Annotated in this window: 47 protein-coding genes and 1 pseudogene (1 of these 48 cut by a window edge); 22 read left to right on the top strand and 26 right to left on the bottom strand. The window is 72.2% G+C overall.

The window, feature by feature from the left end:
* The 4 genes in view from AC6CKD_RS26675 to AC6CKD_RS26660 are tightly spaced (at most 43 nt apart) and all read left to right on the top strand, a layout consistent with a single transcriptional unit that may run on beyond the window.
* Positions 1–375: the final stretch of a nitrilase-related carbon-nitrogen hydrolase gene (locus AC6CKD_RS26675; RefSeq protein ID WP_498330583.1), read on the top strand. 468 nt of this gene lie to the left of the window's left edge; the window shows 375 of its 843 coding nt (coding positions 469–843); its start codon lies off the left edge, out of view; the stop codon is at positions 373–375.
* Positions 372–1,667 carry an aspartate aminotransferase family protein gene (locus tag AC6CKD_RS26670; RefSeq protein WP_498330581.1) on the top strand — a complete coding sequence of 432 codons (1,296 nt, stop codon included), beginning with the start codon at positions 372–374 and terminating at the stop codon, positions 1,665–1,667. Before AC6CKD_RS26675 ends, AC6CKD_RS26670 begins: the two co-directional genes overlap by 4 nt.
* 17 nt (positions 1,668–1,684) lie before the next feature.
* Positions 1,685–3,085, top strand: a complete 1,401-nt coding sequence (gene hydA / locus AC6CKD_RS26665; RefSeq protein WP_498330579.1) for a dihydropyrimidinase — start codon at positions 1,685–1,687, stop codon at positions 3,083–3,085.
* A gap of 43 nt (positions 3,086–3,128) precedes the next feature.
* Entirely contained in the window at positions 3,129–4,127 is a 999-nt protein-coding gene (locus AC6CKD_RS26660) for a TIGR03842 family LLM class F420-dependent oxidoreductase (RefSeq protein WP_498330578.1), read from the top strand.
* Positions 4,128–4,188: 61 nt separating this feature from the next.
* Here AC6CKD_RS26660 and AC6CKD_RS26655 read toward each other — a convergent pair whose 3' ends face one another.
* From AC6CKD_RS26655 to AC6CKD_RS26645, 3 genes are all read right to left on the bottom strand, one after another.
* Positions 4,189–4,896 (bottom strand): 4'-phosphopantetheinyl transferase family protein, encoded by a 708-nt coding sequence (locus AC6CKD_RS26655; RefSeq protein ID WP_498330576.1) that lies wholly within the window; start codon positions 4,894–4,896, stop codon positions 4,189–4,191.
* 55 nt (positions 4,897–4,951) lie between these two features.
* Entirely contained in the window at positions 4,952–5,455 is a 504-nt protein-coding gene (locus tag AC6CKD_RS26650) for an iron chaperone (protein WP_498330574.1), read from the bottom strand.
* 80 nt (positions 5,456–5,535) lie between these two features.
* Positions 5,536–5,991, bottom strand: a complete 456-nt coding sequence (locus AC6CKD_RS26645; RefSeq protein ID WP_498330572.1) for a carboxymuconolactone decarboxylase family protein — start codon at positions 5,989–5,991, stop codon at positions 5,536–5,538.
* Positions 5,992–6,224: 233 nt separating this feature from the next.
* Here AC6CKD_RS26645 and AC6CKD_RS26640 point away from each other — a divergent pair, with 233 nt between their 5' ends.
* Both AC6CKD_RS26640 and AC6CKD_RS26635 read left to right on the top strand, forming a co-directional pair.
* A complete protein-coding gene (locus AC6CKD_RS26640; RefSeq protein ID WP_498330570.1) occupies positions 6,225–8,678 on the top strand; it encodes an ATP-binding protein in 2,454 nt (817 codons plus the stop codon).
* A 98-nt stretch (positions 8,679–8,776) separates the two neighbouring features.
* Positions 8,777–8,980, top strand: a complete 204-nt coding sequence (locus AC6CKD_RS26635) for a hypothetical protein (protein ID WP_498330569.1) — start codon at positions 8,777–8,779, stop codon at positions 8,978–8,980.
* A gap of 13 nt (positions 8,981–8,993) precedes the next feature.
* On the opposite strand, the gene AC6CKD_RS26630 is transcribed toward AC6CKD_RS26635, so the two are convergent.
* Positions 8,994–10,214: an alpha/beta hydrolase gene (locus tag AC6CKD_RS26630; RefSeq protein WP_498330568.1), complete on the bottom strand. Its 1,221-nt coding sequence runs from the start codon at positions 10,212–10,214 to the stop codon at positions 8,994–8,996.
* A 150-nt stretch (positions 10,215–10,364) separates the two neighbouring features.
* Between AC6CKD_RS26630 and AC6CKD_RS26625 the strand changes: the two genes are divergently transcribed.
* The 4 genes from AC6CKD_RS26625 (at position 10,365) to AC6CKD_RS26610 (ending at position 15,945) form a co-directional block, all read left to right on the top strand.
* A complete protein-coding gene (locus AC6CKD_RS26625) occupies positions 10,365–11,189 on the top strand; it encodes an inositol monophosphatase family protein (protein WP_498330566.1) in 825 nt (274 codons plus the stop codon).
* A gap of 109 nt (positions 11,190–11,298) precedes the next feature.
* Positions 11,299–12,720: a phytoene desaturase family protein gene (locus AC6CKD_RS26620; protein WP_498330564.1), complete on the top strand. Its 1,422-nt coding sequence runs from the start codon at positions 11,299–11,301 to the stop codon at positions 12,718–12,720.
* A gap of 229 nt (positions 12,721–12,949) precedes the next feature.
* Positions 12,950–14,425, top strand: a complete 1,476-nt coding sequence (locus AC6CKD_RS26615; protein ID WP_498330562.1) for an NAD(P)/FAD-dependent oxidoreductase — start codon at positions 12,950–12,952, stop codon at positions 14,423–14,425.
* Between the two features lie 212 nt (positions 14,426–14,637).
* Complete coding sequence (locus tag AC6CKD_RS26610) at positions 14,638–15,945, top strand: cation:proton antiporter (RefSeq protein WP_498330560.1); 1,308 nt, start codon at positions 14,638–14,640, stop codon at positions 15,943–15,945.
* A 96-nt stretch (positions 15,946–16,041) separates the two neighbouring features.
* Here AC6CKD_RS26610 and AC6CKD_RS26605 read toward each other — a convergent pair whose 3' ends face one another.
* The gene (locus AC6CKD_RS26605; protein WP_498330782.1) at positions 16,042–16,440 is read right to left on the bottom strand and encodes a right-handed parallel beta-helix repeat-containing protein; all 399 of its coding nucleotides are present in this window, start codon (positions 16,438–16,440) and stop codon (positions 16,042–16,044) included.
* A complete protein-coding gene (locus tag AC6CKD_RS26600) occupies positions 16,334–16,948 on the bottom strand; it encodes a hypothetical protein (RefSeq protein WP_498330795.1) in 615 nt (204 codons plus the stop codon). Before AC6CKD_RS26600 ends, AC6CKD_RS26605 begins: the two co-directional genes overlap by 107 nt.
* A gap of 298 nt (positions 16,949–17,246) precedes the next feature.
* Between AC6CKD_RS26600 and AC6CKD_RS26595 the strand changes: the two genes are divergently transcribed.
* The 3 genes from AC6CKD_RS26595 to AC6CKD_RS26585 all read left to right on the top strand — a co-directional run bounded on the left by AC6CKD_RS26595 (position 17,247) and on the right by AC6CKD_RS26585 (position 20,119).
* Complete coding sequence (locus tag AC6CKD_RS26595) at positions 17,247–17,768, top strand: O-acetyl-ADP-ribose deacetylase (RefSeq protein WP_498330559.1); 522 nt, start codon at positions 17,247–17,249, stop codon at positions 17,766–17,768.
* Positions 17,769–17,799: 31 nt separating this feature from the next.
* Positions 17,800–18,357 carry a TetR/AcrR family transcriptional regulator gene (locus AC6CKD_RS26590; protein WP_498330557.1) on the top strand — a complete coding sequence of 186 codons (558 nt, stop codon included), beginning with the start codon at positions 17,800–17,802 and terminating at the stop codon, positions 18,355–18,357.
* Positions 18,358–18,433: 76 nt separating this feature from the next.
* Positions 18,434–20,119, top strand: coding sequence for an alpha/beta fold hydrolase (locus tag AC6CKD_RS26585; RefSeq protein ID WP_498330555.1), 1,686 nt, complete (start codon positions 18,434–18,436; stop codon positions 20,117–20,119).
* A gap of 147 nt (positions 20,120–20,266) precedes the next feature.
* Here the strand turns inward: AC6CKD_RS26585 and AC6CKD_RS26580 are convergent, their stop codons facing one another.
* Both AC6CKD_RS26580 and AC6CKD_RS26575 read right to left on the bottom strand, forming a co-directional pair.
* Positions 20,267–20,809, bottom strand: coding sequence for a dihydrofolate reductase family protein (locus AC6CKD_RS26580; protein ID WP_498330553.1), 543 nt, complete (start codon positions 20,807–20,809; stop codon positions 20,267–20,269).
* A gap of 51 nt (positions 20,810–20,860) precedes the next feature.
* Positions 20,861–21,628: a maleate cis-trans isomerase family protein gene (locus AC6CKD_RS26575; RefSeq protein WP_498330551.1), complete on the bottom strand. Its 768-nt coding sequence runs from the start codon at positions 21,626–21,628 to the stop codon at positions 20,861–20,863.
* A gap of 176 nt (positions 21,629–21,804) precedes the next feature.
* Here AC6CKD_RS26575 and recQ point away from each other — a divergent pair, with 176 nt between their 5' ends.
* The 3 genes from recQ (at position 21,805) to AC6CKD_RS26560 (ending at position 26,698) form a co-directional block, all read left to right on the top strand.
* Positions 21,805–23,877 (top strand): DNA helicase RecQ, encoded by a 2,073-nt coding sequence (recQ, locus tag AC6CKD_RS26570; protein WP_498330548.1) that lies wholly within the window; start codon positions 21,805–21,807, stop codon positions 23,875–23,877.
* Positions 23,878–24,001: 124 nt separating this feature from the next.
* Positions 24,002–26,059: a SpoIIE family protein phosphatase gene (locus tag AC6CKD_RS26565; protein ID WP_498330546.1), complete on the top strand. Its 2,058-nt coding sequence runs from the start codon at positions 24,002–24,004 to the stop codon at positions 26,057–26,059.
* Between the two features lie 48 nt (positions 26,060–26,107).
* The gene (locus tag AC6CKD_RS26560) at positions 26,108–26,698 is read left to right on the top strand and encodes a GNAT family N-acetyltransferase (RefSeq protein WP_498330544.1); all 591 of its coding nucleotides are present in this window, start codon (positions 26,108–26,110) and stop codon (positions 26,696–26,698) included.
* Between the two features lie 32 nt (positions 26,699–26,730).
* Here AC6CKD_RS26560 and AC6CKD_RS26555 read toward each other — a convergent pair whose 3' ends face one another.
* Complete coding sequence (locus tag AC6CKD_RS26555; protein ID WP_498330542.1) at positions 26,731–29,556, bottom strand: SpoIIE family protein phosphatase; 2,826 nt, start codon at positions 29,554–29,556, stop codon at positions 26,731–26,733.
* Positions 29,553–30,557, bottom strand: a complete 1,005-nt coding sequence (locus AC6CKD_RS26550) for a GlxA family transcriptional regulator (protein WP_498330540.1) — start codon at positions 30,555–30,557, stop codon at positions 29,553–29,555. Before AC6CKD_RS26550 ends, AC6CKD_RS26555 begins: the two co-directional genes overlap by 4 nt.
* Positions 30,558–30,765: 208 nt before the next feature.
* Here AC6CKD_RS26550 and AC6CKD_RS26545 point away from each other — a divergent pair, with 208 nt between their 5' ends.
* Positions 30,766–31,428: a cysteine hydrolase family protein gene (locus AC6CKD_RS26545; RefSeq protein WP_498330538.1), complete on the top strand. Its 663-nt coding sequence runs from the start codon at positions 30,766–30,768 to the stop codon at positions 31,426–31,428.
* Positions 31,429–31,645: 217 nt separating this feature from the next.
* Here AC6CKD_RS26545 and AC6CKD_RS26540 read toward each other — a convergent pair whose 3' ends face one another.
* A complete protein-coding gene (locus AC6CKD_RS26540) occupies positions 31,646–32,794 on the bottom strand; it encodes a glycerate kinase (protein WP_498330536.1) in 1,149 nt (382 codons plus the stop codon).
* A gap of 144 nt (positions 32,795–32,938) precedes the next feature.
* Between AC6CKD_RS26540 and AC6CKD_RS26535 the strand changes: the two genes are divergently transcribed.
* The 4 genes from AC6CKD_RS26535 to AC6CKD_RS26520 are packed head-to-tail and all read left to right on the top strand — an operon-like array spanning position 32,939 to position 36,410.
* The gene (locus AC6CKD_RS26535; RefSeq protein ID WP_498330534.1) at positions 32,939–34,678 is read left to right on the top strand and encodes a BCCT family transporter; all 1,740 of its coding nucleotides are present in this window, start codon (positions 32,939–32,941) and stop codon (positions 34,676–34,678) included.
* A 37-nt stretch (positions 34,679–34,715) separates the two neighbouring features.
* Positions 34,716–35,216, top strand: a complete 501-nt coding sequence (locus tag AC6CKD_RS26530; protein ID WP_498330532.1) for an NUDIX domain-containing protein — start codon at positions 34,716–34,718, stop codon at positions 35,214–35,216.
* A gap of 52 nt (positions 35,217–35,268) precedes the next feature.
* A complete protein-coding gene (locus tag AC6CKD_RS26525; RefSeq protein ID WP_498330530.1) occupies positions 35,269–35,697 on the top strand; it encodes a hypothetical protein in 429 nt (142 codons plus the stop codon).
* A 2-nt stretch (positions 35,698–35,699) separates the two neighbouring features.
* Entirely contained in the window at positions 35,700–36,410 is a 711-nt protein-coding gene (locus AC6CKD_RS26520) for a CatB-related O-acetyltransferase (protein WP_498330528.1), read from the top strand.
* Here AC6CKD_RS26520 and AC6CKD_RS26515 read toward each other — a convergent pair.
* The 11 genes from AC6CKD_RS26515 to AC6CKD_RS26465 all read right to left on the bottom strand — a co-directional run bounded on the left by AC6CKD_RS26515 (position 36,344) and on the right by AC6CKD_RS26465 (position 49,878).
* Complete coding sequence (locus AC6CKD_RS26515) at positions 36,344–36,865, bottom strand: methylated-DNA--[protein]-cysteine S-methyltransferase (RefSeq protein ID WP_498330526.1); 522 nt, start codon at positions 36,863–36,865, stop codon at positions 36,344–36,346. The genes AC6CKD_RS26520 and AC6CKD_RS26515 overlap by 67 nt on opposite strands.
* Positions 36,866–36,901: 36 nt before the next feature.
* Positions 36,902–38,395 carry an AlkA N-terminal domain-containing protein gene (locus AC6CKD_RS26510; RefSeq protein WP_498330525.1) on the bottom strand — a complete coding sequence of 498 codons (1,494 nt, stop codon included), beginning with the start codon at positions 38,393–38,395 and terminating at the stop codon, positions 36,902–36,904.
* A 271-nt stretch (positions 38,396–38,666) separates the two neighbouring features.
* Positions 38,667–39,488 (bottom strand): CDP-diacylglycerol--serine O-phosphatidyltransferase, encoded by an 822-nt coding sequence (pssA, locus tag AC6CKD_RS26505; protein WP_498330780.1) that lies wholly within the window; start codon positions 39,486–39,488, stop codon positions 38,667–38,669.
* A gap of 43 nt (positions 39,489–39,531) precedes the next feature.
* Complete coding sequence (locus AC6CKD_RS26500; protein ID WP_498330523.1) at positions 39,532–40,188, bottom strand: phosphatidylserine decarboxylase; 657 nt, start codon at positions 40,186–40,188, stop codon at positions 39,532–39,534.
* Positions 40,189–40,373: 185 nt separating this feature from the next.
* Positions 40,374–41,579 carry an acyl-CoA dehydrogenase family protein gene (locus tag AC6CKD_RS26495; RefSeq protein WP_327303412.1) on the bottom strand — a complete coding sequence of 402 codons (1,206 nt, stop codon included), beginning with the start codon at positions 41,577–41,579 and terminating at the stop codon, positions 40,374–40,376.
* A 4-nt stretch (positions 41,580–41,583) separates the two neighbouring features.
* Positions 41,584–42,096: a MaoC family dehydratase gene (locus tag AC6CKD_RS26490; protein ID WP_266885014.1), complete on the bottom strand. Its 513-nt coding sequence runs from the start codon at positions 42,094–42,096 to the stop codon at positions 41,584–41,586.
* 79 nt (positions 42,097–42,175) lie between these two features.
* Positions 42,176–43,150 carry an HpcH/HpaI aldolase/citrate lyase family protein gene (locus tag AC6CKD_RS26485; RefSeq protein WP_498330521.1) on the bottom strand — a complete coding sequence of 325 codons (975 nt, stop codon included), beginning with the start codon at positions 43,148–43,150 and terminating at the stop codon, positions 42,176–42,178.
* Positions 43,147–45,210, bottom strand: coding sequence for a protein meaA (locus tag AC6CKD_RS26480; protein ID WP_498330778.1), 2,064 nt, complete (start codon positions 45,208–45,210; stop codon positions 43,147–43,149). The genes AC6CKD_RS26485 and AC6CKD_RS26480 overlap by 4 nt, the downstream gene beginning before the upstream one ends.
* Positions 45,211–45,274: 64 nt before the next feature.
* Entirely contained in the window at positions 45,275–46,612 is a 1,338-nt protein-coding gene (ccrA, locus tag AC6CKD_RS26475; protein ID WP_498330519.1) for a crotonyl-CoA carboxylase/reductase, read from the bottom strand.
* A 415-nt stretch (positions 46,613–47,027) separates the two neighbouring features.
* Positions 47,028–47,849 carry a TetR family transcriptional regulator gene (locus tag AC6CKD_RS26470; protein WP_498330517.1) on the bottom strand — a complete coding sequence of 274 codons (822 nt, stop codon included), beginning with the start codon at positions 47,847–47,849 and terminating at the stop codon, positions 47,028–47,030.
* A 196-nt stretch (positions 47,850–48,045) separates the two neighbouring features.
* A complete protein-coding gene (locus tag AC6CKD_RS26465; protein ID WP_498330515.1) occupies positions 48,046–49,878 on the bottom strand; it encodes a 3-hydroxyacyl-CoA dehydrogenase family protein in 1,833 nt (610 codons plus the stop codon).
* A 467-nt stretch (positions 49,879–50,345) separates the two neighbouring features.
* Between AC6CKD_RS26465 and AC6CKD_RS26460 the strand changes: the two genes are divergently transcribed.
* Positions 50,346–50,915, top strand: a complete 570-nt coding sequence (locus AC6CKD_RS26460) for a HEAT repeat domain-containing protein (protein WP_498330514.1) — start codon at positions 50,346–50,348, stop codon at positions 50,913–50,915.
* A gap of 112 nt (positions 50,916–51,027) precedes the next feature.
* Here the strand turns inward: AC6CKD_RS26460 and AC6CKD_RS26455 are convergent.
* The 4 genes and pseudogenes from AC6CKD_RS26455 to AC6CKD_RS26440 form a co-directional block, all read right to left on the bottom strand.
* Positions 51,028–51,435, bottom strand: a pseudogene (locus AC6CKD_RS26455) (RidA family protein); the annotation flags it as partial.
* A gap of 82 nt (positions 51,436–51,517) precedes the next feature.
* On the bottom strand, positions 51,518–53,092 hold the full coding sequence (locus AC6CKD_RS26450; protein WP_498330512.1) for an alpha/beta hydrolase: 1,575 nt from the start codon (positions 53,090–53,092) through the stop codon (positions 51,518–51,520).
* A 147-nt stretch (positions 53,093–53,239) separates the two neighbouring features.
* A complete protein-coding gene (locus tag AC6CKD_RS26445; protein WP_498330510.1) occupies positions 53,240–54,274 on the bottom strand; it encodes an Rv2578c family radical SAM protein in 1,035 nt (344 codons plus the stop codon).
* 183 nt (positions 54,275–54,457) lie between these two features.
* Positions 54,458–57,271: aminotransferase class I/II-fold pyridoxal phosphate-dependent enzyme (locus AC6CKD_RS26440; protein ID WP_498330508.1), on the bottom strand; the 2,814-nt coding region annotated here is incomplete at its 5' end.

Genomic DNA, 57,271 nt, shown 5'->3' with positions numbered 1-57,271 from the left:
GACCGCCACTTCCCGGAGGGCTGGCGCGAACTGGGCCTGAACGGCGCACAGTTGGTCTACAACCCCTCCGCGACCTCCCGCGGCCTGTCCGGTTACCTGTGGCAGCTGGAGCAGCCCGCCTCCGCCGTGGCCAACGAGTACTTCGTCGCCGCCATCAACCGCGTCGGCCAGGAGGAGTACGGCGACAACGACTTCTACGGCACCAGCTACTTCGTCGACCCGCGCGGTCAGTTCGTCGGCGACGTCGCCAGCGACAAGGAAGAGGAACTCCTCGTCCGCGACCTCGACTTCGACCTCATCAAGGAGGTCCGCGACCAGTGGGCCTTCTACCGCGACCGCCGCCCCGACGCCTACGGAGGACTCGTACAGCCGTGACCAACCCGATCCCCCTGCACAGCCGGCACCGCTCCGTCCTGCCCGACTGGCTCGCGCTCTACTACGACCGCCCCCTCGAACTCACCCACGGCGAGGGCCGCCACGTCTGGGACGCCGACGGCAACCGCTACCTCGACTTCTTCGGCGGCATCCTCACCACGATGACCGCCCACGCCCTGCCCGAGGTCACCAAGGCCGTCGCCGAACAGGCCGGGCGGATCATCCACTCCTCCACCCTGTACCTCAACCGCCCGATGATCGAACTGGCCGAGCGCGTCGCGGCGTTGTCCGGCATCCCCGACGCCCGGGTCTTCTTCACCACCTCCGGCACCGAGGCCAACGACACCGCCCTGCTGCTCGCGACGACGTACCGCCGTTCCAACCAGATCCTGGCGATGCGCAACAGCTACCACGGCCGGTCCTTCTCCACCGTCTCGATCACCGGAAACCGCGGCTGGTCCCCGACCAGCCTCTCGCCGCTCCAGACGTACTACGTCCACGGCGCGGTCCGCACCCGCGGCCCCTTCGCCCACCTGGACGACGCCGCCTTCACCGCCGCCGCCGTCGCCGACCTGGAAGACGTACTCGGCCAAGCGCGCGGCGGGGTCGCCGCGCTCATCGCCGAACCGGTCCAGGGAGTCGGCGGGTTCACCTCGCCGCCCGACGGTCTCTACGGATCCTTCCGCGAGGTGCTCGACCGGCACGGCATCCTCTGGATCAGCGACGAGGTGCAGACCGGCTGGGGCCGTACCGGCGACCACTTCTGGGGCTGGCAGGCCCACGCCCAGAACGGCCCGCCGGACATCATCACCTTCGCCAAGGGAATCGGCAACGGCATGTCCATCGGCGGAGTCGTGGCCCGGCCCGAGGTGATGAACTGCCTCGACTCCAACTCCATCTCCACCTTCGGCGGTTCCCCGGTCACCATGGCCGCCGGGGTCGCCAACCTCGCCTACCTCCTCGAACACGACCTCCAGGGCAACTCCCGCCGCGTCGGCGGCCTGCTGCTGGAGCGGCTGCGGGCCATCGCCGCGACCGTCCCCGCCGTACGGGAGGTACGCGGCCGGGGCCTGATGGCCGGCCTGGAGCTGACGAAACCCGGCACCGACCAGGCCGACCCGGAGGCGGCCGCCGCCGTACTGGAGGCCGCCCGGGCCGGCGGCCTGCTGCTCGGCAAGGGCGGCGGCCACAACACCAGCGTGCTGCGCATCGCGCCGCCGCTCTCCCTCACCGTCGCCGAGGCGGAAGAGGGCGCCGAGATCCTCGCCGAGGCCCTCCGCAGCCTCAACTAACCCCGGGGGAGACGTACATGAGCATCCGCACCCTGATCCGCGGCGGGCTCGTCATCACCGCGTCCGACGAGCTCCACGCCGACGTGCTGATCGAGGACGGCCGGGTCGCCGCCCTCGCGGCACACGGCACGGCGGCCGCCGAAACCTGGACGGCCGACCGGACGATCGACGCGAGCGGGAAGTACGTCATCCCCGGCGGGGTCGACGCCCACACCCACATGGAGCTGCCCTTCGGCGGCACGGCGGCCTCCGACACCTTCGAGACCGGCACCCGGGCCGCCGCCTGGGGCGGCACCACCACGATCGTGGACTTCGCCGTCCAGACCCCGGGCCACGCCCTGCGCGAGGGCCTCGACACCTGGTACGCCAAGGCCGACGGCAAGTGCGCCGTCGACTACGCCTTCCACATGATCCTCTCGGACGTCAACGAGCGGACCCTGAAGGAGATGGACCACCTGGTGGGGGAGGGGGTCACCTCCTTCAAGCTGTTCATGGCGTACCCGGGAGTCTTCTACAGCGACGACGGTCAGATCCTGCGGGCGATGCAGCGGGCCGCGGGCAACGGCGGGCTGATCATGATGCACGCCGAGAACGGCATCGCGATCGACGTGCTCGTCGAACAGGCCCTGGCGCGCGGCGAGACGGACCCCCGCCACCACGGCGAGGTCCGCAAGGTCCTCCTCGAAGCCGAGGCCACCCACCGGGCCATCCAGCTCGCCCGGGTCGCGGGCTCCCCTCTCTACGTCGTCCACGTCTCGGCGGAGGAGGCGGTCGCGGAGCTGGCGGCGGCCCGGGACAAGGGCCTGCCGGTCTTCGGTGAAACGTGCCCGCAGTACCTCTTCCTGTCCACCGACAACCTCGAAGAGCCCGACTTCCAGGGGGCGAAGTACGTCTGCTCCACACCGCTGCGCCCCCGCGAGCACCAGGCGGCGCTGTGGCGGGGTCTGCGGACGAACGACCTCCAGGTGGTCTCCACCGACCACTGCCCGTTCTGCTTCCGCGGCCAGAAGGAGCTGGGCCGCGGCGACTTCTCGAAGATTCCGAACGGGCTGCCGGGGGTGGAGAACCGCATGGACCTCCTCCACCAGGCGGTCCTGGACGGGCACATCAGCCGCCGACGCTGGATCGAGATCGCCTGCGCGACCCCGGCCCGGATGTTCGGCCTCTACCCGCAGAAGGGCACCATCGCGCCCGGTTCCGACGCCGACATCGTCCTCTACGATCCGCACGCCGAGCAGGTCATCTCCGCCGAAACGCACCACATGAACGTGGACTACTCGGCGTACGAGGGCAAGCGGATCACCGGACGCGTCGACACGGTCCTCTCGCGCGGCGAACTCGTCGTCGACCGGCGTGAGTTCACCGGCCGGGTCGGCCACGGGGCCTTCATCCCCCGCTCCACCTGCCAGTACCTGTAAGCCGCAAGTCCGCACGCACGCACGCAGCAGCAAGGAGCCATGCATGGACTTCGGCCTCGTCCTGCAAACCGACCCGCCGGCCTCCCAGGTCGTCAGCCTCATGAAGCGCGGCGAACGCAACGGCTTCCGCTACGGCTGGACCTTCGACTCGGCCGTCCTGTGGCAGGAGCCGTTCGTCATCTACAGCCAGATCCTGGCCAACACGCAGCGCATGCACGTCGGTCCGATGGTCACCAACCCGGGTACGCGCACCTGGGAGGTGACCGCCTCCACCTTCGCCACCCTCAACGACATGTACGGCAACCGCACCGTCTGCGGGATCGGTCGCGGCGACTCGGCGATGCGGGTCGCCGGGCGCGCGCCCAACACCCTCGCCCGCCTCGGGGACGCCATCGAGGTCATCCGGGACCTGGCGGAGGGCCGCGAGGCACTGGTCGACGGCAATGCGATCCGGATCCCCTGGATCACGGACGGGAAGCTGCCCGTCTGGATGGCCGCGTACGGGCCCAAGGCCCTCGCCCTCGCCGGACAGAAGGCCGACGGGTTCATCCTCCAGCTCGCCGACCTGTACCTCACCGAGTGGATGGTCAAGGCGGTCCGCCAGGCCGCCACGGAGGCCGGCCGCGACCCCGACTCGATCACCATCTGCGTCGCGGCCCCGGCGTACGTGGGGGACGATCTCGCGCACGCCCGCGACCAGTGCCGCTGGTTCGGCGGCATGGTCGGCAACCACGTCGCCGACCTGGTCTCCCGCTACGGCGAGCACTCCTCGATGGTTCCCGAGGAGCTCACCGAATACATCAAATCCCGTCACGGCTACGACTACAGCCACCACGGCCGCGCCGGCAACCCGTCCACCGACTTCGTCCCCGACGAGATCGTCGACCGCTTCTGCCTCCTGGGCCCCGCCGAGGCCCACATCGAGAAACTCCGCGCCCTGCAGGCCCTCGGCGTCGACCAGTTCGCCGTCTACGCCATGCACGACGCCCGGGAAGCGACCATCGACGCCTACGGCTCCGACGTCATCCCGTCGTTCAACTGACGCCCGCGAGCGGGCGTGCCCGCCCCGGATTCAGGTCGCTCCGCTCATGACGGGCTGCCCTCTACGGGGCGGCGACCGTCTCCGCCACGGCGGCGGTGAAGCCCGGGGGGACGGCCACGTTCGTCAGGGACCAGCCCGGCACGCCGTGCGCCGGCGTGTCGCCGGTGCCCACGTAGTCGAGGGCGAGGCCCCGGGCGAGACCGATGCCCAGGCCCTTCAGGTACGCCTCCTTGCGGACCCAGACGCGGCCGAAGGCCTCGGGGCGTTGCTCCGCGGGCAGGGCCTCCAGTTCCGCGGCCTCCCGCGGGTGCAGTTGCCCGGCGAGCTCGCGTACGGCCGCGGCCGAAACCAGCGTCTCCACGTCGGCTCCCACCGGTACCGGGCCCACCGCGATCAGCGCGAGCCGGTCACTGTGCGACAGGGAGAAGTGGACGGGGCCGTCCTCGGACACCGGCCGTCCGTGGGGGCCGCCGCACGAGGGGCACGGTGCGCGGGTGATCCGTACCCGGCCCGGGGCGAGGTCCAGCCAGGACCCGAGCACGACCCGCAGCGCCACGTGGGCGGCGACGTAGCGGCGGCCGTCCTCCTCGCGCACGAAGGCGGCCGCCCGCCGGTGCTCGGCCGGGTCCAGGAGCGCCGGGGCCAGCCGGGCCGCCGCGCCGTCCCGGTCGTCGGTGTCCACCAGCCAGACGGCGGTCGACGGGGCCGACGGCGCCCGCGCGGCGGGCGGGGACTGCGAACCGATCGTGAGGACGTGGGGCTTGAGCACGATCGGTTCGTTCTCCTCGGTCCGGCGCCGGAGCCGGCTGTGGCAGGGCTGGGTATCAGTGTGCCGCGCTTTTCACGAGCGTGGCGATCTTCGCCTCGTCCGCGGCCGTCAGCCGCGGCAGGGCGTAGGACGTCGCCCACATGGAACCCTCGTCGAGGTGCGCCTGGTCGCTGAAGCCGAGCGTCGCATAGCGCGCCTTGAACTTCTCCGCGCTCTGGAAGAAGCAGACCACCTTGCCGTCCCGGGCGTACGCCGGCATCCCGTACCAGAGCTTCGGCGCGAGGCCCGGCGCGCTCGCCTTGACGATCGCGTGGATGCGCTCCGCCATGACCCGGTCGGAGTCCTGCATTTCGGCGATCTTCGCGATCACGTCGGCCTCCTCCGCCGCCGCCTTGTCGGCGCGCGATCCGCGGCGGGCCGACGCCTTCAGCTCTGCGGCGTGCTCCTTCATCGCGGCTCGCTCCTCGTCCGTGAACCTCGCGGACGTCTCGGCGGCCGGGGCCGTGGCCGGGGTCTTGGCGGGGGTCGTGGTCTTGGCGGGCTTGCGGGTGTTCGTCATCGCTGGTTCCTCCCGGTAGCTGGGGTGATGGGGTGATGGGGGTGGATTGTCATACTAGGAAGCGAGGCGGTCCGCGCCCGTCATCCCCACGCGCCGGCGATCTGGCGGGTCGTGGCGTTGAGCCGGTTGAACAGGTTGGTGACACCGATCATCAGGACGATCGCGGCCAGCTGCTTCTCGTCGAAGTAGGTGGCGGCGGTGTCCCAGACCTCGTCGCTCACCGCGTCGGGACGGTCGGCCAGCCGGGTCGCGGCCTCGGCGAGCAGCAGGGCGGCCCGCTCCTCTTCGGTGAAGTACGGGGTCTCGCGCCAGACGGCGACCGTGGCCAGCCGCTCGTCGCTCACCCCGGCCTTGCGGGCCGACTTGGCGCCGCCGTCCACACAGGCGCTGCACCCGTTGATCTGGCTCACCCGCAGGTGCACCAGCTCCAGGATCTGCCCGTCCACTCCACCGGAGTGCACGGCCTTGAAGAGCTCCTGGATGGGCTGCATCGCGCCGGACAGGACGACCGCGGGGTTCTGCATACGGGACTGCATCTCGATGTGCTCCTCTACTGGCCTTCGGTCTTCCGGGCTCCCGGTCTTCCGGGTTTCCGGTTCCCCCCTCGGGGTGTGACTCCATGACAGCCGCGGCGGCCCGCCACGGCGATGGCGGTGGGACACCCCGGGACAGGCGGAACATCCTTGACCAGCGGATATGCGGCCCGGGATAATTCGGGAGCGACGGGACAGGGATACGGGGGGGGGGGGGGGGGGGGGGAACCGGGGACATGGAACGACGGTCGGCCGGGGCCGACCCGCAAGAAGAGCTGGCCGCACGGCTGCGGCTGCTCCAGGAGCTGTCCGGGCTCGGGGTACGGGCCCTCGCGAGGGACGCGGGACTGAGCTCCTCGTCGCTCTCGCGCTACCTCAGCGGCCAGACCGTGCCGCCCTGGCCCGCGGTGGTCGCCCTCTGCCGGCTGGTCAAACGAGATCCGCGCCCGCTGCGCCCCCTCTGGGAACTCGGGTCCGCCAATCCGCTGCCCGCGCCCCCGAAGGCCAGCAGACAGGTACAGCCGAGGCCCCGCAACGATCTGCCGCGCGACGTACCGGACTTCACCGGGCGCGAGACCCAGCTCGCCGCCGTGCTCGGCGCGGTGGGCAGCCACCGGGGTGTCGTCGTCGACGGCATGGCGGGCGTGGGCAAGACCTGCCTGGCCGTGCACGCCGCCCACCGGCTCGCCGCCGACTACCCGGACGCCCAGCTCTACGTGGACCTGCACGGCTTCACCGAGGGTCGGGACCCCCTCGATTCCGACTCCGCGTTGCGGATGCTGCTCGGGGCGCTCGGCGTGCCCTCCGAGAGGGTCCCGCAGGAGGGCCTGGAACAGCTGGCGGCCTGCTGGCGCGCGGAACTGGCGGGCCGGCGGGCGCTGGTGGTCGTCGACAACGCCGCCGACGCGGACCAGGTCCGCCCGCTGCTGCCCGGCGCCGGTGACTCCGTCGTCCTGATCACGAGCCGCAACCGGCTGCTGGGCCTGGACGAGGTGCCCCCGGTGTCACTGGACGTGCTCAGCCCGCGGGAGAGCGCGGAGCTGCTGGCCCGGGCCAGCGGGGACACCGGCGGCCCCGAAGGCCGGCTGGCCCGCGAACCGGAGTCCGCGGCCGAGGTGCTGCGGCTGTGCGGCCACCTGCCGCTGGCCCTGCGGCTGGCCGCGGCCCGGCTGCGGCACCGGCCGGGCTGGACGGTGGGCATCCTCGTGGAGCGGCTGGCGGAGGGGGCGAGCGAGTTCGACACCGCGTTCGCCATGTCCGTACGTCAACTGGACCGGACCCAGGCCCGGTTGTTCCGGCTGCTGGGCCTGCTGCCCGGCGGCTCCTTCGACGTGTACGCCGCCGCGGCCCTGGCGGACGTACCGCTGTCCGGAGCCCGGGCGATGCTGGAGGACCTGGTCGACGCGCACCTGGTCCAGCAGCCGACGGCCGGCCGCTACCGGCTGCACGACCTGGTGCACCAGCACGCGCGCGGCGCCTGCGCGCAGCAGGACTCCCCGGCGGAGCGGGAGCGCGCGCTGGGACGCTTCCTCGACTACTTCGTGCACGCGGCGGCCGCGGCCGACGCCGCGATGCCGGTCCTCTCGCCGGGCAGACCGCCCACCGCGGGCCGGCCCCCGGCCGAACTGCCGCGGTTCGCCGACAAGAACGCGGCCTGCGCCTGGCTCGTCTCGGAGTACGAGACGATGATCGCCGCCTTCGAGACGGCGGTCGCCGTCGGGGCGGACGCGCACGTGTGCGAGCTGCCGCGCTTCCTGCGGGCGTACTTCGCACGGCGCTGCGGAACGACCCACCTCAACCACCTCTTCGAGCGCTCGCTGGCCGCCGCCGAACGCCTGGGAGACCCGCTGCGCCTGGCCGAGGCCTACAGCGACCTGGGCTTCGCGCGCTACAACGCGGGCCGGATGGCCGAGGCCGAGGCCGCGTACGAGGCGGCCGGACTCCGGGTCGCGAAGACGGGCGACACCCGCTCGGAAGCCGAACTGGCCCTGCGCCGCGGCTATCTGAGCTGGGACCGGGGGCGCGCCGAGGAGCCGCTCGAACTCTTCCGGCTGGCCGGAAAGCTCTACGGGGAAGCCGGCCTCCCGGCGGGCACGGCCCACGCGGCCGCCTCGGAGGCCTGGGCGCTGCTCCAGCTCGGAGACCGTGAGGAGGCGGCGCGACGGGCCCGGGAGGTGCTGGACGTCTCCCACCCGGACCCCGCGTGGCCGCCCAACCTGACGGCTCGCATCACCCTCGGCATGGCCATCGCCGCGGAGGCGCCCGAGGAGGCGTCGGAACACCTGCACGGGGCGCTGGCGCTGGCCCGCGAGGACGGGCACGTGAACAACGAGGCGTGGTCCCTCAACTGCCTGGGCGTCGGGCTGCGCCGGATGGGCCGGTACGAGGAGGCACTGGCCAGCCACCGGGAGGCGTTCGCGCTGCTCGACGAGCTCTTCGAGGAACACTGGAAGGTCCGGTTCCTGGGCGGCTACGCCGAGACCTGCCGGCTCGCGGGCCTGCCCGAGGAGGCCCTGCGCCTGCACCGGCAGACGCTGGAGCTGGCCCCGGGACTCGGCTACCGGCACGAGGAGGCGCTGGCCCACGAGGGGATCGCGGCCCTGCTCGACGACACGGACCCGGCGGCGGCCGCCGAGCACCGCACGGCGGGGCGGGCGGTCCTGGAGGAACTCGGCGCCGGGGCGGGCTGAGCGGATCCTCCCGATGCTGTTGCAGGACTCCGGGCGGTCCTGACAGCCTGTTCCCGAGCCGGCCCGACCAGGGGCCGGCCGGACCCGGGGGGACCAGCGTGAACATCAGAGCCGCCGCCATAGCCGCCACCGCAGCCCTGGCCCTGGCCGGGCTGGGTGCCGCCCCGGCCTTCGCGGACAACCACAGCAGCGTCGCGCCGCAGGGCCAGGACGGGGCGTCGGGGGAGCAGGGCGCGCAGTACATGCAGGGGGAGCAGGGCCCGCAGTTCCTCCACATGTCGGACGGCGCCTACGAGCACTAGTCCTGGAGCGGCGCTACGGCGTCTCCGGCCCCCAGCCGTTGGGGCAGGGAGCCGGAGACCCCGTAGAAGGGCCGTAGGCGTAGGCCACGAAGTCCCTGAGTTCCGGGCCCCAGTAGGGCCACGCGTGGTCGCCCGCGCCCCGGCAGTAGCGGTGGGTGACCGCGCGGTCCTTCAGGTCCTGGTGGAGCGCCGCGGTCATCGCGCCGATCTCCTTCTCGCCGGTACCGCCGGTGCCGCCGGCGTACAGGGCCATCTTCCCGCCGTACGGGGCGTACGCGCCGTCGAGCGCCAGGTTGACCGGGTTCTGCCCGGGCCAGCTGCTCGGCGGGCCGAAGACCGTGGCCATCCGGTACGGGGTGTCGCCCGTCACCCGGAACTTCCCGTCGAACAGTCCCGTCCACAGGATCGAAGCCCCCGCCTGCCAGGTGGAGTTGGCGATGATGCTCTGCGCGCCCGGGTCGTAGACGTCCGTGCCGGGCGAGAAGGCGCCGACGGCGGAGAACAGCCCGGGGTGGCGGCCGGCGTAGCGCAGGGCCCCGTAGCCGCCCATCGAGACGCCCGCGACGGCCCGCCCGGACGCAGCCCGCACGGTGTTGAAGTTGGCGTCGATCCACGGGACCAGCTGCTGGATGTGGAAGGTCTCCCACTGCGGGGCGAAGAAGCCGTCCGTGTGCCCGGGCCAGTTGCTGTACCAGCCGGCCTTGCCGCCCTCCGGCATCACGACGATGCCCTTGAAGGCCGAGTCCTTCAGGTTCGCCGTGACGTTGCCCTCGTCGGGCTTGGACCACTGCTCCACGTCGCCCGAGCCGCCGTGCAGCAGGTACAGCACGGGGTAGGGGTGGGCCGGGTCCCGCCGGTAGTCCTCCGGCAGCAGGATCCGTACGCGGACCGGCACCTGGACCGGATCGATCGACGGGGTGCCGCCGTGCGCCGTGAAGACCGCCGAGGTGGTCACGGAGGCGTCGCCCATGCGTTCGCCCTGCCCGGCGGCCACCGACCAGGTCCGCAGGGTCAGCCCGGCGGCGTTGGGCGCGGGCAGGGAGGGCAGGACGGACGCGGCGCCGACGGGGGCGGCGGGCGCGGTGACCACGAGCGCGGCCGCGGCGGTGGCGGCGGCCGCGAGGAGGGCCGCTGCGCGGCGGAGGGGGAGGAAGGGGCGGCGGTGGCGGCGCATGGAGAACTCCCAGACGGTGGTGTGGGCGAGGGGGAGGGCCGGGCCCGGCCGGTGTAGCACGGGCGGTCGGAGCCCACCAGGCGGTGGGCCGGTTCCGGTCCTCAGCCCGCCGCGTGCCCGGCGGCGCGTTCACCCGCGGTCCACCCGAGGTCCGGCGGCCCGTCGGGTCCGACGGTGGGGATTGTCAGCCGGGCGTGCTTTGCTGGAGGCATGATCGATGAATTCCTCGCCCGGAACCTGTCCGATGTCGACGAAGCCGTTCGCAAAGCGGCCGCGATCGAGATCATGCCGAGATTCCGCCAGCTCGCCGACCACGAGGTGGACCAGAAGAGCGGCCCGCACGACCTGGTGACCGACGCCGACCGCAAGGCGGAGGAGTACCTCACGACAGCCCTGACGCGGCTGCTGCCGGGCTCCGCGGTGGTGGGCGAGGAAGCGGTGCACGCCGACCCGGGGGTGTACGAGGCGCTGCGCGCCGACGCCCCGGTGTGGATCGTGGACCCGGTCGACGGCACCCGGCAGTTCGTGCACGGGGACCCGGCGTTCTGCACCCTGGTCGCGCTCGCGCACCGCGGGGAGCTCCTCGCCTCCTGGACCTTCGCCCCGGCGCTGGAGGAGATGGCCACCGCCGTGCGCGGACAGGGCGCGTACGTCAACGGCGAGCGGATCCTGAGCGGTTCGCCGCAGCCCGGCGACGAACTGCGGGTCGCGACCGCGCACCCGCTGTACACCACCGAGGCGGAGCGGCGCGTCCTGGCGCGCCTCGACGTTCCCGGGGTGGCCTCCCGAGCCTGTGGCTCGGCGGGCCTGGAGTACCTGAAGGTGGCCCGGGGCGAGATGGACGGTCTGGCCTTCAACTGGTCCTCGGCCTGGGACCACGCGGCCGGGCTGCTCCTGGTCGCGGAGGCGGGAGGCTCCCAGAGCACCGTCGACGGGGTCCCCTTCCGGGTGGACCGGGACAACGCGCTGCCGTTCGCGGTCGGCCGGGACGAGGCCACGGCCGTACGGATCCGGGAGCTGCTGCGGGGCGTGTGACCCCGCGGCTGAGCCCAGGGCGAACGGACTCGGCGCGGATCGCGAAGCCCGCCTATGGACAGGCGCAATACCCTGGGGGCGGTGGCGCCGCCGGACGAAGGAGTCGCAAGTGCCGTCGATCCTCGATGCGGTCGTGGTGGGGGCCGGGCCCAACGGGCTGACGGCCGCCGTGGAACTGGCCCGGCGCGGCTTCTCCGTGGCCGTCTTCGAAGCCGCGGACACCGTCGGCGGCGGGTCCCGGACCGAGGAACTCACCCTCCCCGGCTTCCGGCACGACCCCTGCTCGGCGGTGCACCCGCTCGGCATCGGCTCGCCGGTCTTCTCCACCATGCCGCTGAAACGGTACGGACTGGAGTGGCTGCACGCCCCGCTGCCCATGGCGCACCCCTTCGACGACGGAACGGCGGCCGTGCTCTCGCGCTCCGTCCCCGAGACGGCCGCTTCCTTCGGGCCCCGCGACGCGGGTACGTACCGGCGGCTGGTCGAGCCGTTCCTCGGCAAGTGGGACACCCTGGCCCGGGACTTCATGTCGCTGCCGAACACCGCGCTGCCCCGTGACCCGCTCACCCTCGCCCGCTTCGGGCTGGCCGGGCTGCCGCCGTCCACCTGGCTGCTGAGCCGCTTCCGCGACGACCGCGCCCGCGCCCTGTTCGCCGGCCTCGTCGCGCACGTCATCGCCCCCCTCGGCGGGATCGGCACCAGCGCCGTCGGCCTGGTCTTCGCCCTCGCCGCGCACGCGAACGGCTGGCCGGTGCCGCGCGGAGGCTCCCAGTCGATCTCCGACGCCCTCGCCGGGTACCTGCGCGACCTCGGCGGGACCGTCCACACCGGGTTCGAGGTCAAGCGGCTCGACGACCTGCCGCCGGCCCGGGCGTACGTCTTCGACACCTCCCCGACCGCGCTGGCCCGCATCGCGCGCCTGGGCCGGGTCTACGACGGCTACCGCTACGGCGCCTCCGTGTTCAAGCTGGACTACGCCCTGGACGGCCCCGTCCCCTGGACCGCCGAGGAGCCGCGCCGGGCCGGCACCGTGCAGATCGGTCCGCACACCCGCGACATCGACGCGGCCCTGCAGCTGGCCTCCGGCGGGCGGGTCCCGCGCACCCCCTTCCTCATCGCCGCCCAGCCCAGCCTGGTCGACCCCGGCCGGGCGCCCGAGGGCAAGCACACCTTCTGGGTGTACGGGCACGTCCCGGCGGGCTGGGACGGCGACCTCACCGAAGCCGTCGAGCGCCAACTGGAGCGCTTCGCCCCCGGGTTCCGCGACCTGGTGCTCGCCCGCGCCACGGCGGGCCCGCCGCAGCTCGCCGCCCGCAACCCGAACTACGTCGGCGGCGACATCGCCTGCGGAGCCGCCTCCGGGCTCCAGCTCCTGCTGCGCCCCAAGCTCACCCTGTCCCCGTACAACACGGCCCACCCGGCCGTGTTCCTGTGCTCCTCGGCCACCCCGCCCGGCCCCGGCGTGCACGGCATGTCGGGCCACAACGCGGCCAAGGCCGTCTGGCGCCACCTGCGCGCGAAGGGCGCCTGAGACGGCAGCCGGTCCCGGCCGCACCGAGCAGGCCCGCCGGGCGGACCCGCACCGTCGGGCGCCGGGGCGTCCCGGGATGAAATCCCTTGAGTCAATTCATATATCCCGGGAATCAAAGCTGCATAAATTCCCGATGTAACTTCTGCCCCGGCGGACCGCGAGTGGTACTTCGGGTAAGCGCCGCTACCACCTTCGATGAATAAGCTTGCGCTGCCGTCCGCTCCATGGATTGACTGTCGAGCGGCGCCACGTTTCGAGCCAAAACGAGGAGGGGCATGCGGGTGATTCGCTTTTCCTGCTCGCTATCGTGCGCTATTCAGTCAAGCCGGTTGAAGAGGGGTTAGGAATGACCGTAGACTTTGATGTGATCGTAGTGGGGGGCGGCCCGGGCGGATCCACCACGGCCTCGTATCTCGCCAAGGCAGGGCTTTCGGTCGCGGTATTCGAGAGCGAGATCTTTCCCCGGCCGCACGTCGGTGAGTCGCTGGTCCCGGCCACCACGCGCGTTCTGCTGGAGACCGGCGCGATGGCGGAGATCGAGGCGGCCGGTTTCCCCAAGAAGTACGGCGCCTCGTGGACGACCCCGGACACCTACAGGAAGGTCCATGCGGCGCCGCCGGCACTGGACTTCGACGGCCTGGACTTCGACGGCCATGCCGAGGTCGCCTTCGGCGAGCGCGCGCAGGAGGGGGTCGACCGGGTCTTCACCTACCACGTCGACCGCGGGAAGTTCGACCTCATCCTGCTCAAGAACGCCGAGTCCCTGGGCGCAAAGATATTCCAGAACGTCCGCGTGCAGAAGGTCGATTTCGACGACGCGGACAAGGTGACCGTGACCGTCGGCATGGGCCCCCGTTCCGTGGACTTCACTTCGCGCGTCGTGGTCGACGCATCGGGCCGCAGCACGTTTCTAGGCCGGCAGCAGAAGCTGAAGGTGCCGGACCCGCACTTCAACCAGTACGCCATCCACACCTGGTTCGAGGGCCTCGACCGTAAGGCTCTCGCCCAGTCGCCCAAGGAAATCGACAACATTCATGTCCATTTCCTTCCGATCAGCGACACCTGGGTCTGGCAAATTCCGATCACGGACACCATCACGAGCATCGGAGTGGTGACGCAGAAGAAGAATTTCGGCAATCTCAACGCGGACCGCGAGGAGTTCTTCTGGGAATTCGTCAACTCGCGGCCGGACCTCGCGGAAGAGCTGAAGAAGTGCGAGCGGGTGCGGCCGTTCAAGGCCGAAGGCGACTACAGCTATTCGATGGACCAGGTCAGCGGAGACCGATTCGTCATGGTCGGAGACGCGGCCCGGTTCGTCGACCCCATCTTCTCCAGTGGCGTCGGCATCGCCATGAACACGGCCCGGTTGGCGTGCGAGGACATCGTCGCGGCGTTCAAGGCCGACCGCTACGACGCCGACCAATTCGCCGAGTACGCCCGCCTCCAGAAGATCGGAACGCGGAACTGGTACGAGTTCATTTCGATCTACTACCGTCTGAGTCTCCTCTTCGGAGTCTTCGTGCAGCACCCGAGGTTCCGACTGGACGTACTGCAGCTCCTCCAGGGAGACATGTACGAGGAGCACCCCAGGGCCTTGACCGCCATGCGTGCGGTCATCGATCAGGTGGAGAGCGACCCGAAGCACGTCTGGCATCCCTTCCTGGGAACCATCCGGGCGTCGGAGCCGAGCCACGCGGGTAGCTGAGGCCGAACCGGCCGGCCAGTGAGGAGTTCGATCCGGCCCGTCACGTAGGCAACGAAGCTCCGGTCGAGCGGGGCGAGCTTCCCAAGTCGCCCCGAACCACCGGAGCTTCGGCGCGCCGTACACGACAAGTTGTGAGGAGTCTTCGAGATGATCAGTTGCTCTGCCTCTCCGTTCACAGGACGTGATGAGCCGAATGCGCCCGGAGAGCAGCGGTGACCGAGTCCCAGGCCGTGCACCTCTTCTTGGGTCTGGCCGTGATCCTGGGCCTGGCGCGGGCGATGGGGGCACTGGCACGCAGATTCGGTCAGCCCGCGGTGATCGGTGAGATTCTCACCGGGGTGCTGCTGGGGCCCACCCTGTTCGGCAGCCAGCTCTCCGGCATCGTCTTCCCCGCCGAGATAGGGCCCCTGCTCAACGCACTCGCCGGAGTGGGTGTCGCGCTCTTCATGTTCGTCGTCGGCAGTGAGCTCGACCTCGGCATCCTGCGAGGCGGGGGACGGGCCACCCTGTGGACGTCCCTCTTCTCGACCGTGCTGCCGCTGGTGCTGGGCGCCGCCCTGGCGTTGACGCTGGTGTCTTCGCATCACGAAGGCTCGTCCATCGGCTTCGTGATGTTCTTCTCGGTCGCGATGTCCGTGACGGCGTTTCCCGTCCTGGCCCGGATCATCGCCGACCGCAAATTGGCCAACACCCGGATCGGCGCCACCGCCTTGGCCTGCGCCGCCATCACCGACCTGCTCGCGTGGACGCTGCTCGCCGTGGTGGTCGCGATCGCCACGGGCGAGCGCTTCGACTGGTGGCTGGCGCTGCTGGTGCCGTACGTGGCGCTGATGGTCACCGTGGTGCGCCCGCTGCTCCGTCGGGCGGCCCGAATGGTCTCGGAGGACGAGCCGGGCGGCCGGGCGGGCAACAGGAACTTCCTCGCGCTCGTGCTCGGTGGGCTCCTGGTTTCGGCCGCCTTCACCGAATGGCTGGGGCTGCACTACATCTTCGGCGCGTTCCTGTTCGGTGCCGTACTGCCACGGGGAACCGACGGCAGACTCCGGGACGGAGTGTTGCAGCGGGTCGAACCGCTGTGCGGTCTGCTCCTGCTGCCCGTGTACTTCGTGCTGTCCGGCCTGAAGGTCGATCTCTCCCGTCTGAACGCGTCGGACCTCGGTCAGCTCGCCGCCATCCTGGCCGTGGCCGTGACCGGGAAGTTCGTCGGCGCGTACGTCGGTGCACGCATCGGAGGGCTGGACGGCCGCCACGCGGCCGCGCTCGGCGCCCTGCTGAACACACGCGGACTCACCGAACTGGTCGTCCTCGGCGTGGGTCTGGAACTGGGGCTCCTGGACGCGAAGCTGTACTCGTTGATGGTGGTGATGGCGGTGACGACCACCGCGCTCACCGGTCCGCTGCTGAGCCGGATCCTTCCTGCCGCGACGGCCGGAGCCGCCGTGGCCGGTACCTCGACCCGGTCGGAGCCGCGTACCGTCCCGCCGCAGAAGTTCGATGCCACCGATGCGAAATCTCGCTGAGCCGAGCGCGCCGCCCCGCCGCCCGCCTGGAGGACGGGGGCGGCGGGGGCGGGTAGGAGCGGCCGGCCAGTGGCCGGGGGAGTGGCTGGGGAGTGGCTACGGATTCACGGTCGCCGTGGCGGTGAAGCCGCAGCACTCGAAGGTCTGTACCGGCGCGCCCGAGGTCTGCGTGATCTTCACGCCGTCGAGCACCGCGTCCGTGTCGGCCGCCGCCGCGATGACCGCGACCCCGTGCGTCCCGCCCGTGATCCGGTCCTTCCGGAGCGTGAACGAACCGTCCTGGAGCGCGATTCCGACGTACGAGTTCTGCCGGAGGTCGTTGTTGCCGATGGTGATGCCGGTGCCGGCGGCGTAGATGCCCACCTGGTTGCCGACGATCGGGTTGTGCTCAACGACGGTGCCGGGCGAATCGGCGACGACGCCCGCGTGCTGGAACTCGTTGAAGAAGTCGGGTCCGCAGCCCGGGTCGGGTTCCCGGCACTGGTTGTCGCTGATGGTGTTCCGGACGACCCGGCCGACCGCGCCCTCCACGAACTCGACGCCGTCGGTCGACAGGGTGGGGTGCCCCCGTGACGGTGCTGCGCTCGATGGTCGCGGAGGAGCCCTCGTTGAGGACGACCACGCCGACTCCCTGGTAGCCCGTGATCTTGGTGTCGTGGATGGTCGCCGAGCCCGTACCGGTCGGCAGGTCCCCGATGAGGACGGCGTTCGCGCTGCGGAAGCAGGGCGCGGCCGGAGTGTCGGTGATGTGGGTGACGGCGGCGTGGGCGAGGTCGAGACTCGCACCCCCGAGCACGCGGATGCCGGCGCCGAGCGCGCCCTCGCCGCAGGTGCCGGAGCCCGGCCCGCTGACGGCGAGCTTGGACAGCGAGACGGAGGCGCCGTTGTGGATCTCGACGATCGAGTTGGCCCCGTCGTCGCCGGGGGTCAAGGTCCGGGGAGCCTGGATCGTCGTCTTCCGGTCGCCCGAACCGGTGATCGACACGTCCTTGCCGATCACCACTTGCTCGCGGTAGACGCCCGGCCGGACGATGATCCGATCACCGGGGGCTGCGGCGTCGACCGCTGCCTGGGTCGTCGGATGGTCCCCGGGACCCGTCGGCCGGATGCCCGGCCGCGCTGCAAACCTAGGGACGGCTGTGATCGCCGCCCGCTCCCTGCCGTCCGACACGATCCGGTTTCCCCCTGCCGGCCCATCGCCGGGAACGGCCGGGCTGCCTCTGGGGCGAAGAACTCGCAGGCGGCCCGGGTGTTCCCCCGATAGCCTCACCACCTGCACCGGAGGGACGGAAGGGACGCTCATGCCTCGTATCACCCTCGTCCAGGGCGACATCACCGCCGAGAAGGCCGACGCCGTGGTCAATGCCGCGAACTCCTCGCTGCTCGGCGGTGGCGGGGTCGACGGAGCGATCCACCGGCGCGGCGGCCCGGAGATCCTGGCCGCCTGCGAGGACCTGCGCCGCTCCCACTACGGCAAGGGGCTCCCGACGGGCCGAGCGGTGGCCACCACGGCAGGCCGGCTCCCGGCGGGCCACGTGATCCACACGGTCGGCCCCGTGTACCAAGGCGCCGGCAGCGATCCAGCGCCGTTGGCCTCGTGCTACTTGGAGTCGCTGCGGGTCGCGGACGAGCTCGGAGCACGGACGGTCGCCTTCCCGGCCGTCTCGACCGGGACGTACGGATGGCCGGTGGACGATGCCGCCCGCATCGCGGTGGAGGCGGTGCGTGGTGCCGAGACGGCCGTGGAAGAGGTGAGGTTCGTCCTCTTCGACGAGCGGGCGTACCGGGCGTTCGCCGAGCAGGTGCGTTCCGAGAGCGGTTGAAAGAATATGTAGATCGGTCTAGTCTCGGGTCATGGGACAGAAGGGCGCCGAGACGCGGGACCGACTGCTGGATGCGACGCAGGAGTTGGTCGAGACCGGGGGGTACTTCAGCGCCGGGCTGAACCAAGTGATCGCGGCCAGTGGCGCGCCCCGCGGCTCGCTCTACTTCCACTTTCCCGGCGGCAAGGACCAGTTGGTCGGCGAGTCCGTCCGGCGGGCCGGTGGAGCGATCGGCGGCGCCCTGGAGGGCCTGGCCGACTCCAGCCCGTCGGTGGCGGAGTTCGTCGACGGGATGCTGCGGCACCTGGGCGACCGACTGGAGGAGTCGGGCTGGCGCAAAGGGTGTCCGGTGGCCACCGTGGCACTGGAGATGGCCGCCACCAGCGACCCGCTGCAGGAGGCGTGCTCGGAGGTCTACGCCTCGTGGCAGGCGGCCCTGCGCGCACGCCTGGCGGGCCGTCCCGACGCCGACGACCTGGCGGTCACCGTCCTGGCCCTGGTGGAGGGGGCGCTCCTGCTGGCCCGGGCGCACCGCAGCAGGGGGCCGCTGGACAGCGTCTCCCGTCAGATCGGCGCCCTGCTGGGCTGACACGGCCCGCCGTGACCGGCGGGCTTCTTTTTCGCCCTAAAAATATGTAGACCGATCTATTTCTCGAGGAGCTTTCATGGACGCGATCGTCTTCGGTGCGACCGGCTTCATCGGCCGCTCGCTCGTCGCCGAGCTGCTCACCCGGGGGCAGCGGGTGGCGGCAGCCGTACGCGACGACACCCTCACCCCCTGGCTGACCTCCCGGGGCGTTGACACCAGCGGGCTGCACATCGTCGCCGCCGACATCACGCGGCCGCTCTCAGGGCTGCCCGAGGTGCGCGACGTCTACAACGCGGCAGGCCGCTTCGCCTTCGGCCTCGGGGTGCGGGAGGCACGGGCGGTCAACGTCACCGGGGCGCTCAACGTGGTCGAATGGGCGGCCTCGCTGCCCGGACTGCGCCGGCTGGTGCACATCAGCGGGTACCGCGTGAGCGGCTCCGCGGGCCTCCCCGACTACGCCGGGCTGGGAGCGTACGAGGCGTCGAAGTCCGAGGGCGATCTCGCGGTGCGCGCCCGAGCCCGTGAACTGGAGGTCCCGCTGACCATCGCGAACCCCAGCACGGTGATCGGGCCGGGCCAGTACATCGGTCTGGCCGCCCTCGTCGAGGACCTGTGGAACGGCCGGCTCCCCGCTCTGCCGGGCGGCCGCGACACCTTCCTGCCGATCGTCACGATCGGCTACTTCGTGCGGTTCCTCGCGGAGGTCCCCGCGTCGCCCCCGGGCGAGCACTACTGGGTGCTCGACGACAGCACTCCGCTCCTGCCCGAGCTGATCGGTACGATCGCCGGCCACACGGGCGTGCGGGCCCCCCGCCGTACCGTTCCCGCAGGTCTGCTGCGGCGCCTGCCGCGCAAGCTGACCGGTGCCGATCCCGAGACGCTGGCGTTCCTGTCGTCCGACCGCTACCCGACGGCATCGGCCCGCGCCTTCGCCGCGAGCGCCGGTTTGGAGATGCCTCCGGTCGCCGACGTCCTGCGCACGTGGGCGGACGACCTGGTGGCCGCCCGCTTCGGCGCCGCATCGCCCTGGCTGAGCCCGTACGGCTTCCACGCCGTGGCGGGCAGCCGTACCTGGGTGAGCGGTGAGCGGCACCGCCCCGACCACGTCCTGCTGCACGGACTCCCGATGAACGCGGATCTCTGGGCACCCCTTGCCGGCCGTCTCCCCGGCCCGGTCCTGGCTCCCGACCTGCCGGGCCTGGGCCGCTCGGCCCCGGCGACCCGGCCGGTGGACGCGTGGCTGGCCGACCTGCTGGGCCCGGTACGGACCCGCCCCGTGCTGGTCGCGCACTCCCTGGCCTGCGGGCCGGCGCTACGCTTCGCCGTCGATCATCCGGACCGCATCAGCGGTCTCGTGCTCATCTCCCCGGCGTTCCTGCAGGCACCCGCCCCCCGGCTCGCCCGCTCGGCCTTGGCCGTGCCGATGACGCGCCGCATGTCAGCCGCCCGGTTGGCTCGGGCGCTCGGTGTCCCCGAGGGGGCGGAGGTCGAGAGCGCCGCCGCGGACCTGCGCCGTCGCGGCGTGGCGCGCCGGGTGGCCGCGGCCGTCCGTACGGACGTCGCCGAGCGGGGGCGGTCGCGGGCGCTGCTGGACCGGGTGGGCGTCCCGGTCCAGATCGTCGTGGGCTCGGCCGACCCGCTGGTCGAGGCCGTCGACCACCCGGTGGCCGAGATCGAAGGGGCCGGGCACTACCCCCAGCTGACCCACCCCTCCCAGGTCGCCCGCCACCTGGGCCGTGCCTGCGCCCCGATCGGCAGCTGACCCGTCTCGGGCTGTGCGTGATCTGCCGAGGTCGTCAGCCGCGTACGGAAACCACTGCGCCGGAACCCTGAACGTTCGCCCGGGTTCGTCCGAGAGGTCCCGGCCCAGAACCGGGTGGCCCCGGCGGCGGCACATGGAGGGTCGCGCCTACGTGCGCACCCGGAAGCGGAGCATCGTGACGGCGCCCGACTGGGTGTTGCCGAAGGGTTCCAGGTCGATCCTGCCGAGGCCCGGGGGCGAGAAGCGGACGCCGTCGCCCAGGAGCACCGGGAGGACGTACACCAGGATCTCGTCGACGAGGCCGCGCCGCAGGCACTGGGCGGCCACGTCGGCGCCGAGGATCTCCAGGTTCTTGCCGCCCGCGGCGCCGCGGGCCGTGGCAACGGCTTCCTCGAGTCCACAGGTCAGGAACGTGACGGCGGGGTCCGGCTCGTCGGGAGGCCTGTGGGTGAGGACGAACTGCGGTCCCCCGTCGTAGGCGGTGTCCTGGTCGGCCATGCGCGTGGCGACCTCGTACGTGCCCCGGCCGATGAGCATGGCGCCGGTGGCCGCCATGACCTCCGGGAACGTGTCCGCCGACACATGGTCGGCGATCCAGTCCATCGCATGGCCAGGACCGGCGATGAAGCCGTCCAGCGACATCGCCCTGTTCACGACCACCTTGCCGGTGCCGATCACCACATCACTCATGCGTTGCTCCACGGATCCGGCCGGCCAGGTGCTCGTTCGCGGGTCGTCGCACTAGGCCGAGAACAGCCGGCCGTAGGCCGTGATCGGGGTGGTCGGGGTGGCCGCGGCGCGCAGGGCCGCCCAGAGGAGGGTCTGGTTCGCGGTCAGGACCGGGCGGCCCAGGGTGGCCTCCAGGGCCGCGATCGCGCCGACGGCGCGGAAGCCGTTGCCGCCGACGACGACCGCGTCCGCCGTGTCGGGGACGTGCGCCGCCACCCAGTCGTGCAGGGCCCGCGGCCCGATGAGGGTCTGCCCGCTGGGGAGGCCGCAGGGGGCGGCGTACGGGACCTCGAAGCCGGCGTCCTCGTAGTAGCCGCGGCCCAGGTCGCTCAGCGTCTCGTCGAACCACGGCGGGTCCACCAGGGCGAGCCGGCCGGCCCCCAGCGCCCGCAGCGCCTCGACGGTGGCGGCGCAGGTGGCGACCACGGGCAGCCCGTGGGTGCGCTCGCGCAGCCGGTCCAGCATGTACCCCTCCCCGCGCGGGCCGATGACGTAGGCGGAGCTGGTGAAGGCGTAGGCGATCACCGACACCGGGGCGGCGGCCAGCAGCTCGGCGGCCTCGTCCACGTGCGGGGCCTCGGCGAAGGCCCGTACCGGGGCGAGCGGGATGGTGGCGTCCATCGCACCGCCGCGCCCCATCGCGCGGAACGGCACCCGGGCGGCGTGCAGGCCCACGTCGGCCGGAGCCATGGCGCGCAGCTCCGACTCGGGGCCGACATCGGCGTGCGGGGTGAGGACGCCGAGGCGGACGCGCACGTCCCACCCGTCGGGCTGCCACATCGCGTGTTCCTCTCGGAGGCCGGGAGATACGGGAGACGTCCTACTGTCGCACCGGTCGGGCCGTCGAGGTGCCCGGCCGCGCCGCCGCGTGCGGGGCCGGGGGTTTCCTTCCGGGATATCCACAGGACCGGGGGGATCCGGGCGGAAGTGTCCGAGGAGGTCGCTAGGCTTCTGGGATGACCCCTTCGGAAGCAGCCGTCGAGATCCCCGACGCCCAGCAGGTGCTCCACCGCGTCTTCGGGTACGACTCGTTCCGCGGCGAGCAGCAGCAGATCATCGAGCACGTCGCCGGCGGCGGCGACGCGCTGGTGCTGATGCCGACCGGCGGCGGCAAATCGCTCTGCTACCAGATCCCGGCCCTGGTCAGAGCGGGCACCGGAGTGGTGATCTCCCCGCTGATCGCACTGATGCAGGACCAGGTGGACGCGCTCAACGCGCTCGGGGTGCGGGCCGGGTTCCTCAATTCGACGCAGCTCTCCGACGATCGGCGTGCGGTCGAGCAGGCCTTCCTCGGCGGCGAGCTCGACCTGCTCTACCTGGCGCCCGAGCGGCTGCGCACCGAGGGGACGCAGCGGCTGCTCGACCGTGGCACGGTCTCGGTCTTCGCCATCGACGAGGCGCACTGCGTCGCCCAGTGGGGCCACGATTTCCGGCCCGACTACCTCGCGCTGTCCATGCTGCACGAGCGTTGGCCGAAGGTGCCCCGAATCGCGCTCACCGCGACGGCCACCGAGGCCACGCACGCCGAGATCGCGGCGCGCCTCGGTTTGGAGGAGGCCCGCCACTTCGTGGCCGGCTTCGACCGGCCCAACATCCAGTACCGGATCGTGGCGAAGAACAACCCGGTCAAGCAGCTGCTGGAGCTGATCCGCACCGAGCACCCCGGGGACGCCGGAGTCGTCTACTGCCTCTCGCGGGCCTCGGTGGAGAAGACGGCGGCCGCCCTGGTCGAGCAGGGCATCGACGCCGTGCCCTACCACGCGGGCATGGACTCCCGGACGCGCGCGGCGAACCAGTCGAAGTTCCTGCGGGAGGACGGGGTCGTGGTGGTGGCCACGATCGCCTTCGGCATGGGCATCGACAAGCCGGACGTGCGCTTCGTGGCCCACCTCGACCTGCCCAAATCGGTCGAGGGCTACTACCAGGAGACCGGCCGCGCCGGCCGCGACGGGGAGCCCGCCACGGCCTGGCTGGCGTACGGGCTCCAGGACGTGGTGCAGCAGCGCAAGATGATCGAGGGCTCCGAGGGAGACGAAGCGCACCGCCGCGCGCTGGCCGGACACCTGGAGGCGATGCTCGCGCTGTGCGAGACGGTCGGCTGCCGCCGGGTGCGGCTGCTGGCGTACTTCGGGCAGACCGGTGCCCCGGACTGCGGGAACTGCGACACCTGCCTGACGCCGGCCGAGTCCTGGGACGGGACGGTCGCCGCGCAGAAGCTGCTGTCCACGGTGTGGCGGCTGGCCAAGGAGCGCCGTCAGAAGTTCGGCGCCGGGCAGATCATCGACATCCTGCAGGGCAAGAAGACGGCCAAGGTCATCCAGTTCGACCACGACGGGCTCTCGGTGTTCGGCATCGGAGCGGACCTGGGAACGACCGAATGGCGCGGGGTCGTGCGGCAGCTGCTGGCGCTCGGACTGCTGGCGGTGGAGGGCGACTACGGCACGCTGGTGCTGACCGGGGCCAGCGGCGAGGTGCTGGGCGGCCGCCGGAACGTTCCGATGCGCAAGGAGACGGCGCCGGCGGCCGGGTCGTCCCGACGGGAGTCCGGCGGATCGCGCTCCGGGAAGGGCGGCCGGGTGCCGGTCGACCTGCCGGCGGCCGCCGTGCCGGTGTTCGAGTCCCTCCGCGCGTGGCGCGCCGAGACCGCGCGGGAGCAGGGCGTGCCGGCGTACGTCGTCTTCCACGACGCGACGCTGCGGGAGATCGCGACGCGGCTGCCCGCGTCGGTCGCGGAGCTGGGCACGGTCAACGGTGTCGGCGAGGCGAAGCTCGCCAAGTACGCCGAGGGCATCCTGCAGGCCCTGGGCGGCGCGCGGCCGGAGCCGGGTACGGGGGACGCGGTGGCGGAGAGCGGAGCCGCGCCGGCGGTCACCCCGGCCGCGCCCGCCCCGCCCGCCCCGCCGGCCCCGCCTGCCCCGCCCGTCCCGGCCGCCGTGCCCGCCCAGGCGAAGCAGGCCCCGCGCGGGGAGGAGTCGCTCTTCGGCCCGGAGGACGAGGACATCGACCCGCCGTGGGACGACTGGGAGTAGGCCCGGGTCCGAGCCGCGGGCCCCGCCACGGGGCCCGCCGACCGGCCCGACACAGCGCCGGTCAGCGAAGGCTCGGATAGGGTGAATCGGTAGGAATCGGGCCCCCTGGGGTGAGGTCGGCGCATTGGACACGTACCAGGAGACGAGCGAGGTACCGGACCAGCCGGTGGCTGCTGTCGGGTACGCGGGCGTACTGACCGAGCTGCTGCCGATCGCCCTGTGGCGGGAGGACGCCGACGGGCTGGTCGTCGAGTGGTCGCTGGCCGCCCAAGACCTGCTCGGCCACCGCCCCGAGGACATCCTCGGCCGGCCCGGCTCCGAGGTGCTCGTCCCCGACGCCAACCACGAGCTCGCCGACCAGCTGACCCGCCGGGTCCAGGCCGGGGAGACCGTCGTCGGCACCCTGCCCGTGCGCCACCGCGACGGACACCAGGTCGCGATGGAGATGTGGATCCTGCCCTCGCCCGATCCGCAGGGGCGCACCGGTTCCATGCTCATCGCCGTGGAGACCTCCGAGGTCCTGCGGATGCGCGATTCGCTCGCCGCGCTGCAGAGCCTGTTCACCCAGTCGCCGATCGGCCTGGGCACCCTCGGCCCGGACCTGCGCTTCCTGCGCGTCAACGACGCCCTCGCCCGGATGAACGGGGTGCCCGCCGCCGAGCACGTCGGCAAACGCCTCACGGAGGTCGTGCCCGGGGTCAACGCCGCCGCGCTCGAACGGCTCATGCGCAAGGTGCTGGAATGCGGCTCCGCCGTCGTGGACGTCCGCCGTACCGGCCGCACCCCCGCCGATCCCGACCACGACCGGACCTGGTCCTGCTCCTACGCCCCGCTGCTGGACGGCTCCGGACGGCGGCTCGGCCTGATCGCCTCCCTCATCGACATCACCGACGGGCAGCGCGCCCAGGCGGAGGCGGAGCGGGCGCGCAGCCGCTTCGCCCTGCTCGCGGAGGCCGGAACCCGGATCGGCACCACGCTGGACCTGGGGCAGACGGCCCAGGAGATCGTCGAGGTGCTGGTGCCGCAGCTCGCGGACTCGGCCGACGTACAGCTCCTGGAAGCCGTACTGGACCCGGACGAGGCCGGCGCGTCCACCCGGGGCGTGCTGCGCCGCCTGGCCTCCCTCTTCCCGGACCCGGGAGCGCCCACCGCCAAACTGACCGCCGGGCAGACCTTCCAGATCCCGGCGGGCACCGCGTACGAGCAGGTCATCACCGAGGGCGTGGCGATGAACCTCTTCACCGCCGACATCCCGGCCCTGATCAGGGATCCGCGCGCGGCCGCGCTGCGCGCCTACCTGGCCACCCTCGGCTGCGCCCGGATGGTCCCGCTGGTGGCCCGCGGCCGGGTGCTCGGGGTGGTCGTGGTGACCCGGGTGCGCGGGCGCGAGGTCTTCGACCACGAGGACTGCGTGCTGATCGACGAGGTGGTGGCCCGGGCGGCCCTGAACATCGACAACGCCCGGATGTACACGACCCAGCGCGCGGCGGCCCTGACCCTGCAGCGCAGCCTCACCAACAACGCGCTGCCCGAGGTGGCCGGCCTGGAGCTGACCGGCCGCTACCTGCCGGCCAGCGACCACGACGTCGGCGGGGACTGGTTCGACGTCATCGAGCTGCCGGACGGCCGGACCGGTCTGGTGATCGGCGACGTGATGGGCCACGGCATTCACGCGGCCGCCGTCATGGGCCAACTGCGCACCGCCGTACGGACCCTGGCGCGGCATCAGGTGACCCCGGAGCAGATGCTCCGCTCGCTGGACGCGGTGGTGGCCGACCTCGGCGAGGACGAGATGGCCACGTGCGTCTACGCCGTCCACGACCCGGTGACGGGCGCGTGCGTCATCGCCCGGGCCGGCCACCCGCCGCCGGCCGTGGTCACGGCCGACGGGGCCGTGACCTTCCTGGACGGCCCGTCCGGAACCCCGCTCGGCACGGGCGGACGGGAGTTCCGCACCGAGGAGGTCCGGCTCGCGCCGGGCAGCCTGCTGGTGCTCTACACGGACGGCCTCATCGAATCCCGGGACCGGGACCTGGACGAGGGGATGGCTGGGCTGGCGGGCGCCCTGAGGGGCGCGGGGGAGCCGCTGGAGGCCCTGTGCGACGCGATCCTGGCACGCCTCCTCCCCGAGGCTCCGCAGGACGACGTGGCGGTGCTGCTAGCCCGGACTCAAATGCACTAGGGCAATAATGTTTTGTATCTAGCGCAATGACGGGCTACCGTCTTTCCCATGCCTGCCACGTCGCCCTCGCCCCTCACGCTCACCGGCCGCCACGTCCGCCTCGAGCCGCTGACCAGGAGCCACCTCCCCGACCTGTACGCCGCCGGTGGCGACGACGAGGAGGTCTGGCGGTGGGTCGGCGGCGCGCCGCGGTCACAGGAGGAGCTGGGCGCCACGCTCGACTCCCTGCTGGAGGACGCGGAGCGCGGCGCGTACGTCCCCTTCGCCGTCGTCCACCTCGCGAGCGGCCGGGCCGTCGGCTGGACCACGTACATGGACATCGACGCGGCCGACGAACGCCTGGAGATCGGCTGGACCTGGTACGGCCGCGCGTACTGGCGCAGCGCCGTCAACACCGAGTCCAAGCTGCTCCTGCTCAGCCACGCCTTCGAAGACCTCGGCATGGGCCGGGTCCAGCTCAAGACGGACCACCTCAACACCCGCTCGCAGGCCGCGATCGCCCGCCTCGGGGCGCGGCGCGAGGGCGTCCTGCGCCGCCACCGCCGGCGCCCGGACGGCACCTGGCGCGACACCGTGTACTTCTCCCTGCTGGCCGCCGAATGGCCGGAGGCGAAGGCCCGGCTGGCCGCCCGGCTCTGAGCCGCGCGGGGCCGCCGCACGCCGGCCCTCCGCTACCAGGCCAGGTCCTCCAGGGCCTGCAGGTCCACCAGGGCCGGGGGCGCCGGCTCCGCCGCGCCCGTCAGGGGGAGTTCCGCCCAGATCACCTTGCCGCGGTCCGTGTAGCGGGTGCCCCAGCGCTCCGCGTACTGGGCCACGAGGAACAGGCCGCGCCCGCCCTCGTCGGTCGTGGCCGCGTACCGCAGGTGCGGTGAGGTGCTGCTGCCGTCGGAGATCTCGCAGATCAGGGTGCGGTCGCGGAGCAGGCGCACCCGGATCGGCGGGGTCCCGTAGCGGATGGCGTTGGTGATCAGCTCGCTGAGGATGAGCTCGGCGGTGAAGGTGACGTCCCCCAGGCCCCACGCGGTGAGCTGCGCGGAGCCCGCGCGGCGGACCCGGGACACGTCCGCGGGGTCCGGGAGCACCTCCCACTCCGCGATCTGCTCGGCGGGCAGCCGCCGGGTGTCGGCGATGAGCAGGGCGATGTCATCGCTCGGCGCCGGGAACAGCAGTGCTGCCAGTACGTCGGAGCAGGCCTGGTCGGGGCTGCGGTCCGCCCGGGACAGGGCCTCGGTCAGCAGTCCGAGGCCGGTGTCGAAGTCCCGGTCGCGGTCCTCCAGCAGCCCGTCGGTGAACAGCACGAGCCGGCTCGCCTCGGGCAGCCGCAGCTCCACGGCTTCGAAGGGCATCCCGCCGACGCCCAGCGGCAGCCCGATCGGCAGCTCGGGGTACTTCACCCGGCCGTCGGGCCCGACCAGCGCCGGGCCGGGGTGGCCGGCGCTGGCCATGGCGCAGTGACCGGACACCGGGTCGTACACCGCGTAGAGGCAGGTGGCGCCGGTGACGCCCGAGGACTCGCCCTCCCCGGAGCCCTCCTCGGCCGCGGACTCGTCCTGGTCGATCCGGTCGATCAGCTCGTCGAGGTGGCCCAGCAGCTCGTCGGGCGGCATGTCGAGCGTGGAGAAGTTGTGCACGGCGGTCCGCAGCCGGCCCATGGTGGCGGCGGCGTGCACCCCGTGCCCCACCACGTCGCCGACGACCAGCGCGACCCGGGACCCGGCGAGCGGGATCACGTCGAACCAGTCCCCGCCCACTCCCGCCTTCGCGGGCAGGTACCGGAAGGCGACGTCCACGGCGCTCAGGTCGGGCAGCACCCGCGGCAGCAGGCTGCGCTGGAGGGTCACCGCCACCGCGTGCTCGCGGGTGAAGCGGCGGGCGTTGTCGATGGAGACCGCGGCCCGCGCCGCCAGCTCCTCGGCGAAGGACAGGTCCTCCTCGTCGAAGGGCTCGGGCGTGTCGGCCCGCCAGAAGTTGGCCATGCCGAGGACCACCCCGCGGGCCTGGAGCGGCACGGAGATCAGCGAGTGCAGCCCGTAGTCCAGGGCCACCCGGGTGCCGTCGTGGTCCTGGGCCCGCCAGCCGAAGGCGCGGTTCAGATCGGCCGCGAGGACCGCCCGCCCGGCGTCCAGGGCCGCCGCCATCGGCGCGGTCGGCACCACGAAGCGGATGACGTCGCCCACCGGCTGGAGCGGGGAGTCGACGCGGATCCCGCTGATGGCGGCCCGGCGCATCTCGGTGTGCGCGCTGCCGCCGGGCTCCTCGCCGCGCAGCACCGGCTCCAGCAGCTCGACGGTGACGAAGTCGGCGAACCGGGGGACCGCGACCTCGGAGAGCTCCTCGGCGGTGCGCACCACGTCCAGGGTGGTCCCGATGCGCACGCCGGCGTCGTAGAGCAGCTGGAGGCGGTCACGGGCGACCGCGGCCCGGCCGGAGAGCGCGGCGAGCTCCGTGGAGTCGCGCAGGGTGGTCACGGTGCCGGACGGGCGGCCCCCGTAGGGCTTGGTCGGGCGTACGTTCACGGCGAGGAGCCGGTCGCCCGACCGGTGGACCTCGTCGGTGGCGACCCGCCCGGAGACCAGCAGCGCGGCCGTGGGCGGATCGAGGCCGAGCTCGCCCACGTGCCGCTGCTCGGCGTCGGCGGGCAGGTCGAGGAGGCGGCGGGCCTCGTCGTTGGCGAGCAGCAGCCGTCCTTCGGCGTCGATGATCAGGACGCCCTCGCGGACGGCGTGCAGAACCGCTTCGTGGTGTTCGTTCATCCGGGTCATCTCGGCCTCGCCGAGGCCCCGGGTCTGGCGTCGCAGCCGGCGGCTGACGAGGGCCGCGCCGCCGGTGCCGAGGAGCAGGGCGCCGGTGGCCGCGCCGAGGAGCAGGGGCAGCTGGCCCTCGACCACGTCGCCGACGTTCTCGACCTCGATGCCGGTGGCGACCAGGCCGACCACCGCGCCCGCGGAGTCCCGTACGGGGACCACGGCGCGGACCACGTCGCTCGGCTTCCCCTCGAACGTCTCGGTGAAGGACTGCCCGGCCGCGGCGCGGGAGAGGTCGCCGGTGGCGCGCTGACCGATGAGATCCGGGATGGAGTCGGTGTACCGGATCCCGTCGGTGGTCATGACGGCGATGAAATCGAGGCCGGAGGCCCGGCGGGCGCCCTCGGCCAGCGGCTGGAGCTCGGCGGTGGGATCGGCGGACTCCAGGGCCGCCGGCAGGCCGGGGGCGTGCGCGAAGGCCTCGGCGGCGGCGAGGGATCGGTTGCGGGCGTCGCGCTGGCTGTCGTACCGGGCCTGGAAGAACAGGGCCGTGGCGGCGGCAGTGATCAGCACCAGTACGAGGACGGCCTGGAGGGCGAAGACCTGGCCGGCAACGCTCCGGGCGCCGAGCGAGAGGTGCGCGAACAGCCGGGAGTGTCCGGGCCCGATTCCGGGTGGGGACCCGTCCTCGGGCGGGGGCCTGTCCTCGGGCGCTCCCTCAGAGCCCCTGGCTCGGCCAAAACGTCCGGTCATGAGCCATTTCTAACACTGTCCGCGGGGTTTAGGGGAGGCCCCGGGGCTCCTGGTGCGGTAGCGGCCGCACGGTAAGCCCGGGGGCTCGTGCCGACGTACGAGGTGAAGTGCTGGCGGAAGGTGACCTCGCTGGCGAATCCGGCCCGGCGGGCCACCTCGGTGACCGGATGATCGGTGCGCTCCAGCAGTTTGCGGGCTTCGTCCAACCGGTGGCGCAGGAGCCACTTGTGGGGGGTGGTGCCGGTCGACGCGGCGAAGTGCCGGGCGAAGGAACGCGGGGACATCCCGGCCCACCGGGCCAGGGTGGCCACGTCCAGCGCCTCGTGCAGCCGCCCGAGCGCCCGCTCCCGTACGACGGCCAGCGCTTCGGCGGTCCGGTCGCCGACCGGGGTCGGGCGGTCCAGGTACTGGGCGTGCTCGCCGGTGCGGAACGGGCCGGTCACCATCGAGCGGGCGATGGCGGCCGCCGCCTCGGAGCCGTGCGCCTCGCGGACCAGGTGCAGGCAGAGGTCGATGCCGGAGGCGACCCCGGCGGAGGTCCACAGCCCCTCGTCCCCGACGTAGAGCGGGGCCTCCTCGACGCGCACGGCGGGGTACCGGCCGGCCAGCGCGGGGGCCAGCGACCAGTGGGTCACGGCCCGGCGCCCCGCCAGCAGACCGGCCTCGGCGAGGATGAAGGCACCGGCGCACAGGGCGGCCACCGGGATGCCCCGGGCGTGGGCGTCCCGCAGGGCGGCGAGGACCAGCTCGGGCGTCCGGTCGGAGGGCCGGTCCAGCGCGGGGACCACGACGAGGTCGGCGCCGGCGAGCCAGTCGATCCCGCGGTCGGGGGCCAGGGACAGCCCGCCGGGGAGCGGGATCGGGCCGGGGTCGAGGGCGCACCGGCGCAGCTCGAAGGCAGGCACCCCCAGATGGCCGCGGTCGTACCCCCAGACCTCGGTGATGACGGCCAGGTCGAAAGCGCGGATGCCGGGCTGGGCGACGATCGCGACGCGGTGCATGGCCGTGAGTCTGCCACGGAGCCACGGCCGAAGGGGAGGGCCGAGCCTCCGGCAGATGCCGCCGCGAGGCCTCCGACCTGCGGCTGGGCCGGACTCCGAACCAAGCCGGGAACCAAGCCGGGCCCGGACTGCCACGTTGGCGGGATCCCATCGGTTCGGGGACCGGGCGGTACTGGTTCGAGGGGGACGGGCCGCCCAGGATGAGGGCATGACGAACGAGAGCGCGACCCCGGCCGAGACCACGACCCCGGCCACGACCGACATCGAGATCGCCGCGAACAGCGCGCTGCTGGTCATCGATGTCCAGCAGGGCTTCGACGACCCCGACTTCTGGGGGCCGCGCAACAACCCGGCCGCCGAGGGGAACATCGCCGCGTTGATGGACGCCTGGCAGGAGACCGGCCGCCCGGTCGTGCTCGTGCAGCACGCTTCCCGCACCGCCGGCTCCGTCCTCGCGCCGGACCAGCCCGGTTACGCCTTCAAGGACTTCGTCGCCGAGCGGGCCGGCGGGGCCGCCCTGCACGTCACCAAGTCCGTCAACTCCTCCTTCTACGGCACCCCGGACCTCGCGGACTGGCTCACCGTCCAGGGCGTCGGACAGCTCGTCGTCGCCGGCATCCAGACGAACATGTGCGTCGAGACCACGGCCCGGATGGCCGGGAACCTGGGCTACGACGTCCTCGTGCCGCTCGACGCCACGCACACCTTCGACCTGGCCGCCGAAGCCGGCCCGGACGCAGCCCGGCTGACGGCCGACCAGCTCGCCACCGCCACCGCGGTCAACCTCCAGGGCGGAGGATTCGCCCGGATCGTCACCACCGCCCGGCTCCTCACGGCGGCCCGCGCCACTTCCAGCCCGTCCGGCGTCTGAGGCTTTCCAGGGTGTCCGGGGCCGGGGGCTCCGGGGCCGGAATTTCCAGCCGTCCGGCGTTCGAGGACCGGGGTCCGGGGCGGCCCCGGAAGCGGTCCGGGCGCAGCCCGGGGAACGGCGGAAGGGCGGGTAGGGGACATCACTCCGGGCCCCGCACGCGCCGGCGGCCCGGACCCCCGTCAGGGGATCCGGGCCGCCGGACGGGGCGGACGCCTCGTCAGAGGACGTCGGCCGCGATGCTCTCCGCCACCCGCTCCAGCAGCGGCCCCGCGTTCGGGATGCTCACCGCCGGGTCCGGCTCGAGGTCCGTGAGCGGGTAGGCCCGCTGGATGCCGGCGGCCTGGAGGGCCTCCTGCGTGAGCAGCAGGCGGCCGCAGACCGCCACGACGGGCTTGCCCGCCGCACGGGCCGCCGCGGCGACGCCGGCCGGAGCCTTGCCGTGGAGGGTCTGCTCGTCCAGCGAACCCTCGCCCGTGATGACCAGCGTGGCCCGCTCCAGCGCCGGCGCGAAGCCGAGCACCTCGAGCATCAGCTCGATGCCGGGACGGAACGACGCGCCGAGCAGCAGCGCTCCGTAGCCGATGCCGCCCGCTCCGCCCGCGCCGGGCGAAACCGCCGCCTCGGCGGCCAGGGAGCCGATCGACTTCTCCAGGACCACCGCGAAGTGCGCCAGCGCCGCGTCCAGCGTCGCCACGTCCTCGGGCGACGCCCCCTTCTGCGGGCCGTAGACCGCCGGAGCGCCCTTCGGACCCGTCAGCGGGTTGTCCACGTCGCTCGCCAGGACGAAGTCGACCTCCTTGATGCGGGGGTCGATGCCCGACAGGTCGGCCGAGGCCAGACCGGCCAGCGCGCCGCCGCCCGGACCGACGGGTTCACCGTTCGCATCCAGGAACACCGCGCCCAGCGCGGCCAGCATGCCCGCGCCGCCGTCGGTGGTGGCGCTGCCGCCCACGCCGAAGACGATCGAGCGCGCTCCCGCGTCGAGTGCGGCCTTCAGCAGTTCGCCGGAGCCGTAGGTGGTCGCCGTCAGCGGGGCGAAGACACCCGCCGGCAGCAGCTGGAGCCCGGAGGCCTCCGCCATCTCGACCACCGCGGTGCCCTCGCGCAGCGCGAAAGCGGCCGTGACCTGGTCACCGAGCGGTCCGGTGACCCGTACCTCCCGGCGTTCGAAACCGGCCGCCACGGCGGCCGCGACCGTACCGTCACCGCCGTCCGCGACGGGGAGGGTCTCGATCTCCACGCCCGGTACGGCCCTGCGAAGGCCGGCCGTCACCCGCTCCGCGACCTGAACGGCCGTGAGCGAGCCCTTGAATTTGTCCGCGGCGATGAGCACGCGCGCGGTCTCAGTTACTGCTCCGTCCGTCACCTTGCTAATCCCTTGCTATCGAACAGTGCAGTCGCGCCATCCATGAGCCTATCCGGAGGATCCTCCTATGCCCATGCGTGGCCTGGGCCACACCCGGCGCGGCATGCCCCTAAAGGGGGATATAGGCCTGCATAGTGTGGCCGCATGAGCGCGGATTCACTGGAACAGCCACGTCCGGATTCCCCAGGCGGCAGGTCCGAAGGCCCCGAGGGAGGCAGCGACGGCACTCCCGACCACACCGTCGTCGTCATCGGAGTGATCTCCGTCCTGGCCGTGGTCGCCTGGGCGGCCCTGGGGAAGAGTTCCTTCGATTCGGCGTCGAGCAGCGCGCTGGCCTGGGTGCTGAGCAACTTCGCGTGGCTCTTCGTGATCGCCGCGGACGTGTTCCTCGTCATGTGCGTCGTGCTCGCGATCAGCCGCTTCGGCCGGATCCGCCTCGGCAAGGACGACTCGGAGCCGGAGTTCACGAACCTCGCGTGGATCGCGATGATGTTCAGCGCGGGCATGGGGATCGGGCTGATGTTCTACGGGGTGGGCGAGCCGCTCACCCACTACCTGAACCCGCCCCCGGCGTCCGGCGCGGCCCCCGGCACCGGCGACGCCGCCCGCGCCTCGCTCGACTACTCCTTCTTCCACTGGACCCTCACCCCCTGGGCGATCTACGGCATCGCCGGCCTCGCCCTCGCCTACGCGACCTTCCGCAAGGGCCGCGGCAACCGCCTCAGCTCCGCCTTCGTCCCCCTCATGGGCCAGGAGCGGGCCGACGGCCGGCCCGGCAAGGCCATCGACCTGCTCGCCGTCTTCGCGACCGTCTTCGGCACCGCCACCAGCCTCGGCCTCGGCGCCCTCCAGGTGGCCAAGGGGCTCAACATCACGACGGGGATCGAGGACTCGACCACGGTCGAGCTGATCATCATCGGATCCCTGTCCGCGGCCTTCGTCCTCTCCGCCTTCTCCGGCCTGCACAAGGGCGTCAAATGGCTCAGCACGATCAACATCGTGCTGGCCGCGGCCCTGATGCTCTTCGTCTTCGTCCTCGGCCCGACCGTCTACATCCTCGACGTGATCCCGGCGAGCGTCGGCAGCTACCTGCACGAACTGCTTCCGATGGCCACCCGCACCGGCGCCTTCACCGACAGCGAGTGGCTCGGCGCGTGGACGATCTTCTACTGGGCGTGGTGGCTCTCCTGGGCGCCCTTCGTCGGCACCTTCATCGCCCGCATCTCGCGCGGCCGCACCATCCGCGAGTTCCTCATCGGCGTGCTCCTGGTGCCCAGCGGTGCCACCGTCGTCTGGTTCTGCGTCATGGGCGGCACCGCCATCCGCCTCGACTCCACCGGCGTCGCCGACATGGCCGCCAAGGCCGAGGAGGGCACCGAGGCCTCGCTCTTCGCGATGCTCGACGCGCTCCCGCTGGGCACGCTCACCTCGTGGATCGCGATGGCCCTGGTGATGACGTACTTCGTCACCAGCGCCGACTCCGCCTCCCTCGTCATGGGCTCCCTCACCAGCCGGGGCTCCCTGCACCCGCCGACCTGGCTCGTGGTCACCTGGGGCGTGCTGATGGCCTCCGTGGCCGCCGTCCTCCTCGTCGCGGGCGGCCTGAAGTCCCTCCAGACGGCCACCATCCTGGTCGCGCTGCCCTTCGTGGTCGTGATGCTGGTCCTGTGCTGGGCCCTGGTGAAGGAGCTGCGCGAGGACCCGGGCGCGGGACCCGTCCGCCACCACGCCCTGCACGGACTCCGGGACGCGGTCAAGGCCATGGTCGGCGACGCCATCACCGAACGGGGCCCGGCCCGCCACCCCCGCCTGCGCCGCGTGGCGGAGTCGAGGAACCGCGACCGCGAGGAGGGCTCCGGCGGAGGCCCCGCCCCGGAAGCGTGATCACCGCGGGCCCGGGGCGGCTCGGTAGGGTGGCGCAGTGACCACCACGGATGACTACGCCACCTACATCGCGAGCCTGCCCCGGGTGCTGGCCGGCGCCGCCGCGCTCTTCCGGGACGGTGAGGGGCGGGTGCTCCTCGTCGAGCCCAACTACCGGGAGGGCTGGGCCCTTCCGGGCGGCACCATCGAATCGGACACCGGCGAGTCCCCGCGGGCGGCCGCCCGCCGCGAGAGCGCAGAGGAGATCGGCATCGACGTACCGCTCGGCCGGCTGCTCGCCGTCGACTGGACGCTCGGCCCGGGCCGGCCCCCGCTCGTCGCGTACCTCTACGACGGCGGCGTGCTCGACGCCGCGCAGCTCGCCTCCGTCAGGCTCCAGGAGGAGGAACTGATCTCGTGGCGGCTGGTGGAGCCCGCCGAACTGACGGAGTACCTGCCCGGAGCGCTGGGCCTGCGCATCGAAGAGGCGCACCGGGTGCTGCGGTCCGGCGAGGGCGCCGCCGAGCTCGAGAACGGCCGCCGGCCGCAGGCCTCGTAGACCGCTCCGCTCGTTATTCCGCGCCTACACCGAGCAGGACAGAATTCAGCAGATGATCACGATGTACGCCTGGCCCAGTACTGCCGACGGGCCCGACGCCCTGCCCATGGTCCACTTCACCACCGACCAGCAGGAGAGCGGCGAGGTCACTCCCGACGGGGTGCCGGTCTGGATGTTCGACACCGCGATCCGTGACGGCGGCTGGGCCCAGTTCACCGACTTCGAGGCCTGGTCCGTGCCGGCCGAGGGCTGGCAGGCCTTCTACCGCCGCGAGGACGACGTCCTCGCCGTCACCGGCCCCGGCTCCTGCGAGGGCTGGTACCAGGGCGGCCTCGGCGCCGACGCCGACTGGGTGGGAGCGGCCGCCGCCCAGCAGAGCGTGGTCCTGCTCGCGGCCCCCGTCCAGCACCCGTCCCTCTACGGCTACGCGGTCGAGGCGGGCGCCGCCTTCGCGCTGCTGGTCCCCCTGGTGGTCATGTAGCCGTGAACGCCCTCCCCGCGGACCCGACGGTGCTCCATCCGTTTCCCGACCAGCCGCGCGTGGTCCTGCTGAAGCCGCTGGTGACCTCGCCGCTGATCGAGGTGGGGGAGTACTCCTACTACGACGACCCGGACGATCCCACCGCCTTCGAGACCCGCAACGTGCTCTACCACTACGGGCCGGAGAAGCTGGTCATCGGGAAGTTCTGCGCGCTCGGCACCGGCGTCCGGTTCGTCATGAACGGCGCCAACCACCGTATGGACGGCCCCTCCACCTTCCCCTTCCCCATCATGGGCGGGTCCTGGGCCGAGCACTTCGACCTGCTCGCCGGCCTGCCGGGCCGGGGCGACACCGTCGTGGGCAACGACGTCTGGTTCGGCTACAACGCCATGGTCATGCCCGGGGTGCGCATCGGGCACGGCGCGATCATCGCCGCCGGCGCCGTGGTCGTGGACGACGTCCCCGACTACGGGATCGTCGGCGGCAACCCCGCCACCCTCATCCGTACCCGCCACACCGGCGAGGACATCGCCCGCCTGCTCGCCCTCGCCTGGTGGGACTGGCCGGTGGAGCACCTCACCGAGCACATCCGTGCCGTCATGTCCGGCACGGTCGCCGACCTCGAAGCGATCGCGCCGCGGGCCGGTCAGAGCTGCTCGGCCCCGGACTCGAAGGCCAGCAGGCGCACCTTGCGGTCGATGCCGCCGCCGTAGCCGGTCATGGAGCCGGACGCCCCGATGACGCGGTGGCACGGGACGATGATGCCGACCGGGTTCTTGCCGTTGGCCAGCCCCACCGCGCGCGAGGCGTTGGGCTTGCCGAGCTTGGCGGCCAGCTCCCCGTAGGACCAGGTCTGCCCGTAGGGGATGCGTACGAGCTGCTCCCACACGCTGCGCTGGAACTCGGTGCCCTCCAGCCGGACCGGCAGGTCGAACGCGGTCAGCTCACCGGCGAAGTACGCGGCCAGTTGCCGCACCACCTCCGGGAAGGGGGCTTCACCGGCCGCTACCCGCTCCCCGAAGGCCTCCTCGGCCGGGCGGTGGCGCTGCCCGGTCATGTAGAGCCCGCAGAGGACCCCGTCGGCGGCGACGAGGGTGAGCGGGCCGTAGGGGCTGTCCACGACGGTGTGCTGCTTGGTGGTGCGCGTGCTGCTCGTGCTGCTGCTCATGGTGGTTCGTGCTCCTCGGACGTCGGGCGGGGGAGGTCAGGCGGGCAGGACGTTGATCGCGTGGTCCTCGGTGGCCCACAGGTACTGCACGGCGTACGCGCGCCAGGGCCGCCAGTGCGCCGCGCGGGCCGTCAGCGCCGCGGGTGTCGAGGGCAGCCCGAGCCCCTTCGCGGCCCGTCGGATCCCCAGGTCGGCCGGGATGAAGGCGTCCGGGTCGCCCAGGGCCCGCATCGCGATGATCTCGGTGGTCCACGGACCGAAGCCGGGCAGCGCGCCCAGCCGCGCGCGGGCCGCCTCCCAGTCGCTGTCGATGCCGAGCGGGAGCGAGCCGTCGGCGAGGGCCGAGACGAGCGTGGTGAAGGTGGTCCGCCGGCTGCGCGGCAGCGCCAGGGACTCCGGGTCCAGCCCGGCCAGGGCCTGCGGGGTGGGGAACAGGTGGGTCAGCCCGCCCTCGGGATCGGGGTCGGCCACCGGCTCGCCGAGGGCCTGCACCAGGCGGGCCGCGTGCGTGCGGGCCGCCGCGGTGGACACCTGCTGGCCGAGGACCGCCCGTACGGCGAACTCCTCCGCGTCGACGGTGCGCGGCACCCGGCGGCCGGGGGCCTTGGCCACGAGCGGGGCCAGCAGCGGGTCGGCGCGGAGCTGCTCGTCGACGGCCTCGGGATCCGCGTCGAGGTCCAGGAGCCGCCGGCAGCGGCTGATGGCGATGGTCAGGTCGCGCAGATCGGTGAGGGCGAGCCGGCAGCCGATGTGGTCGGGCCGCGGGGTGAGGGCGACGACTCCGGTGCCGTACGGGAGCCGGAGCGTGCGGCGGTAGGCGCCCGCTCGCCACTCCTCGACCCCGGGGACGGCGGTCGCGGCGAGGTGGCCGAAGAGGTTGTCGGGGGTGAGCGGGGCGCGGAAGGGGAGCCGCAGGCTGATGGTGCCGGGCACTCGGGCCGGCCCGGTTCCCCGGCCCGCACCCCGGCCGGCCGCCCGGGTCCGGAGCTCGCTCGGGGCCAGGGCGAAGACCTCGCGGACGGTGTCGTTGAAGGTCCGGATCGAGGAGAACCCGGCGGCGAAGGCGACGTCGCCCATCGGGAGCGCCGAGGTTTCGATCAGCAGCCGGGCGGTCTGCGCGCGCTGCGCCCGGGCGAGGGCGAGGGGTCCCGCGCCGAGCTCGGCGCCCAGCTGGCGCTCCACCTGCCGGGAGGAGTACCCGAGCCGGGCGGCCAGCCCGGGGACGCCCTCGCGGTCGACCACGCCGTCCTGGATGAGGCGCATCGCGCGGGCGACGGCGTCGGCGCGGGCGTTCCACTCGGGGGAGCCGGGGGAGGTGTCGGGGCGGCACCGCTTGCAGGCGCGGTACCCGTTCTGCTGGCAGGCGGCGGCGCTGGGCAGGAAGGTCATGTTCTCGACCTTGGGCGGTACGGCGGGGCAGCTCGGGCGGCAGTAGATGCCGGTGGTCCTCACGGCGGTGAAGAACCAGCCGTCGAAGCGGGCGTCCTTCGACTGGACGGCCCGGACGCAACGCTCCGTGTCGGTGTACATGGCTCCATCCTCCCGGCCGGCCGGTCCCCGGGCTGGCGGTTTTCCGACACCAAGCCTATGCGCGGGCCGCGCCTTCTCCTGGCCCCCGGCGCCCGATCCCCGCTGCGCGGGCCAGGTCCCCTACCCGCCCTTCCACCGTTCCCCGGGGCTCCGCCCCGGACCCCGCGCCTCAAACGCCGGCGGGGCTGGATTGTGCGGGCCCCGGGGACGCGGAAGGGCCCCCGGCTGCCTGGTGGCGGCCGGGGGCCCTCTCGTACGCGGGTAGCCGGGGCTACGGGGCCTGGGTGGCCCGCGCCTCGCGGCGGTTGTGGCGGAACGTGTTCGCGCGACGGGTCGTCGCGAACAGCGGGATCGTCGCCGCCAGAGCGATCTGCAGGGCGCAGCCGGTCTGGAGCAGCAGTCCGCCGCCCGGCGCGTCGAACGCCCACGCGGCCAGCAGACCCATCGCCGCGACGATCCAGCTCAGCATCGCCACCGCGAGGACACCCCGCGGCTTGGGGTACTCGACCCGGCTCACCATCAGCCAGGCCACGCCGACGATCGCCAGCAGGGTCGGGATGAACGGCAGCTCCAGCAGCACGATCGAGACGACCGTCAGCGCGCCGAAGGGGCTCGGCATGCCCTGGAACATGCCGTCCTTCATCGCCACGCAGCTGAATCTCGCGAGGCGCAGCACCACCGCCAGCAGGACCACGATCGCCGCCAGCGCCGACATCTTCTGCACCGCGTCATCGGCGACCATGCCGTAGACGAGCACGAAGTACGCCGGAGCCAGGCCGAAGCTGATCAGGTCGGACAGGTTGTCCAGCTCCGCGCCCATCGGCGAGCTGCGCAGCTTGCGGGCCACGATGCCGTCGAAGAGGTCGAAGACCGCGGCGAGCAGCATCAGTATCACGGCCGTGGCCGCGCTGCTGCGGGCCATGCCCGACTCGCCGCTGCCGGTGAGGTGCGGGATGAGGATCCCGGTGGTGGTGAAATACACCGCCATGAATCCGCAGGTCGCGTTGCCGAGGGTCAGGGTGTCCGCTATCGACAGCCGCAGCGACAGCGGCATGTCGTCCTCGGCGGACTCCTCCTCGGCGGCCTCGGGCACCCAGCCCGAGGCGGGCGTCGACAGGTTCGCCGGCGTTTCGGGTTCAGTCACGGTCAATTCGGGTCACCCCCGCGGTGGTGGCCTGTCCGACCTCGACCGCGACCTCGACGCCCTCGGGGAGGTAGATGTCGACGCGGGAGCCGAAGCGGATCAGACCGATGCGTTCGCCCTGCTCCACCTTGGTGCCGGCCGGCAGGTACGGGACGATGCGACGGGCGACGGCGCCGGCGATCTGCACCATCTCGATGTCGCCGAGTTCGGTGTCGAAGTGCCAGACGACGCGCTCGTTGTTCTCGCTCTCCTTGTTGAACGCCGGAACGAATCCACCGGGGACGTGTTCCACGGACGTCACCGTGCCCGCGAGGGGCGCGCGGTTGACGTGGACGTTCAGCGGGCTCATGAAGATCGCGACGCGGGTCCGCCCGTCCTTCCACGGCATGATGCTCTGCACCACACCGTCGGCGGGCGAGATGACCCGGCCCTGCGTGATCTCACGCTCGGGATCGCGGAAGAACCACAGCATGCCCGCCGCGAGCGCGGTGGTGGGCACGGCCACTGCCGCCCAGCGACCGGACTTGCGGGCCCGGGCGAGGCTGATGGCGGCGGTGGCGACGGTCGGCAGAAGCCACGGCGATGCTCCGCGCGCGAGGCGTCCACCGAGGAGGCCGACGCGAGGTGCAGAGGTTTGGCTGTGGGGCATGGATGACCTTCGTAGCGGGTGATGCCGCGCCGCAAACGGGGGGACGGGACGGCGGCTTTACTGGAATGCTATCGGTTGCACGCAACAACTGGGCAAGCCAGAAGCCGAGTCGATGCCCGGGAGCCAGTGACTGCTAGTGACTCTTTTGCGGAAAACCACTGGATGATTTACCGCAAAAGGGACTTTCAGCCCTGGAGCCGGTACTCCTCGAGCAGGCGTCGCCCGATGATCATTTTCTGGATCTCGGCGGTACCTTCGCCGATGAGCAGCATGGGTGCCTCGCGGTAGAGGCGCTCGATCTCGTACTCCTTCGAGAAGCCGTAGCCACCGTGGATACGGAACGCGTCCTCCACCACCTCCTTGCAGTACTCGGAGGCGAGGTACTTCGCCATCCCTGCTTCGAGGTCGTTTCGTTCCCCGGAGTCCTTTTTGCGTGCTGCATTGACCATCATCGCATGGGCGGCTTCGACCTTGGTAGCCATCTCGGCCAGCTTGAACTGGATCGCCTGGTGCTCGGCGATGGCCTTGCCGAAAGTGTGACGTTGCTGGGCATACGAGACACCCAGCTCGAACGCACGCTGCGCGACGCCGCAACCACGGGCCGCCACGTTGACGCGGCCGACCTCGACCCCGTCCATCATTTGGTAAAACCCTCGGCCGGTCTCCCCGCCCAGGACCCGATTGGCCGGAATGCGCAGTCCGTCCATGATGAGCTCGGTCGTGTCGACGCCCTTGTAGCCCATCTTGTCGATCTTGCCCGGGATGGTCAGGCCGGGCCGGACCTCACCGAAGCCGGCCTCCTTCTCCACGAGGAAGGTCGTCATCGACTTGTGGGGGGCGGTGCCCTCCGGGTGTCCTTCGTCACTGCGCACCAGAACGGCCACCAGCGTGGACGTGCCGCCGTTCGTCAGCCACATCTTCTGGCCGTTCAGGACGTACTCGTCGCCGTCCTTCACCGCCTTCGAGGTGATGGCCGACACATCGGAGCCGAGCCCCGGCTCGGACATCGAGAACGCGCCGCGCACCTCGCCCAGCGCCATCCGCGGAAGGAAGTACTCCCGCTGCTCCTGCGTGCCGTGCTGCTTGAGCATGTACGCGACGATGAAGTGCGTGTTGATGATGCCCGAGACGGACATCCAGCCGCGCGCGATCTCCTCGACGCACAGCGCGTAGGTGAGCAGCGACTCACCCAGGCCGCCGTACTCCTCCGGGATCATCAGGCCGAAGAGGCCGAGCTCCTTGAGGCCGTCGACGATCTGCTGCGGGTACTCGTCCCGGTGTTCCAGCTCGGTCGCGACCGGGATGATCTCCTTGTCGACGAACTCCCGGACGGTCTTGAGGATGTCCCTCTGGTCGTCCGTCAGGCCGGCGGTCTGGGCAAGTCGGCTCATGGTTCTACTTCCCCTGTTCCTTCAGCGTGGGGCGGCCGGGCTGCTCGCCGCCGCGCTCCTTGATGTACGTCTCGGTCGGGACCATCACCTTGCGCCGGAAGACGCAGACGAGGGTGCCGTCCTGCTTGTAGCCCTTGGTCTCCACGTAGACGATGCCGCGGTCGTTCTTCGACTTCGACGGGGTCTTGTCCAGGACCGTGGTCTCGCCGTAGATCGTGTCCCCGTGGAAGGTCGGCGCCACGTGCCGCAGCGACTCGATCTCCAGGTTGGCGATGGCCTTGCCGGAGACGTCCGGCACCGACATGCCCAGGAGCAGGGAGTAGATGTAGTTGCCCACGACCACGTTCTTGCCGAAGTCGGTCGTGTTCTCCGCGTAGTTGCTGTCCATGTGGAGCGGGTGGTGGTTCATGGTCAGCAGACAGAAGAGGTGGTCGTCGTACTCGGTGACCGTCTTTCCGGGCCAGTGCTTGTAGACGTCGCCGGGGGTGAACTCTTCATAGGTGCGGCCAAACTGCATGGTGACCCCTCCGGGGTGCTCGCCCGGGCCCTGGGGGCCCGGGACGGGGGTTGGGCGCGTCCGACGACGCGCGGTCGCCTCAGGCGCTCGGGGCCTCGAACTTCGACGTCCTGCGCATGCCCGCGGCGCGGCCCTTGCCGGAGATGACCAGGGCCATCTTGCGGCTGGCCTCGTCGATCATCTCGTCGCCGAGCATGGCCGAGCCCTTCTTGCCGCCGGCCTCGGAGGTGCACCAGTCGTACGCGTCGAGGATCAGCTCGGCGTGGTCGTAGTCCTCCTGCGAGGGGGAGAAGACCTCGTTGGCCGCGTCGACCTGGCCGGGGTGCAGCACCCACTTGCCGTCGAAGCCCAGGGCCGCCGCGCGCCCGGCGACCTCGCGGTAGCCGTCGACGTTCTTGATCTGGAGGAAGGGGCCGTCGATCGCCTGGAGGTCGTGCATGCGGGCCGCCATCAGGATCCGCATCAGGATGTAGTGGTAGGCGTCCGCGCCGTAGCCGGGCGGCTGCATGCCCACGACCAGGGACTTCATGTTGATGGAGGCCATGAAGTCGGCCGGGCCGAAGATGATGGTCTCCAGCCGCGGCGAGGCGGCGGCGATCTCGTCGACGTTCACCAGGCCCTTGGCGTTCTCGATCTGGGCCTCGATGCCGATCTTGCCGACCTCGAAGCCCATCGTCTTCTCGATCTGCGTCAGGAGGAGGTCGAGCGCCACGACCTGCTGGGCGTCCTGGACCTTCGGCAGCATGATGCAGTCGAGGTTCTGGCCGGCGCCCTCGACGACCGTGATCACGTCGCGGTACGTCCAGTGGGTGGTCCAGTCGTTGACGCGCACCACGCGGGTCTTGCCGGTCCAGTCGCCCTGGTTCAGCGCGTCCACGATCGTGTGGCGGGCGCCCTCCTTGGCGAGCGGGGCGCAGGCGTCCTCCAGGTCCAGGAAGACCTGGTCGGCCGGGAGGCCCTGGGCCTTCTCCAGGAACCGGGGGTTGGAACCCGGCACCGCGAGGCAGGAGCGGCGCGGCCGCAGCCGGTTGACCGGGGAAGAGGGCGTGGTCATGCGGGGACCTCCGTGCTTGCAAGGGTGTCAGTGTCGGTGATCTCGTCGGCGTCGCCGATCGGGTGGAGCTTGTTGGCCTTGCGGATCTCGTCGACGATACGGCCGATGATCTCCGTGATGCCGAAGTCCTTCGGCGTGAAGACCGCCGCCACCCCGGCCTCCTTGAGCGCCACGGCGTCGGCATTCGGAATGATGCCGCCGAGGACGACGGGGATGTCACCCGCCCCCGCCGCGCGCAGGCGTTCCAGCACGTCCGGGACGAGCGCGCTGTGCGAGCCGGACAGGATGGACAGTCCCACGCAGTGCACGTCCTCGGCCAGTGCCGCCGAGGAAATCTCCTCGGGGGTCAGCCGAATGCCCTGGTAGACCACCTCGAAGCCGGCGTCGCGGGCCCGTACGGCGATCTGCTCGGCGCCGTTGGAGTGCCCGTCCAGGCCGGGCTTGCCGACCAGCAGGCGCAGCCTGCCGGAGCCCAGCTCGTCGGCCGTACGGGAGACCTTCGCGCGGACGAGGGCCATGGGGGTCCCCTCCTCGGCGGTCACGGCCACCGGGGCCGAGGAGACCCCGGTCGGGGCCCGGAACTCGCCGAAGACCTCGCGCAGCGCGCTCGACCACTCGCCGGTGGTGACACCGGCGCGGGCGCACTCCAGGGTGGCCTCCATCAGGTTCTCGTCCCCGGCGGCGGCTTCCTTCAGCCGGTCCAGGGCCTGCATGACCGTGGGGAAGACGAACGGGTCGCCGCCGCCCTGCCGGTCCGAGGACTCCTGGCGCTCGGCCTTCCAGCGCCCGATGCGCTCGACGGTCTGCGCCTCCAGGGCCCCGTCCACCGTCATGATGGCGCCGTCCAGGTCGGCGGTGAGCGGGTTCTCCTCGGTCTGCTGGAAGCAGTTGACGCCGACGATCTTGTCCTGGCCGTCCTCGATCCGGGCCCGCCGCGCGGCGTGCGAGGAGACCAGCTCCCCCTTGAGGTAGCCGGACTCGACGGCCGCCATCGCGCCGCCCATCTCCTGGATCCGGTCGATCTCGGCCAGGCACTCGGCCACCAGGGACTCGACCTTGGCCTCGATCACGTGCGAGCCGGCGAAGATGTCCTCGTACTCCAGCAGGTCGCTCTCGTGCGCCAGGACCTGCTGGATGCGCAGCGACCACTGCTGGTCCCAGGGCCGGGGCAGGCCCAGCGCCTCGTTCCAGGCGGGCAGCTGCACGGCGCGGGCGCGGGCGTCCTTGGAGAGGGTGACCGCGAGCATCTCCAGCACGATCCGCTGGACGTTGTTCTCCGGCTGCGCCTCCGTCAGGCCCAGGGAGTTGACCTGGACCCCGTAGCGGAAGCGGCGCTGCTTCTCGTTCTCGATGCCGTAGCGCTCGCGCGTGATCTTGTCCCAGATGCGGCCGAAGGCGCGCATCTTGCACATCTCCTCGATGAAGCGGACGCCCGCGTTCACGAAGAAGGAGATCCGGGCGACGACCTCGCCGAACCGCTCCGGCGGGACCTGGCCCGAGTCGCGCACCGAGTCCAGGACCGCGATGGCCGTGGACATCGCGTACGAGATCTCCTGGACGGGGGTCGCCCCGGCCTCCTGCAGGTGGTAGCTGCAGATGTTGATCGGGTTCCACTTCGGGATGTGGTTGACCGTGTACGCGATCATGTCCGTCGTCAGGCGGAGCGAGGGCCCGGGCGGGAAGACGTGCGTCCCGCGCGAGAGGTACTCCTTGACGATGTCGTTCTGGGTGGTGCCCTGGAGCTGGGCGATGTCCGCGCCCTGCTCCTCGGCGGCCACCTGGTAGAGCGCCAGCAGCCACATGGCGGTGGCGTTGATCGTCATCGAGGTGTTCATCTGTTCGAGGGGGATGTCCTGGAACAGCCGTCGCATGTCGCCCAGGTGGGAGACCGGGACCCCGACCCGGCCGACCTCGCCGCGGGCGAGGATGTGGTCGGGGTCGTAGCCGGTCTGCGTCGGCAGGTCGAACGCGACCGACAGGCCGGTCTGGCCCTTGGCGAGGTTGCGGCGGTACAGCTCGTTGGACGCCTCGGCCGTCGAGTGGCCGGCGTACGTCCGCATGAGCCACGGACGGTCCTTCTGGCGCTCTGTCATCTCAGGCTGTCCCTTTGGCCTTTGAGGCGTCTCAGATGTTGCGGAAGCGGTTGATCGCGTCGAGGTGCGTCGCGCGCATCTCGTGGTCCCGGACGCCGAGGCCCTCCTCGGGGGACAGGCACAGCACGCCGACCTTGCCCTGGTGGAGGTTGCGGTGGACGTCGTAGGCGGCCTGGCCGGTCTCCTCGAGGGAGTAGACCCGCGACAGGGTGGGGTGGATCTTGCCCTTGGCGACCAGCCGGTTGGCTTCCCAGGCCTCGCGGTAGTTCGCGAAGTGGGAGCCGACGATCTTCTTCAGGGACATCCACAGGTACCGGTTGTCGTACTCGTGGTTGTAGCCCGAGGTCGAGGCGCAGGTGACGATCGTGCCGCCCTTGCGGGTGACGTACACGGAGGCGCCGAAGGTCTCGCGGCCCGGGTGCTCGAAGACGATGTCCACGTCCTCGCCGCCGGTGAGCTCGCGGATGCGCTTGCCGAGGCGCTTCCACTCCTTCGGGTCCTGGGTGTGCTCGTCCTTCCAGAACTTGTAGCCCTCGGCGTTGCGGTCGATGACCGCCGTCGCGCCCATGGCCCGGCAGATGTCCGCCTTCTCCGGGGAGGAGACCACGCAGATCGGGTTGGCGCCGCCGGCCAGCGCGAACTGGGTGGCGTACGAGCCGAGCCCGCCGCTGGCGCCCCAGATCAGGACGTTGTCGCCCTGCTTCATGCCGGCGCCGTTGCGGGAGACCAGCTGGCGGTAGGCGGTGGAGTTGACCAGGCCGGGGGAGGCGGCCTCCTCCCAGCTGAGGTGGTCGGGCTTGGGCATCAGCTGGTTCGACTTGACGAGTGCGATCTCTGCCAGGCCGCCGAAGTTGGTCTCGAAGCCCCAGATGCGCTGCTCGGGGTCGAGCATCGTGTCGTTGTGGCCGTCGGAGGACTCCAGCTCGACCGACAGGCAGTGCGCGACGACCTCGTCGCCCGGCTTCCAGGCGTTCACGCCGGGGCCGGTGCGCAGGACGACGCCCGCCAGGTCGGAGCCGATGATGTGGTAGGGCAGGTCGTGGCGCTTGGTGAGCTCCGAGAGGCGCCCGTAGCGCTCCAGGAAGCTGAAGGTGGACACCGGCTCGAAGATCGAGGTCCACACGGAGTTGTAGTTGACCGAGGACGCCATGACGGCGACCAGGGCCTCGCCCGGGCCCAGCTCGGGGAGCGGGACCTCGTCGAGGTGCAGGGACTTGCGAGGGTCCTTCTCGCGGGTGGTGAGCCCGGCGAACATCTCCGTCTCGTCCTTGTGCACGGTGATCGCGCGGTACGAGTCGGGGAGCGGCAGGGCAGCGATGTCGGCGGCCGTCGCGGCCTGCGACTGGATCGCGTCCAGGATGTCCTTCACGGTGTTGCCTCCGGCCGTTGCGCTGATGAGGGTGCGCTGAGGGAAACGGGTTGCGTGGAATGGCGAAGCGGTGTGGTGAGCGGTGCTGCTTCGGGCGCCGTCGATTCGGCTGGGGTGGAGCTGCGCGTTGCCTGTGGTGGGGCGGTGCGGGGGCCTGGTGACGCAGGCATCCGGGGCGCGTTCCGTGCCGAGTGGGCTGGACCGCGGGGACATCCGGACGAGATTCAACGTATGGCACCCCGTGTCACTCAGCAAGGCACCGCGTGCCAAAACTTTCTCTCATTTGCCGATTGACCTGCACCGATGAGCGATGATCGATCAGAGTTACCCGCGAGTAGGGGCAACTCGGACAAACGAAAGCGGCCGCCCCCGGAACGGGAGCGGCCGCTGTGACGTGTGTCGCCTCTGTTGTCGCCTACTTGTTTCTGAGCGCCTCTTCGATGGTCCGCATGACCTCGTCCAGCGGAGCGTCCGTACGGGCCACCGCCACCAGTACCTCGCCCTGCGTGCGCACCAGGGCCGGCTCGGGGGCCGGCGCCGGCGCCGTGCTCAGCGTGCGCCCCGCGCCGATCCCGGAACCGAAGGTCTTGCGCACGATCGAGAAGGCGTGGTCGAGCTGCGCCTCCACGTCGCCCTGACCGCCCGCCCGCAGCCAGCGCCGCAGCACGTGGTTGTGGGCCGTGACCACGGCCGAGGCGGCGACCTCCGCCAGCAGCGGGTCGTCGTTGCCGTCGTGGTGGTCGGTCTCGTCGAAATGGGCCAGCAGGTAGCGGGTGAAGAGCCGCTCGTACCGGGCGACCGAGGCGATCTCCCGCTCCCGCAGCGCCGGAACCTCGCGGGTGAGCCGGTAGCGCTCCACCGACACCGCCGGCGAGGCGGCGTACATCTTCATGACTTCCTTGATCCCCCGGCACACCGTGTCGAGCGGGTGCTCGTGCGCCGGGGCCACGTCGAGTACGGCCTCGGCGCGGGTCAGGGTGTCGTCGTGGTCCGGGAAGATCGCCTCTTCCTTGGACCGGAAGTGCCGGAAGAAGGTCCGGCGGGCCACCCCGGCCACCGAGGCGATCTCGTCGACCGTCGTGGCCTCGTACCCCTTGTTCGCGAAGAGCTCCATGGCGGCCGCCGCGAGCTCACGGCGCATCTTGAGCCGCTGGGCGGCCGCCTTGGTACCGGCCGGGGTCTCCGGGGCGTCGGAGGCCCCGGCGGCGCGGGGCGAGGTCTTGGCGGGCTGGGACATAGAGCGAAAGTACTTCATTCGTGCGGGAGAGCGCTCCCGAGGGGGGTGGGGCGGGAATGGATGCGGGGGAGGGCCGGCACTGGGCACACAGTGCTCCTCGGGAGGGTTCGTCCGCCGTGAGGGTCCGGCGGACCCGAGCAGCCCTCCCCACGCATCCTGTCTGTGGGGCTCCTGGGGCTCCTGCGCCTGCCGCGGATTACCGGCGGGGGGCGTACTCACGGAATCCGCGGCCGGTCTTCCGGCCCAGGCAGCCCGCCGCGACCAGGTGCTCCAGCAGCGGGGACGGGGCCAGGCCCGGGTCGCGGAACTCCTTGTGCAGGACCTGCTCGATGGCCAGCGACACGTCCAGGCCGACCACGTCGAGGAGCTCGAACGGCCCCATCGGGTAGCCGCCGCCCAGCTTCATCGCCGCGTCGATGTCGTCGATGCCGGCGTAGTGCTGCTCGACCATCTTGATCGCGTTGTTGAGGTACGGGAACAGCAGCGCGTTCACGATGAAGCCGGCCCGGTCCCCGCAGTCCACCGGGTGCTTGCGCACCTGCCGGCAGATCCCGCGGACCGTGGCGTGCACGTCGTCGGCGGTCAGGACGGTCCGGACCACCTCGACCAGCTTCATCGCCGGGGCCGGGTTGAAGAAGTGCATGCCGATCACGTCCTCGGGCCGCGAGGTCGCGCGGGCGATCGCGATCACGGGGAGCGAGGAGGTCGTGGTGGCGAGCACCGCACCGGGCTTGCAGGCCTTGTCCAGCGCGCGGAACAGCTCCTGCTTCACGTCCAGGTTCTCCGCGACGGCCTCCACGGCCAGGTCCACGTCGGCGAAGGCGTCCAGCGAGCCCGCCGCCGTGATCCGGTCGACGGTGGCGGCGGCGGCCTCCGCCGTCAGCCGGCCCCGGTCGACCGCGCGGGCCAGCGACTTGCCGATCGCGGCCTTGGCCGCGTCCGCCTTCTCCTGGCTGCGCGCCGCCAGCACCACGGCGAAGCCGGCCTGCGCGAAGACCTGCGCGATCCCGCTCGCCATGGTGCCCGAACCGGCCACGCCGACCGAGTTCACCGGACGGCTCGCCCGGACCAGTTCCCCGTCCGGCGGGGTCTGCAGGTCGCGGACGGCGACCTGGCTGCCCGGGGCCTCGTACGTGTAGAACCCGCGCCCGGACTTCTGCCCGGTCAGGCCCGCCTCGGCGAGGTGGCCGAGGATCGGGGCCGGGGCGTGCAGCCGGTCGCCCGAGGCCGTGTACATGGCCTCCAGGACGGTGCGGGCGGTGTCCACGCCGATCAGGTCGAGCAGCGCCAGCGGGCCCATCGGCAGGCCGCAGCCCAGCTTCATCGCCGCGTCGATGTCCTCGCGGGAGGCGTACTTCGCCTCGTACATGGCGGCGGCCTGATTGAGGTAGCCGAACAGCAGGCCGTCGGCGACGAAGCCCGGCCGGTCTCCGACCGCGACGGGCTCCTTGCCGAGCTCGCGGGCCAGGGCGGTGACGGCCTCGACGGCCGGCGGGGCCGTCAGCACGCTGGAGACGACCTCGACCAGCTTCATCGCCGTGACCGGGTTGAAGAAGTGCAGGCCGACCACGCGCTCCGGGCGCTGGGACTCGGCGGCCATCCGCGTCACCGACAGGGCGTTGGTGCCGGTGGCCAGGATCGCCGTGGGCCGGACGATCGCGTCGAGCTCGCGGAAGATCCGCTGCTTGAGCTCGTAGGACTCGGGGACCACCTCGATGACGAGGTCGGCGTCGGCGGCGGCGCCCAGCTCGGAGAAGGTGCGGAAGCGGGCGAGCACCCCTTCGCGCTCCTGCTCGGTGAGCTGCTCCCGGACCACGGAGCGTGCGGTGGCCGCCGCGAGGGCCGCGGTGGCCCGGCGGGCGGCGGCCTCGCTGACGTCGATGCCGATGACCTCGCGGCCGGCCCGGGCAAGGACTTCGGCGATGCCGGAGCCCATCGTGCCGAGACCGACGACGGCGATGGTCTGCAGTGCGGGGCGGGCGGGCTGGGAGGAGGGGGAGGGCTGACCGGACGTGGACGGAAGGTCCATCGCGGGACTCCAGTGGAAGAGGGTGACGGCTGAGGGGGGCGCGCGGCGCGCGGCGCGCGGGGCCGTACGGAAGACCGCGCGGCGGCCGTACGCCGGGAGCGGGCGGAAAACCGTGCGGCGGACGTGCGGCAGGGGTGCGGCCGACGTGCGGAGAAGCCCGGGGCTCCCGGAGCGAACCAGGGTTCGCGGCAGGACCGGGGTAACCCGGAGGAACCGGGGAACCCGGCAGGAGAAGCCCGTGGGGCCGAAGCGGCGGAGCCCTGTCCCGGGGTCACGCCGTGAGGTCGTGCAGAATTCGTGCAGAACCGACTGGCACGAGGTGGCTGCGTCACCAGGCCGCCCTCGTACGTGTTGGTAGGACAGTAGCCCGTGCCCAACTGGTCCGCCAGAGCGCGCAGATGTGACCTGTACCGCCCAAATGTACCGATCATCGATCATCGATCAACCGGCTGCTCTAGGGTGGCCGCGTGAACGAGGTATTGGAACGTCTGCGGGCCGAAGCCGGGCGGGCCCCGGAGGACCGGGCGCGGTACGCGGCGCTGCTCGCGGCGGACCCGGACGGCCTGGCGGACTCCCTGACCTCCGCCGGGCTGCCCCTGTGGGCCCGCGAACTGGCCGCGTACCGGCTGGGGCTGGCCGGCGACCGCCGGGCCTTCGAGTCCCTGGTCCTGCTGCTCAACCACCGGGACCCGCCGCGCTGCGAGGCGGCCGCGCAAGCGCTGGCCGTCCTCGGCGACCCGCGCACCGCCCGCGCGGCGGCGGCGCTGGCCACGAACGAACTGCGGACGGCCTACGCCCTGCACCCGGTCCGGCTGCTGGCGGCGCTGCGCGCCCCGGAGTCCGCCCCGGCGCTGATCCGGACCCTGTCGCGGCTGCTCGCGCCGCACGACCCGTACTGGCGGGTGGCCCTGGCCTGCGTGGAGGGGCTGGGCGCGCTGGCGGACCAGCGCGCCCGGGAGGTCCTGACCCGGGCCCAGTCGCACCCCCGGCTGGCGGTGGCGGCGACCGCAGCCCTGCGGGCGCTGGACCTCAGCTAGCGAAACCGGTCTTGAACCCGGTGCCGAAGCCGGCTCCGGAACCGGTCCGGAAGCCGGTCTCGTGCTCGGCCTCGGACCCCGCCCCGGACCCCGACCCGGTGCCGGTCCGCTCCGGGAGGACCGCGAAGGCCTCGATCTCCATGAGCAGTTCGGGCCGGAACAGCGCCGCCACCTGGACCGCCGAGGAGGCCGGGAGGCGGTCCGGGACGATCACCTCGTCGCGGGCCGCGCGTACCGCCGGGAGGTGGGCGACGTCCGTGACGAAGTACGTCAGCTTCACCACGTCGTCGAAGGTCGCCCCGGCCGCCGCCAGGCACAGGCGCAGGTTCTCGAACACCTGCCGGGCCTGGGCCTCGGCGTCGCCCTCGCCGACCAGCTCGCCCTTCTCGTCGAAGGCGCACTGCCCGGACACGGCGACGAACCGCCCGGTGCCCCAGACGACGTGGTGGTAGCCGGTGCCCGGCGCGACGCCCTCGGGCGCGGCGATGCGGGTGAGGTGGTTGTCTCGTGAGGTGGTCATGGGCATGATCTTGCCTGCTGTGGCTCGGCCGCCCTAGGCCGGCTCTTTCGGATCGGGCCAGGCAAGATCCGAAAGAGCCGGCCTAGCCCCGGAAGCCCAGCAGGCCGTGCAGGGCCGCGCCGCCCGCCGACGGCGGGACCGCGCGGGTCGCCGGGACCGGGGTGGGGGCCGGCTGGGCGGGGCAGACGGCGTCCGCGGCCTTGCCCGTCAGCAGGTACGCGGACAGCTTCTCGTCCAGGCACTTGTTGCCGCTGAGGGCGATGCCGTGGTTGCCGCCGCCCTCCTCCACCACCAGTGCCGAGCCCGCGAGCTTGCTCCGCATGCTCACCGCGCCCTCGTACGGGGTCGCGGCGTCCTCGGTCGCCTGGAAGAGGAGCGCCTGCGGCAGCGCCGTGTTGGTGACGTCCGGGGCCTGGAGCGGCTCGGTCGGCCAGAAGGCGCACGGGGCGTTGTACCAGGCGTTGTTCCAGGTCATGAAGGGCGCCTTGGCGTGGGTGCGCCACATGTCGGCCCGCCACTGGTTCCAGTTCCTGGGCCACGCCGAGTCCCGGCACTGCACGGCCGTGTACACGCTGTAGCTGTTGCCCGCCGAGGGCTCCACCGCGCCGAACCGCTCGTACGCCGAGACCAGCGGCTTCGCGTCGCCCTCCACCGCGTACGCGGAGAAGGCCGCGGCGAGGTGGGGCCAGTAGCCGTTGAAGTAGCCGCCCGGCATGAAGGTGTCCTCCAGCTCCGCCGGCCCCACCTTGGCGCCCGCGGGGGCCGTGCGCAGCGCGGTCCGCATCGCGTACCAGCGGGCCTCGACCGCGGCCGGGTCGGTGCCGAGGCGGTACGTGGAGTCGTACCGGGCCACCCAGGCGAGGAAGGCCTTGTGGCGGGAGTCGAAGGCCCGGTCCTGGGCGAGGTTGTCCTGGTACCAGACCCCGGCCGGGTCGACGACGGAGTCGAGGACCAGGCGGTGCACCCGGTTCGGGTGGAGCTTGGCGTACACCGCGCCGAGGTAGGTGCCGTAGGAGTAGCCGAAGTAGCTCAGCTTGTCGGCGCGCAGGGCGGTGCGCAGCACTTCCAGGTCACGGGCCGCCGACACGGTGCCGATGTACGGGAGGACGTCCGCGTGCTTGGTCTGGCAGGACTCGGCGAAGGACTTCACCCGCTCCAGGTTGGCCCGCTCGGTCTCCTCGTCCAGCGGCACGGAGTCGGGGCGTACGGGGGCGAAGTGGCCCGCGCCGCAGTCCAGGGCGGGCTCGCTCTTGCCCACGCCCCGGGGGTCGAAGCCGATCACGTCGTACTGCGCCGCGACCTCCTTGGGCAGCGCGGAGGCGATGAACCCGGCCAGGGTGCGGCCACTGCCGCCGGGCCCGCCGGGGTTGACGAGCAGCGGGCCCTGGGAGCGGGCGGCCGTGTGGGGGACCCGGGTCAGGGCGAGGGAAATCTGCCGGCCGGCCGGGTTCTCGTGGTCGAGGGGGACCTTGAGGGAGGCGCACTGGAGCGTCGGATAGCGGGAGGTCGCACAGGCGGACCACTTCGGGGCTTCGGCGGCCGGGGCGGCCGCTGCCGGGGCCGCGGCCGTGACCGGGCTCGCCAGGGTGGCGGCGAGGGTGGACACCGCCAGCAGGACGGTGGCGCGCCTCAGGGCGGGACCGGGCTTGCTTTTCATCGGGCGCAGCATCGGGTGCAGCATGGGGCCTCCCAGCCGAGTGTTCTGGCCGGAATCGTCCCGGAACCTGTGCTCGGAAGGGGGGATTGGGGCCCCGATTGGCCCGATGTGATGACCCTTCAGTCGGTCGTACGGTCGTACGGGTGCTCAGAGCAGGCTGAGCTGGGTCGCGCCGGGGGCGGGCGCGGGACCGGCCGGCCGCTCCGGCGGGACGAGCCGCCGGGACGGTCCGCGACCGCCGGGGCCGATGCCGAATTCGGCGGCGAGCTCGTGGACTTGGCGGGTGATCGTCCGCTGGTACCAGGTGGGCGCGTACGAGCCGCCCGCGTACATCCGCTCGTACCGCCCGACCAGGTGGGGGTGGTGCTCTCCCAGCCAGGCCGTGAACCACTCGCGGGCCCCCGGGCGCAGATGGAGTACCAGGGGTGTCACCGAGGTCGCGCCCGACTCGGCGACGGCCCGGACGGTGGCCCGCAACTGCTCCGGGGAGTCCCCGAGGAAGGGGATCACCGGGGCCATCAGCACTCCGCACTCGATGCCGGCGTCGGTGAGGGTGCGGACGGCCTGCAGCCGGGCGGCAGGGGAGGGGGTGCCGGGCTCGACCGTGCGCCACAGGGCGGTGTCGGTGAAGCCGACGGAGACGGAGATCCCGACGTCGGCGACGGCCGCGGCCTCCTGGATGAGGGGGAGGTCGCGCAGGATCAGCGTGCCCTTGGTGAGGATGGAGAAGGGGTTGGCCCGCTCCCGTAGCGCCTCGATGATCCCGGGCATCAGGCGGTACCGGCCCTCGGCGCGCTGGTAGCAGTCCACGTTGGTGCCCATCGCGATGTGCGCGCCGGTCCAGCGGGGCGAGCCGAGTTCGCGGCGCAGGAGCTCGGGGGCGTTGGTCTTGACGACGATCTGGGAGTCGAAGCCGATGCCGGTGTCGAGGTCGAGGTAGCCGTGCGTCTTGCGGGCGAAGCAGTACACGCAGGCGTGGCTGCATCCCCGGTAGGGGTTCACGGTCCACTCGAACGGCATCCGGGAGGCGCCGGGGACCCGGTTGACGATCGACCGGGCCCGGACCTCGTGGAAGGTGATCCCGCGGAATTCGGGGGTGTCGACGGTGCGCGTGACGACGGAGTCGGCTCCGAAGAGCGCGGCCGGGCCCGTGGTGCCCTCGGTCAGGTTGTCCCAGCGCATGGTGCGCCTCCCTCGGTAGCTCGGCTCCGAGAATAGAACAAACGTTCCCATGATCGTGCGGGGCGGTCTCCCCGGCGAGCGGCCGCCCCCCGTCCACTCGGCCTGCCGCCGGGCCGGCGGCGCCCGGACCACCTGCCGCTCGGCCGGTGAGAGGGGCGCCCCGGCATGCCCGGCGGCGGGGGGTCAGGCGGCGGCGGGGGCGCCGGTGGCCGCGTCCAGTTGCCGCAGTTCGCGCTCCAGGACGGTCACGGTCTGCCGGATCTGGTCGGGCGTGTGGTCACAGGTGATGAAGAAGCGCAGCCGGGCCATTTCCTCGGGTACGGCCGGGTAGAGGATGGGGTTGACGCTGATGCCCTGCTGGAAGAGGGCCTCCGCGAGCTTCAGCGTCTTCAGCGAGTCCCCGACGATGCACGGGACGACCGGAGTGTCGTGGCTGTCCCCGACGTCGATCCCCGCCTCGCGCGCCAGGCGGACGAACAGCGAGGCGTTGTCCGCGAGACGCGTGACGCGCTGCGGCTCGGCACGCAGGAGGCGCAGGGCGGCCAGGGAGGCGGCGGTGTCGGCGGGGGTCATGCCGGCGCTGTAGACGAAGCCCGGCACGGTGTAGCGCAGGTACTCGACGACCGCGCGGCTCCCGGCGACGTAGCCGCCGCAGCTGGCCAGTGCCTTGGACAGCGTGCCCGACCACAGATCGACGGCCCGGCGCTCGATGCCGTGGTACTCGCCGATGCCCATGCCCGTCGAGCCGATCGTGCCGATGCTGTGGGCCTCGTCGATCATCAGGAGCGCGCCGTGGCGGCGCTTGACCTCGACGAGTGCGGGCAGGTCGGCGATGTCGCCGTCCATGCTGTAGACGCCCTCGATGACGATGAGCACCCGCCGGTACTGGTCGCGGACCTGGCCGAGCAGGGTGTCGAGGGCGGCCGCGTCGTTGTGGGGGAACGGCCGCCGGGTCGCGCCGGAGAGCTTGCAGCCCTGCAGGATGCTGTCGTGGGCGAGGGAGTCGTGGAGGACGAGGTCCCCGGGGCCCATGAGGTGCCCGATCACGGTGACGTTGGTGGCGTGTCCGTTGGCCAGGGTGATCGCGGATTCGCATCCGAGCCCGTCGGCGAGTTCCGTTTCGAGTTCCAGGTGGAGCGGGCGGCTGCCGGACAGCAGCCGGCTGGCGGACACCGAGGTGCCGTAGCGCTCGACGGCCTCCTTGGCGGCCGCCTTCACCTTCGGGTCGGTCGCCATGCCCAGGTAGTTGTAGCTGGAGAAGGAGACGAGTTCGCGGCCGTCGACGACCGTCGTGTCCGTCATGCCGCCTTCGTGGACGAGGAAGTACGGATTGGCGAGTCCCAGCCCGGCGAGCGTGCCGATCCGCTCACCGTGGGCGGCGACCTCCGGGAAGCGGTCGATCCGCGTGTGCTCCGCCGGCGCGGCCGGGTCCTCCGTCGGCCGGACCGGAGGCGTCGGGACCACGCGCAGGCGCGGGGAGTCCGCCGCGGGCGGGTCGGGAGCCACCACGGCCGGAGTCAGCTCGGCGGACGTCGCCGGCGGGGTCCCGTCACCGTCCCCGGCGCGCTGCCCGGGGACGGCCGTCGCCGCCGTGGCCGCCGGACGGTCGCCCGTGATCAGCGCGGCGAGCCGGGCGACGGTCGGCCGGTCGGCGGCCCGCTCGTCGAAGGTCCACTGCGGCCACTGCCGCGTGAGGGAGGTGAAGAGGTCGGTCAGCATCAGCGAGTCGAAGCCGAGGTCGTCGATCAGCAGCTGGTCGTTGCTCAGCTGCTCCACCGGGAAGGCACTGATCCGGGCCACCTGTGCGAGCACGGCGCCGGTGATCTCGTCGGTGACCTCGCCGGCGACCTCCTCCGCCACCGTGCGCGGGGCGGGCGGGTCGGCGGGGGCGGCGGCGGGGGCCTCGGACTCCGCGGGTGCCGCGGCCGCGGGTACGGCCGGGGCGGCGGGCACCGGCGCGGGGAGCGTCCCCGTGAGGCGGGCGAGCAGCACCGCCTGCTGCTGGACCAGCCGGAGCAGTTCGTCCATCGGGGTGTCCGCCGGGTCGTACGTCGGGGCGTTCATCGAGGTCTCCTCGGACTGTGCGGGCCCAACGGGCTGTACGGGCTGTACGGGCTCTACGGGCTCGCCGGACCGCACGGGCCGCGGCGGGAGGGAGGCGGCGGGCGGGTCCTGCTTCGCGGCGCGCCTGGCCGGCACCCAGTAGGACTGGGTGGCGAGCCCGGCCACCGGCAGGTCCAGCAGTCGGCGGTCCTCCTCGGAGATCAGGGCGCGCGGGTCGACGGGGGCGCCCAGGACCGCGAGCCGGGCGAGGGCCAGCACGAAGGTGCGCCCGTCGTCCGGCACCTCCCCGGAGACGGGGACGACGTGGACGTCGTCGTGGCCGGTGAGGTTGCGGCGGACCGAGGTGAGGAGCGAGGTTCCGCCCGTCACTTGGAGGAAGACGCGGGCTCCCTGGTCGTAGGCGGTGCGGACGGCATCGCTGAAGAGGACCGGGGCGGACGCGTGCCGGGCCCACAGCTCGCGCAGCCGGTCGGGGTCGGTGCAGACCTCGCCGTTCACGGACGAGACGAACGGCAGGACCGGGCCGACGATCGGGCGGGCGGTGAGGCCCGAGCGGATGGTGTCCTCGACGGCGGCCAGGTGCGGGGAGTGGAAGGCGTTGGACACGTCGAGCGTCGCAGTGACGACCCCGGCCGCGGCGCAGGCTTCGCGCAGGGCGGTGAGACCTTCCGGTGTGCCGCTGACGACGATCTGCCGGGGCTGGTTGAAGCAGGCGAGCCACACGTCGTCTATCCCGTTCGTGAGCCGGCGGCAGGTCTCCTCGTCGGTCTGCACCGCGAGCATCCCGCCCCCCGGGAGGCGGGCCTCGGCCTGCCGGAGGGTCGCACCCCGGTGGACCAGCAGCCGGACCGTGTCCACGTGGGTGAGCGCTCCGGCGGCCGCGGCGGCGGCGAATTCTCCGGCGCTGTGGCCGAGTGTGAGGTCGGGGGTGAT

Source organism: Streptomyces sp. GQ60 (assembly GCF_059758875.1).
Note: the sequence above shows the minus strand (reverse complement) of the source record. Positions and strands in the feature narration are given on the sequence as shown.

Excerpts from the sequence above, each read along its gene's own strand:
- AC6CKD_RS26480 (WP_498330778.1), bottom strand. The coding sequence starts at position 45,210 with ATGCGGACGTACGCCGGCCACTCGACGGCCGAGGCGTCCAACGAGCTG.
- AC6CKD_RS26495 (WP_327303412.1), bottom strand. The coding sequence starts at position 41,579 with ATGAGCCGACTTGCCCAGACCGCCGGCCTGACGGACGACCAGAGGGAC.
- AC6CKD_RS26625 (WP_498330566.1), top strand. The coding sequence starts at position 10,365 with ATGATCGATGAATTCCTCGCCCGGAACCTGTCCGATGTCGACGAAGCC.
- AC6CKD_RS26575 (WP_498330551.1), bottom strand. The coding sequence starts at position 21,628 with ATGTGGCAGCCCGACGGGTGGGACGTGCGCGTCCGCCTCGGCGTCCTC.
- AC6CKD_RS26595 (WP_498330559.1), top strand. The coding sequence starts at position 17,247 with ATGCCTCGTATCACCCTCGTCCAGGGCGACATCACCGCCGAGAAGGCC.
- AC6CKD_RS26550 (WP_498330540.1), bottom strand. The coding sequence starts at position 30,557 with ATGCACCGCGTCGCGATCGTCGCCCAGCCCGGCATCCGCGCTTTCGAC.
- AC6CKD_RS26485 (WP_498330521.1), bottom strand. The coding sequence starts at position 43,150 with ATGACCACGCCCTCTTCCCCGGTCAACCGGCTGCGGCCGCGCCGCTCC.
- AC6CKD_RS26535 (WP_498330534.1), top strand. The coding sequence starts at position 32,939 with ATGAGCGCGGATTCACTGGAACAGCCACGTCCGGATTCCCCAGGCGGC.
- recQ (WP_498330548.1), top strand. The coding sequence starts at position 21,805 with ATGACCCCTTCGGAAGCAGCCGTCGAGATCCCCGACGCCCAGCAGGTG.
- AC6CKD_RS26590 (WP_498330557.1), top strand. The coding sequence starts at position 17,800 with ATGGGACAGAAGGGCGCCGAGACGCGGGACCGACTGCTGGATGCGACG.
- AC6CKD_RS26640 (WP_498330570.1), top strand. The coding sequence starts at position 6,225 with ATGGAACGACGGTCGGCCGGGGCCGACCCGCAAGAAGAGCTGGCCGCA.
- AC6CKD_RS26450 (WP_498330512.1), bottom strand. The coding sequence starts at position 53,092 with ATGAAAAGCAAGCCCGGTCCCGCCCTGAGGCGCGCCACCGTCCTGCTG.
- AC6CKD_RS26555 (WP_498330542.1), bottom strand. The coding sequence starts at position 29,556 with ATGACCGGACGTTTTGGCCGAGCCAGGGGCTCTGAGGGAGCGCCCGAG.
- AC6CKD_RS26660 (WP_498330578.1), top strand. The coding sequence starts at position 3,129 with ATGGACTTCGGCCTCGTCCTGCAAACCGACCCGCCGGCCTCCCAGGTC.
- AC6CKD_RS26500 (WP_498330523.1), bottom strand. The coding sequence starts at position 40,188 with ATGCCCCACAGCCAAACCTCTGCACCTCGCGTCGGCCTCCTCGGTGGA.
- AC6CKD_RS26465 (WP_498330515.1), bottom strand. The coding sequence starts at position 49,878 with ATGGACCTTCCGTCCACGTCCGGTCAGCCCTCCCCCTCCTCCCAGCCC.
- AC6CKD_RS26515 (WP_498330526.1), bottom strand. The coding sequence starts at position 36,865 with ATGAGCAGCAGCACGAGCAGCACGCGCACCACCAAGCAGCACACCGTC.
- AC6CKD_RS26545 (WP_498330538.1), top strand. The coding sequence starts at position 30,766 with ATGACGAACGAGAGCGCGACCCCGGCCGAGACCACGACCCCGGCCACG.
- AC6CKD_RS26525 (WP_498330530.1), top strand. The coding sequence starts at position 35,269 with ATGATCACGATGTACGCCTGGCCCAGTACTGCCGACGGGCCCGACGCC.
- AC6CKD_RS26510 (WP_498330525.1), bottom strand. The coding sequence starts at position 38,395 with ATGTACACCGACACGGAGCGTTGCGTCCGGGCCGTCCAGTCGAAGGAC.
- hydA (WP_498330579.1), top strand. The coding sequence starts at position 1,685 with ATGAGCATCCGCACCCTGATCCGCGGCGGGCTCGTCATCACCGCGTCC.
- AC6CKD_RS26445 (WP_498330510.1), bottom strand. The coding sequence starts at position 54,274 with ATGCGCTGGGACAACCTGACCGAGGGCACCACGGGCCCGGCCGCGCTC.
- AC6CKD_RS26645 (WP_498330572.1), bottom strand. The coding sequence starts at position 5,991 with ATGCAGTCCCGTATGCAGAACCCCGCGGTCGTCCTGTCCGGCGCGATG.
- AC6CKD_RS26580 (WP_498330553.1), bottom strand. The coding sequence starts at position 20,809 with ATGAGTGATGTGGTGATCGGCACCGGCAAGGTGGTCGTGAACAGGGCG.
- AC6CKD_RS26490 (WP_266885014.1), bottom strand. The coding sequence starts at position 42,096 with ATGCAGTTTGGCCGCACCTATGAAGAGTTCACCCCCGGCGACGTCTAC.
- AC6CKD_RS26560 (WP_498330544.1), top strand. The coding sequence starts at position 26,108 with ATGCCTGCCACGTCGCCCTCGCCCCTCACGCTCACCGGCCGCCACGTC.
- AC6CKD_RS26470 (WP_498330517.1), bottom strand. The coding sequence starts at position 47,849 with ATGTCCCAGCCCGCCAAGACCTCGCCCCGCGCCGCCGGGGCCTCCGAC.
- AC6CKD_RS26650 (WP_498330574.1), bottom strand. The coding sequence starts at position 5,455 with ATGACGAACACCCGCAAGCCCGCCAAGACCACGACCCCCGCCAAGACC.
- AC6CKD_RS26585 (WP_498330555.1), top strand. The coding sequence starts at position 18,434 with ATGGACGCGATCGTCTTCGGTGCGACCGGCTTCATCGGCCGCTCGCTC.